Below are 57,529 nucleotides of genomic sequence, written 5' to 3' on the forward strand. Positions count from 1 at the left end.
CGCACGAGCAGCACGCACAGGAACAGCAGAAGCGCGACTGTGGACGCATAGACGAGCAGTCCGCGCCAGCCAAACTCGACCGTGTGGCCCCAGCCGAAGGGGTCGGTCATGCTCACCCACACCACCCCAGCGAGCGCCGCGCTGAGGATCGTCAGCCAGGCGATGCGCCGGCGGTAGTGCCGCGCGTCGCGCTGCGGCGGGCCGTGCGGCTGCATCGGCACCGGCGGCACGAACGTCTGCCGGACAACCGCCGCGACAGCGCCCGGCGCTACCACGTCCTCCTTCCGCGCAGGCAGCGAGGAGGGCGTGGTAGTCGGCTGTCGGCTATCGGCTGTCGGCATGAAGGTGCCGCTGGAGCACGGCTCTCAATTGCCCTCCTGGATAGGAGAGGCTAGTGAAGCAGTACGCTGTTTCTACTCCTTCCTACGAAGTCACCCCCGCGCAGGCGGAGACCCACGAGGGTACCCGGATGGTAGTCGTTGAGAAGAGGGAACGGCGTCGGCATAGCGGTGCACATACCGCCTTTGCCAACGTCAGCAGGGGCGCTGCGCACCGTCGCTTCGTCGTTCGTGTGGGCCCCCGTGTTCGCGAGGATGATGTCCGGTAGGAGGTGCTCGTCGTCGCTCGCCGAGTACTGCATGTCCCCTACAGTGCCACGAAGAGCGCGCCGCTGACAATCACGCTCGTGTAGCGCCCGTCGACGTCCTCGAACACGCGCGCGGAGTTGGAGAAGCGGCCGTTGAGGCCGAGGCCAATCGTGCGGCCGAGTTGGAAGACCACGTCCGCCTCCAGGCGCGTCGTGAGGAAGCCCGACGCCGGGGCAGTCGTGCCCACGGCTGCGAGCGTGCGCACGTAGGTCCCGCCGCGCGGGTTGCGCTCCCACTCGACGTAGCCCTCCAGTTCTTGGTAGGCCTCGTCGCTCGGCGTAAAGAAGTACGAGCGCTCCTCGTCATAGACTAGGCGGAAGTAGCGCGGGCCGATCCAGACGCCGCCGCTCGGCGTCCGGAAGAGCCGCAGCCCGGCCTGCCCCTGGATCGACGAGCCACCGAAGATGCGGCGGTCGCCCGTCGTGCGGAGCGGATCGGTGTCGGAAACGCGAAGCAGTGCGGCCTGGCCGCTGGCGCGGAGGAGCGAGTCCACGAGCGCCGTCGCCCCGCGCACGTCGATCTGGGAGAAGCGGCTCTCGAAGTCCGGCGCGCCTGCCGCCCAGAGGTCGAAGGCGCCTTCCTGGGCGCGGTAGCCGACCGAGAGTTGGAGCACGCCCGGCGCCTGGAAGAGCGCGCGCGTTTCGATGAAGCCCGCCGTACGCTCGAAGCCGGTGTAGGTGAGCGCACCGCCCTGGACCGTGATCCGTCGGGTGTAGCCCTCGCCGAAGCGTGCCTGCGTCGGGCGCGGGCCGAGATCGAGGATCGCCCCGCCGTTGACCTCATTGGCGCGGTAGGCGAGGATCTGCGCGGCCTGGCCGATGGGCGGCGGCGCGAAGCGGGTGCCGCGGAACTGGTGCGTCTTGAGCCCCGCCATGAGCACGAGCGGTAGGCGCACGCCCGGCAGCGTGAACTGCGCCGAGACGCCCTGCGCCGTGCGGCGATATTCCGAGCCGTCGCCGCCCGCCGTGATCACCTCGGCGCTCGGGACGACGAGCAGCGAGAACTGCCCCGGGTTGGCGAACCCGCCGACGCCCTGGATGCGGTCGAGCAGCGCGAGGCGCTCGGCCACAACGGGCCGCGCCGTGGGGTCGAGTTGGACGGCCCCGGCGTAGGCAACCTGCGCGTCCTCGAACTGCCCGGCTTCGCGGTAGGCGTCGCCCATCAGCAGGCGCGCGTCCACGCGGTCGGGACGACGGCTTGAGGCGATGCGGGCGGCCTCGGCGGCCCCAGCGTAGTCGCCGGAGTCGTAGCGGTAGCGCGCGATGAGCACCTGCTCGTCGTCGCCATATTCCAGGCGCTGCAACGTTTCGAGGGCGGCGATGGCGCTGGCGTAGTCGCCCGCGTTGACGAAGGCCGCAGCCTGCTCGCGGACGGCCTGGCGCGGCGTCTCCCCGGTCTGCTGGAAGTAGCTGTCGTAGGCGCTCGCGGCCTGCTGGTACTGCCCCGCGCGGTAGAGGTCGCGAGCGCCTTCGAGAGCGAGTTGCTCCTCGCGCTGGCGCATCGCGTCGCGGCGGAGCGCGATCTCGGCGGGCGAGGTGCCCGTGGCCTCGGCCTGGCGGAGGTACTGCTCCGCCCGCGCGAAGTCGTTCTGCGCGGTGTAGTAGGTCGCGGCGGCGAGGAGCAGCCCGGCGTCGTTGCGGTGCGTTGCCAGGGCGTTGTCGAGGGCCTGCGAGGTCTGCGGCTCGTTGACACCAGCGCGAGCCACAGCATAGGCATACATCGCCACGGCCTGCGGGTCGTCCGGCGCGATCTGGTAGACGGCGCGCGCCTGTTCAAGCGCCATCTCATACTGCTCCATCATCGTCAGGAAGCGCACATAGTCGACACGTAGCGTGGTGTCGTCAGGGTTCGTGGCGAGCAGTTGCTCGTAGAGCCCGATCACCGGCGCCGGGTCGGCCAGCGCGCCCGTCCGGGCCAGCACGAAGTAGGGCGGGAGCAGCGCCCGCTTCAGTTGCTCGGACGGCTCCACGTCCGCATCAGGATTGGCAGCGCGTTCGGCGTCCAGCGCGGCGATCTGGCGCTCGGCCATCGCGATCTGGTCAGCTTGGAGGCGAAGCACCTGCGCCTCGTGCGCCTGGCGGTCCACCACATATGGCTCCGCGCCCGCGAGAACGAGGTCCGCCTCGGGGTAGCGACCAGCCTGGATAAGTTCGTCGGCGAGGGCGTAACGCGTGGCGAGGTCTGCGGGGTCGACCTTCAGCCGGAAGGTGTAGCGGTCGATGGCGTAGACCGCGTCGGAGGTGCCCAGCCCGATGTCGATGTCCTCGAACCGGAGCTTCCACTCCTCGGTGTCGCTGTGGCGCGGCTCCAACTCGCGCAGTTGGTCGAACGCCTCGGCGTAGCGCTCCAAACGGAGGAGTTCGTCGACGAGCGTGAAGCGCGTGGCGTCGTCCTCAGGGTTGCGGTCGAGGCGGCGCTTGAGGTCGTCTACGCGGTAGCGCGGGCCGTCGGAACCGGCAGCGCGGGCGTAGAGGCGGTCGAAGGCCGGCGTCCCGGCCTCGTTGGCGCGGATCGGGTCGAGGACGCGCTGCGCGTCGGAGGCGCGGCCGTTGGCGAGGTAGAGCTCGGCGAGGTCGTAGCGCTTGGCCGTCTGGTTGGGGTTGCGCGCGAGGTCGCGTTCGAGCGCGGCGATGGCGTTTCCAGCCTGGTCGAGTTCGGCGAGCCCCTGGCGGGCGTCGCGGTTGCTCGGGTCGAGCGCGAGCGCCTGGTCGAAGGACGCACGGGCCCGTGCGCGGTCGCCCTGCCAGAAGCGGAAGTAGCCAAGCCGCATGTGCAGGTCCGCGTTCGACGGGTAGAGGCGGAGGTACTCTTCGGCGGCCGCGGCGCCCTTGTCGGCCTGCCCGAGCGCCGCGAGAGCCACGAGGTAGCGCGTGACGACGTCCGGTGTCCCCTGCGCGCGGGCGAGGTAGAACTCGTACTGCGCCGACGCTTCGGCATAGCGTTCGGCGTCGGTGAGCGCCTCGGCGTACTGGAGGCGGTAGGCGAGGTTGGCCGGCGCGCCCTCGACCTGCTGCCGGAAGACATCGAGTTGGGAGTCCCCCGCGGTCGCGGTCTGCCCGGTGCCGACGCGGACGCGCTGGAGCCCGACCTCGGCCTCGGCGTCGCCCGGGCGCAGCGCCAGCACGCGCTCGTAGTCGGCGGCGGCTTCAGCGTTTTGGCGGCGGGCCTCGTAGGCCTGCGCGCGCAGGAACCGTGCCCCGGCATCGTCCGGCGTACGGATGAGCAGGTCGGTCAGGAGACGGATGGCCTCGCCGTAGCGCCCGGCGTCGTAGGCAGCCTGGGCGGCGGGAAGACCGGCGGTCTGCGCGAGGGCCGTCGGCGCTGTCAGTACCGTCGGCGCCGCGGCGAGCGCGGTCAGGAGAAAGACGAGTCGGAGTCGCATGGGCGGGAGGGGTACACCCGGTAGGGAGCGAGGCTGTCGCAGCCTCAGAGGCCGGCCAGCGGGGCCGGGATTGGGTCGGTTGGAGGCGACCTAGTCGGTGTCGAAAGCGAAGGCCATCAGGTCGCGGGCGTTGGCGAAGGGCGCGCCGTTGGGGATCGTGACCGCCGCGATGGCGGTGAAGACCGCGTCGGAGGCGCCCCCGGACAGCTGGAGCTGCGCCTTGATCGCGCCGTAGATGCCCGCCGCGGCCGACTGCGTGCGCTCGGGCAGCAGGGCGAGCAGCCGCCGCCGGTCCGACTCGGCATAGAGCGGGTCGCGGTCGTCGATGGCCTCGCGGACGGCGTCCTCGACCAGCGGAAAGGCCTCCGCGAAGGGGTTCGACGGGTCCATCCGCAACGCGAGTGCCAGGAAGGGCGCCCCTGTCGCCGCGTGCCTGTCGAAGGCGGTCTGCACCTGCTTCGCGAAGCGCCCCCGCGGCGACTGGTCGAACGTGTGCTGCGCCAGCGAAGCAAACGTGGGCATCGGCGGCGGCGAGGCGGGGGCCGGCGGCCGGAACTGAGGCTGAGGCTGAGGCCTCGAGTCAAACTCAGGGGCCCCCGTGAAGTCGAAGGCGGGCGGGCCGGTGAAGCGCTGCCCCAGCCCATCGCCGCTGCCCACCCCTGGCATTCCTGAAGCCATTCCCCGGCTACCCAGGGCATAGCCGCCCTCGGTCGAGTCCCACGAGTCCATCAGCACGCCGCCGAGCTCGAACTCCGACGGCTGCAGGTGCGGATTGACCGGGAAGGCGACGGCCGCCAGGTTCAGCGCGTTGATCTTGGGAGCGGTGGGAGAAGTCATGGGACGATCCAGGTCGGACGGAGAAGACGTAGGAGCCAAGGGCTCGGACTGCCGCGCGTGCGCGTCGTGGGGAGCCGTGTTGTCTGGGGGCGTGCTACCAGCAGCCGTGTCGCTGAGGCTGGCGCTGCCGAGGCTCGCGTTGCCGAACGCCGGTTCAGGCACGGGCGACTGCGGCGCATTGGCTGCAGGCGGTGAGCTTGGGGCTCCAGCCTGCGGCTCGCCACCAAGTTGGCGGGGGGCGTCAGGGCGAGACGTTGGCTCCCCAGAGGCCTCGCCTTCCGACGCCGGTACGGTGTTCTGCGGGGGCGAGGCCTCCGAAGGTGGACCGAAGATGTCAGCAAGCGAGGCGTTTAGCTCGTCCACGGACGGCATCGGGGCGGACGGCTCCGCGTCGGTCACGGGCGCCTGCGGCAGTGCCGAGGGTGGCGCTGATGAGGGTGACGTTGCCGAAGGCGGCGCTTCGGTGTCCCCCGGAGGCACTGCGCGCCCGATGACCTGACGACCCACACGGTTCGCTGGCGCATAGCCGTCGCCGCGAGGCCGAAGAGGCTCCGCCGACACCGACGAGGCCGCCGTGGAAACGTCCGGGAGTGGGGTGCTCTGCGCCGGGACGCCTTGGATGGGCGAAGGTGGATCGGACGGCGACGATGGAGACGGCGCTGACAGAGGCGATGCTGACAGAGGCGGTGCTGAAGCCCCCAGCGCCCATGTCCCTGTAGCCGGAGCCAGCGCGATGTTGGTGCCCGGTCGCAGACGGAGCGTCCGATCCGTCGTGCCGCTCGTCTCCACGTGGATCGAGCCCGCAACGATGTCACAGAGCCGCTGGGTGATCGCCGCAGAGCGATCGTTGGCGGGGGCTCCGAGGCCCAGCAGCAGCACCGTTGGCAGCACATGCAGGGCGCTCACGAGGTGCCGGACCCCCGAGTCGAGCATGCTCAGGTCATGGAATCCCAGAAACGGCGTGAAGTCCTCCACGACCAAGAGGGCCGGGCTGGCTTGCTGGGCTAAGCGCGCCAGGCCTTCGACTGCCTCCGCAGGGTCGGAGCCGACAGGCAAGGCGGGCGGGCGCAGGAGACGCAGCCGCTGTGTCTGAGTCGCGGCCCGTATGTCAAAGTGGAGCGCCTCGGCCTCCGCCGCCAAGGTGGCTGGCGTTGTACCCGACACGTAGACGCAACTCTCGTCGGCCTCGTCTACCGTCTGGGCGGCCCGCAGCAGCAGAGCCGTGCCGCTCTGCGCGCGCCCCGTGACCACGTACGTCTCGCCCGGGCGCAACCCTTCCCAGGTGCGGTCGAGCAGAGGAATACCGGTAGTGCGACGGGTCATCGGAAACAGACAGGGCATCATCAGGCGGCGACGAGCGGACACACATCACCGGACGTGGGGCCTACAAACCGTGTGCCAGCGCCTACAGAGCGGGCGGACAGCGCGCAGTTGGGAGAGCGAACCCTCCACCGCAAGGGGACGGGCTCCCCGAGAAACGGTGAGAAGCGATGAAGCCCTGGAACCGGGGCACCAGCCCGTATCTTTGGTGCGTCTCCGTTCCGAATGGAAGCGGTGATTTCTACCCTTCCCTCCTTCGTTTCTGTCGCCCCTGCTGGCCATGCAGCCTGTCGCCCACCCGTCCACGCCTCCCACCGCGTCTGCTCGCGTCCACAACTTCTCGGCCGGCCCCGGCGCGCTGCCCACGGCCGTCCTCGAAGCCGCCCGCGCCGAGTTGCCCGTCTTCGGTGACCTCGGCACGTCGGTGCTGGAGATCTCGCACCGCTCGCCGACCTACACCGAGATCGCGGCGTCGGCGCGCGCCCACCTCCGCGCCCTGCTCGGCCTCGGGGACGACTGGCACATCCTCTTCCTCCAGGGCGGCGCGTCGCAGCAGTTCTACCAGGTCCCGCTCAACTTCCTCCGCGCCGACGCCTCGGCCGACTACCTCGACACCGGCACCTGGTCGGCGAAGGCCGTCAAGGAAGCCCTGCGCTGCGGCGGCGTCAACGTGGTGGCCTCCAGCAAGGACGAGAACTACGCGTACATCCCTGCCCGCGACTCGTGGGAGCTCGATCCCGAGGCCGCCTACTTCCACATCACGAGCAACAACACCATCTTCGGGACGCAGCTTCACGACGAGCCGGACGTGGACATGCCGCTCGTCTGCGATGCCTCCTCGGACTTCCTCAGCCGCCACCTCGACCTCGACAAGTACGGGCTGATCTACGCGGGCGCGCAGAAGAACATCGGCCCGGCGGGCGTGACGGTCGTGCTCGTGAAGGACGCGTTCCTCCAGACCCGCAAGGATGACGTCGCCACGATGCTGGACTATGGCACGCACGCGGCGAAGCTGTTCCACACGCCGCCGGTGTTCGCGGTCTACCTCGTCGAGAAGGTGCTCGCGTGGCTCCAGGAGCAGGGCGGCATCGACGGCATCGCGGAGGTCAACGCGCGCAAGGCCGCGAAGCTCTACGGCGCCATCGACGCGACGGACTTCTACCGGGGCACGGTGCACCCCGACGCGCGCTCGGAGATGAACGTCTGCTTCCGCCTCCCGTCCGACGACCTCGAAGCGACGTTCCTCGCGGACGCAGCCACACACGGCCTCGTCGCGCTCAAGGGGCACCGCTCCGTGGGCGGCATCCGCGCCTCGATCTACAACGCCGTCGAGGAAGCCTCCGTGGACGCACTCGTCGCGTTCATGCGCGAGTTCGAGCAAACCAACGGATAGCGGACTTCAACAGGGCGCGGTCGCCTACTGCCGGTCCAGGGCGACGGTGCCTCGAATCCCCCGGGTGCTCTCCCATGTCCCGGACAGCGCACCGCCGCGCCCGTTGACCTCGTGGAAGTAGAACCCCCGCGACCCGAAGTCGAGGGTGTAGGTGACGGTACCCTCGACCGGGGCGTTGCCGACGAGCGTGCCCGTGATCACGTCCGTGGGATAGCGCCACGTGCCCGTCCCGGCGAGCACGCCGCCCGTCTCCGACATCACGAGCGTGAGCGTGCCGCTAAAGTCGGGGTTGGGGTGCGTGATCGGCCCTATCCACGTACCAGCGAGGGCGCGAGGACCGTCCGGGGCCTCCTCGTCGGCGGTGTCGCAGCCCGCGCTGAGGACGAGGAGCGGGAGGAGAGCGAGGAGAACACGGGCGGAGCGGAGCATGACGATTCAGGAGTAGCGTTGAATAACGAGGCGAGTGGGGCAGCGCTGGCGCCGAACAGGGCAGCGCTCAGTAGAGCCAGTTGCCGTGGAGGACGGCGGTGAACCCGCGATCGCCGCGCACCGTGAGGGCATCGCTGGTGGCGTTGTCGAGGGCGTAGAGCGAGGAGAGCCGGACGCTGGCCTGGACCATCGTGGTATTGCCGCCCACGTCGTCGTCGACGAGGCTGAGCGTGTAGGGCGTGCCGTAGTTGGCCGTGAACGGCACGCCGGGGTCGTTGAAGGACGCGGCCTCGTCGAAGGTGTAGTCCCGGCTCGCGCTCGCGTCGTCGTGCACCTCGGAGACGAAGAGCACGCCCGGCAGCCCGCGCGCGGGGTCCTGGAACTGCACGTAGATGTCGGGACGGCGCGGCCCTGCGGAGAACGGGTCCCAGTCCCATGTGCTGCCGTCGGCCTGCGTGCCGGGGAAGTCGGTGACGACGATGCGCTCGACCCGGAAGGCGCGCGGCGTGTTGACCTCATAGCGGTAGTCGAACGCGGCGGAGGTTCCCCGTGTGGTGCGCCCGTCGAGGTCGCGCACGCGGTCGGCGGTGACGCTGTGCGAGCCGCTGCCGAGGCCGGGTTCGCGCAGCGTGAGTTCGACCGTGTTGGACGCCCCGCCGACGTAGCGCTTGGAGACGGTGCCCTGCGAACTCGTGCGCCCGTTGTCGAGCGCCGACGTGACGCGGAAGGTGCTCGTCTCCAGCGAGGCCGCGTCGAGAGGCCGGTCGAAGTGGACGAGCACGCGCGTGAGCGAGGTCGCCTCGGCGCGCACCAGCGCCGGTGCGTCCGGGGCCACTGGGGCCTCGGTGCCCTCTTCGGTCATGGTGTCGCATGCTGCGCTTAGAACGAGCAGGCATGCGAGGACGAACGCGGTGGTAATCGAGCGGGCGGTGGAGCGGGCAAACAGCATGGCGAGCCTCGGGAGGATGTCGATGACGCGGGGAGGACTGCGCACCCATCCCCCTTCATCCCTAGAGGCAGGGTCTGCGCCCAAACCTGTCAGCGCCCCTCGAAAAAAAACGAGGCAGGCGTCCCGAAGAACACCTGCCTCGCCGTCAGAACCGAGCCGGAGTGGTGGCTACTCGAACGAGAGCGTACCGTCGCCCAACTCGTCGATGTCGAAGTCGTCGGAGAAGGAGCGGTTGGCGTCGTTGTAGATGGTGTACTCCGTGCCATCGCGGTTGAAGAGGTAGACCAGCCCACCCACGTTCACCGCGGCCCCGACACTGGCGATGGGCGTCCCGCCGCCACCGAAGTCGGTGAGGAAGCTGAAGAGCGACGACCACGATTCCTGCTCGTAGTTGTAGGCCTGGTAGCGCGTGCCCTGCTGGTCGAAGAGGAAGAACTGCGCGCCAATCGCGAAAGCAGCACGGACCTCCTCGATGTCGGCGTCCACGAAGTCGGTGTCGTCTTCGCCGAACTCCTCGGACTCGTCGAACTCGGACTCGTCGCGCTCATAGACGGCGTAGTTCTCGCCGCGCGTGTCGAAGAAGTAGGTCTCTGAGTTGCCGGTGGTGCTCACGGCGGCGCCGATCTCGCCATAGGGGAGGTCGCCGTTTTCGAGCGTGCTCACGTTGCGCGCGTTGGAGAAGGAGCCGTTCGAGGGGTTCCACAACACGAAGCGGTTGCCGTCGGCGTTGACGAGGATGACGCGCCCGTCGGCGGCGTTGGGGTAGGCGGCGCCCACGGCCACCTCCTCTTCTTCGGGCGGGTCCACAGGCGGCGGATCGACGGGCGGCGGGTCTACCGGGGGCGGGTCGACGGGCGGGGGCGTGACCGGCGGCGGATCGGTGGGGTCGGTCGGGGCGGCGCTGTCGCAGGCAGCGGTCATAAAGAGCAGCCCGAACGTGACCACGAGGGCTAGGAAGCGGGGGAACGAGAGCGTCAAGCGGGAAGCAGCGTAAGGCATGGAAACACCTCAGTGGGGTCTAGGGAGGAACGAGCGGCGCGCCAGCAAGCGCAGCGTGCCGAGTGCGGTCGTCCGTAGAGGCAGCGTCCCCCGCCGAAAGTGTCAGCCCAGGCCGAGAAAAAGTCAGACGGCAGCCTCAAACCGCTTGTTTTTGCCTATCTAGTCCCAGTTTCATCCTCGCCCTTGCCCTCGTGCGCCATGCCGACCTCGAACGACCTGACCCGCCTGCTCGGCGACCTCAGCGACGGCAACCAAGCGGTCGCCGACGAACTGCTTCCGCAGGTCTATGACGAGCTTCGGGCCATCGCGCGGCGGCAGCTCCGCGGCGAACGAGCCGGGCACACGCTCGACACCGTGGCGCTCGTCAACGAGGCCTACCTCAAGCTCCTCGGCGGCGCGGAGATCGACTGGCAGAACCGCGCGCACTTCTTCGGCATGGCCGCGCTCGCCATGCGGCGCATCCTCATCAACTACGCGCACCAGCGCCGCGCCGAGAAACGCGGCGGCGGCCAGGCCCTCGCCACGTTCAACGACGAGGTGGTCAGCGGCGGCGCGCGCGCGGAGCAGCTGATTGCGCTCGACGAGGCGCTCACCCGGCTCGAAGCGTGGAATGGGCGGCAGGCGACAGTCGTGACGTATCGCTTCTTCGGCGGCCTCACGCACGAGGAGGTCGCCGCCGTGCTCGACGTCTCCGTCTCCACGGTCCGCAGCGACTGGCGCATGGCGCGCGCCTGGCTCCGCCGCGAGCTCGACGACGACACGCTCTAGACCTCAGAGCCGAGGCTCATAGACGAGCTAGCCTGCCACGCGCTGGGCGGCTGACGCCTTGGCCTGACACCCGCGTCCAGAAATCCTGCCTCTCCAGACAGACGCCCTCCGTGCCCCCACGCTCACCACGCCGACGCCCATGGACGCCGACCGCTGGAACCGACTCTACGCCCTCTTCGACGACGCCTGCGCCCGCCCGCCCGCCGAGCGCCTCGCTTTCCTACGCGCCGCCTGCGGCGACGACGACGCCCTCTACGCCGAAGCCGCGGCCCTCGTCGCCGCCGATGCCAACACGGACGTGCTCCTCGACGGCGTCGCGCTCGATGTCATCGCCTTAGACGACGTCGGCAGCGCAGCGGCGGCCCTGCTCGGCGACCTCGACCTCGTCGGCACGCAGGTCGGCCCCTACCACCTCGTCCGCCAACTCGGCACCGGCGGCATGGGCGACGTCTACCTCGCCGAGCGCGCCTCGGCCGACGAGCAGGCGCAGTTCGAGCAGCAGGTCGCGCTCAAGCTCGTCAAGCCCGGCATGGACTCGCGACAGGTGCTCCGTCGCTTCCAGCAGGAGCGCCAGATCCTCGCCCGCCTCGACCACCCCCACATCGCGCGGCTCTTGGATGGCGGCGTGACCGAGCGGGGGCAGCCCTACTTCGTGATGGAGTACGTCGAGGGCGTCCCCATCGACGCCTACTGCGACGCGCACCGGCTCACCGTTGATGAGCGGCTCGGGCTCTTCCAGGACGCCTGCCGCGCGGTGCTCTATGCGCACAGCCAGCTCGTCGTCCACCGCGACCTCAAGCCCTCGAACATCCTCGTCACGGAGAGCGCCGACGGCCAGCCCGGCCCCAGAAAACCAATAGTCAAGTTGCTCGACTTCGGGATCGCCAAGCTGCTCGCCGAGGACGACGACGCCACGGCGCTCACGCGCACGGGCGGGGCGGTGATGACGCCGGCCTACGCGAGCCCCGAGCAGGTGCGCGGCGAGCCGGTCGGGACCGGGACGGACATCTACTCGCTCGGCGTGGTGCTCTACGAGTTGCTCGCCGGGCAGCGCCCCTACGCCCTCCCCGAGCGCGACCGCCTGGCCGCCGTCCAGATGCTGGCGCAGCAGGAGCCCGAGCCACCCTCGACCGTCGTGCGCCGCGCCACGACGGGGGCTGATGCTACGGGTCCTGGCGCCACCGGCACGCAGATCACGGAGGCCCGTCGCACGCAGCCGGAGCGCCTCCGCCGCCGCCTCACGGGCGACCTCGACGTGATCTGCCTCACGGCGCTGCGCACCGAGCCGGAGCGCCGCTACCCGACCGTCGCGGCCTTGCTGGACGACGTGCGGCGGCACCTCACGGGGCTCCCCGTGACCGCCCGACGCGACACGGCGGCCTACCGCCTCGGCAAGTTCGTGCAGCGGCACCGGGTCGGCGTCGTGGCGACGGTTGTGGTGGGGGTGCTCTTCGCGGCGCTCGCGAGCTTCTACACGGTGCGGCTGGCGGCCGAGCGCGACCGCGCGCAGGCCGAAGCCGCGAAGGCGACCGAGATCGCGGCGTTCCTCGAAGGCATCTTCGAGGTGGCCGACCCGTCGATCGCCCAGGGCGACACGGTGACGGCACGAGCACTGCTCGACGAGGGCGCGGCGCGCATCGAGACCGAGCTCGCCGGGGAGCCGGAGGTGCAGGCACAGATGATGACCGTGATGGGCAACGTCTACCGCAGCCTCGGGCTCTACGAAGATGCCGAGCGGCTCTATACCGACGCCCTGGCGCTGCGCGAAACCCTCTTCGGCCCGCGCCATGCCGATGTGGCCAGCTCGCTGGACGACCTCGGAGCCATGGACTACGCACGGGGCAACTATGCACGAGGCGCCGAGCGCTACCAGCAGGCGCTCGCCATCAAAGAGGCGCTCTACGCCCCGACCGATGCCGAGGTGCTGACGAGCCTCACAGGCGTTGCGCGGGCCATGCACTGGCTCGACAGCCTCGTCATCGCCGAGTCGCTCTACGTCCACGTCCTCGACCAGCGCCGCGCGCATCACGCCGCCGACACGCTCGCGCTCGCCAACGCGCTCCTCAACGTGGGCGCGATCAACCAACTGCAACGACGGTTCGAGGAAGCGGAGCCCTACTTCCAGGAAGGCCTCGCCCTCCTGCGCGCGCACAGCGACGCCTCCCCGCTTCAGATCTCAGAGATCACGAACGACCTCGGCGTGCTCCTCAAGAACCTCGAACGCTACGGCGAGGCCGAGCCGCTCTACCGCGAGACGCTCGCCATCCGGCAGCGCATCCTCGGCGACACGCACCCGCGCGTGGCGACCTCGCTCAACAACCTGGGCGCGTTCCTCCGAAGCACGGAGCAGTACGAGGAAGCCCTCGACGTGAGCCTCCGCGCTGTGGAAGTCTACCGCGCTGCGCTGGGCGACGACCACCCCGAGTACGCCATCGGCATCAACAACCTCGCCTCGTCCTACGACGACGTGGGCGACACCGACCAAGCCCTGCGGTACTACCGCGAGTCGCTGGACGTGATGGAGCGTGCGTTGGGGTCAGAGCACACGACCACGAACGCGCTGCGGCTCAACCTCGGCAGCATGATGCTGGACGTGGAGCGCTATGCCGAAGCGGAAGCCCTCCTGCGCACGGCCTACGGCCACCTGCTCGCCTCTCAGGGACCGGACGCGCGCTATACGAAGCTGATCGTCCGGCGCCTGCACCAGGTCTACGAAGGCTGGGGCCGCCCCGAGCGCGGCGCCGACCTGCCGCCGCTGCCTACGGAGGCGTGACGGCTTGCGCTCCGGGAAGACGCTCAGGATCACATCCGGACCGCGCAGGAACCCGTGGGGGCGGTCGCGCGAAGCACTTTGGATAAGTCGGGGATGTGCTCTAAACTCCCCCGTCACTTCACCCCGCTGCCTCTCTCGCCCCCATGCCCCTCGTCCTCGGCGTCCCCCGTGAAACGGCCCCTGGTGAAACGCGCGTCGCGACGACGCCGGACGCGGTCCAGCGGCTGAAGAAAAAAGGCGTCACCGTGCGCGTCGAATCCGGCGCGGGGGCCACGGCGGGCTTTCCCGACGCGGCCTACAGCGACGTAGGGGCCGAGGTCGTGGACCGCGCGGCGGTCTACCAGGCCGAGGTGGTTGCCAAGGTCGCTGCGCCCAACGCCGACGAGCGCAAACTCCTGCGCAGCGACGGCATCCTGATCAGCTTCCTCCGCCCGCTCGATGACCTCGGCACCGTGCAGGCCATCGCCGAGACCGGCGTGACGGCGATGGCGATGGAGATGGTCCCGCGCATCACCCGCGCGCAGAAAATGGACGCGCTCTCGGCGATGAGCACCGTCGCGGGCTACAAGGCCGTGCTGCTCGCCGCCGACACGCTCCCGAAGTTCTTCCCGCTCCTCACGACGGCAGCTGGCACACTACGCCCGGCGAAGGTGTTCGTGATCGGCGCGGGCGTGGCGGGCCTCCAGGCACTCGCGACAGCGCGCCGCCTCGGCGCGATCACCTTCGGCTATGACATCCGCACCGCCGCCGCCGAGCAGGTCGAGTCCGTCGGCGCCGAGTTTGTCACGCTCACGCTCCCCAGCGATGACGCCGAGGACGCGGGCGGCTACGCAAAGGCGCTCGGCAAGTCTGAGGCCGAGCAGCAGATCGCGCTCATGGCCAAAGAGGTCGCGAAGTACGACGTCGTCATCACGACGGCGCTCATCCCCGGCCGCCCCGCGCCGCTGCTCCTCAACGAGGACGCCGTGCGCAACATGCCTGAGGGCAGCGTCATCATCGACCTCGCCGCGCCCAACGGCGGCAACTGCGCGCTCACGGAGCCCGACGAGGTCGTCCACCAGCATGGCACGACGATCCTCGGCCCGACCAACCTCGTGGCGTCGATGCCGCTGCATGCCAGCCAGATGTACGCCCGCACCGTCATGGCGATGGTGCTCGACTTCCTGACGGACGAGGGCACCTTCCGCCGCGACTTCGAGGACGAGGTCTTCGTCGGCGCCTGCGTCACGCACGAGGGCGAGGTCGTCCACGAGCGAGTCAAAGGCAAAATCGAGCAGGCAGCGGGATGACTGACGAGGCTGCCTCATGCATGTCATCCCGAGCGAGCTTTGCGAGCCGAGGGGTCTACGTTCGCCTCGATGCTTTGACCGCGACTTGAACGCTGACCCTCAGATCCTTCGACTTCATCCGCTGTGCGGATTCCGCTCAGGATGACACTGACTGTTACTCCCCAACCGCTCCACCGATGGATATCGCTCTCATTGTGGTTTTCGTGCTCGCCTCGTTTGTCGGGTTCGAGATCATCACCAAGGTGCCCGCAACGCTGCACACGCCGCTCATGTCGGGCTCGAACGCCATCAGTGGCATCACCATCGTGGGCGCGCTGATCGTGACGGCGGGCGTCGACGCGCCCTGGGCCAAGTGGGTCGGTTTCGCGGCCCTCGTCCTCGCCACGATCAACGTGGTCGGGGGCTTCCTCGTGACGGATCGGATGCTCTCGATGTTCAAGAAAAAGCCCGAGAGGGCAGAAGGATGAAGGCAGAAGGCAGAAGGCAGGACAGCCGCTTGAGCAGCCTGCCGCCCCCGCTTGAGGAGCGCACCCTCGCCTACGGAACGCGCGCGGTTGCGCTGTATCGGCATCTGTGCCGGCAGGAACGCGCAGCACGACGCCTCGCCGACCAGTTCCTTCGAGCTGCTACCTCCGTCGGGGCTAATCTCGCCGAAGGGCGTTCTGGAGAGACACGCCGCGACTTTATTCACAAGCATAGCATTGCGCTCAAGGAAGCACGGGAAGCGCTCTACTGGCTTCGCTTGTTTGTCCGCGCCGATCTCGTTGAGGAAGGTAGGGTAGCGTCCTTGATGGACGAAACCGACCAACTCATCGCCATTCTCGTCACCATCATCACCCGGGCGAAGCGAAACGGGACCGTCCGCACCGCGAACGGACGGTAGCCTTTTTTCATCCTTCTGCCTTCACCCTTCTGCCTTCCCATGGACGCACTCATCACCATCGCCTATCTCGTCGCGGCGTCGCTGTTCATCTTCGGGCTGAAGCGGCTCTCGTCGCCGCGGACGGCGCCAGGCGGCAACCGGATGGCGGCGGTCGGAATGCTCGTCGCGGTGGTGGCGGCGCTCGTGGAGGCGAACCTCCTCAACCCCATCGAGATCGTAGCGGGGCTCGTGCTCGGCGGTGGGATCGGGCTGCTCTTGGCGAAGCGCATCCAGATGACCCAGATGCCCGAGTTGGTAGCGGCATTCAACGCGTTCGGCGGCGGCGCGAGCGCGCTCGTCGCGGCGGCGGAGCTGCTGCGCTGGCAGACGGACCCCACGCCTGCCGACGCGGCCGCGCTTCCGCTTGCCCTCTCGATCACGGCGCTGCTCTCCGTCGTGATCGGTGCGGTGACCTTCTCGGGTTCGTTCGTGGCGTTCGCCAAGCTCAACGGCTCGCTGCGCTCGATGGGCTTCCCGGGCATTCGCTTCGTGACGTTTGCGCTCGCGGGCGGGACCATCGCCGCGGCCGTGTGGCTTGCCCTCTCAGGCGGGGACTACCTCGCGAATCCGGAGCCCGTCTACATGGCACTTGGCATCGTTGGTGCGGCGGCGCTGCTGCTCGGCGTCGTGCTCGTGGTGCCCATCGGCGGGGCCGACATGCCGGTCGTGGTGGCGCTGCTGAACTCGTACTCCGGCCTCGCGGCGGCGGCGGCGGGCTTCGTGCTCACCAACTACGCGCTCATCGTCTCGGGGGCACTCGTCGGCGCAAGCGGCCTCATCCTCACGATGATCATGTGCGACGCGATGAACCGCTCGCTACTGAACGTGCTCCTCGGCGGCTTCGGCGCGGACGCGGGCACCGCCGTCGCGGCAGGCGCGGGCGACCAAGAAGGCAAGCAGGTCCGCCAGACCTCCGCCGACGACGCCGCGGTGCTGATGAGCTATGCCGGGCGCGTCATCATCGTGCCGGGCTACGGCCTCGCCGTCGCGCAGGCGCAGCACGAAGTCCGCGAGATGGCTGACCTCCTCCAGAAGGAGGGCGTCGACGTGCGCTACGCCATCCACCCCGTCGCGGGCCGTATGCCGGGGCACATGAACGTCCTCCTCGCCGAGGCCAACGTGCCCTACGACCTGCTTTTCGACATGGACGACATCAACAACGAGTTCGACCAGACCGATGTGGCGCTCGTGGTCGGCGCGAACGACGTGGTAAACCCCGGCGCGAAGACGAACCCGGCCAGCCCGATCTACGGCATGCCGGTCCTGAACGTGGACGAGGCGCAGAACGTGATCGTCCTCAAGCGCTCGATGCGCCCCGGCTACGCAGGCATCCAGAACGAGCTCTTCTTCCGCGACAACACGCAGCTCCTCTTCGGCGACGCGAAGGACTCCATCGGCAACATCGTCGGCGAGTTGAAAGAGCTGCAGAAAGCATGACTAAAAGGGAGCATCGCCCCCAGGCGGCTGAGGATTTGATTTGTATCCAGATGCTTGATATTGCAAATTTTCGAAGCGTCTGTATCTGTTGACGTAAGCTATTTGCACAGTCCCAATAGGCCCTTGGCTTTGATTGCTCACTATCAATTCTGCCAAGCCTTCGGTCGAGTTTCCGTGCTCATCGGTTGTGATGCCGTAGCGTTCAGCCCGGTGCAGAAATACTAGCTGATCTGCAACCTTTGCAGTCGAGTCATAGCCATCTGTGAGAATAGGGCGTCTGTCTCCACCTCGCCGTTCGGTGGAGTCGCTGAGCTTAGATGTAGCAAGTACGGGGATCTGAAGTTCGAAGGCGAGTTCTTTGAGTCGAGTCAGAATCTCCTCAACTTGTCGATCTCGCCAGTCAGTTTTGAGCGTGGGAGTCCTGATGAGATCAATCCCATCAATAATTAGAAGCTGCCCATTGACGGCTCGAACCTCAGCACTGACTTCAGAAGCAATCAGGTCAATCGAGGACGGGCCAAGTGAGAGTAGTGAGAGCGGGGCGTTAAACAGCACACCTGTAGCATGTGCGAGACGAGGCCAGTCTTCATCTGATAGCCCTCCGCGTCGTGCCTCGTCAATCGGTACCTGTGCTTCGGCACAACAGAGGTGTCTTGAAAGCTCTTCCTGGTTATGCTGAGTCGAGACAAAAACAGTCGAGGCAAAGGTCTCAGGATGCAGCGCTGCATTTCTGGCAATGGTGAGCGTAAGCGAGGTAAGACCCATCCCAGGGCGGCCGGCTAGGATGGTGAGGGTGCCTGGCGCGAGCCCACCCACCATGTCGTCTAGCTTGTGAAACCCTGTTGGAACATGGTTCGGTAGCAGTCCACCCTCGGTATGGACTCCTTGGAGATGACCAAGCGCTGCATTAAGGTCCTCACTAATGGATGCTTGGCGATGAAAATGCTCTCTGGCCCCTTCGTCATGTAGGCTCAGCCTTCGATGAAAGTGTGAGTGGCACAGATTACAGAGAGCAATCATGTCAGTCAGTCTCTCTTCACCGAGCCGTGCGTACGTGCGATGGTGTACTTCTAAGTCATGAGGACTGAAGCACAACTCGCAACGATGCAACGCGAAAATTAGACGCTCCTTTCTCTTCTCGCGCCATTCGGTGGACTTGATGTATTCCTGGTAGATCATCTCTCATGAATCAGGTTCTTCGGACCCTAGAACATAACCTTCTCAAAAATGACAAGCATATCTGATCTCAACGAGCTCCTCGCTTCGATGGAGCCGGTCCTGCAGGACGGCGCGTTCGTCTTCGTGACGGTGCCGACGCGGGGCTTTGCGCTGGCAGCCGAGACGAATCCGGTCGCGGCGGTGATGGAGGCCGAGGGGCTGACGCTCGTGCTCCCGCAGGCCCAGGCCGACGCGCTGCGCTTCGGCTACGGCACGGTCTTCCGCCAACTCACGCTCACGGTACACTCCAGCCTCGACGCTGTCGGGCTCACCGCGGCCGTAGCGACGCGCCTCGCCGCGCACGGCATCCCAGCAAACGTCGTAGCGGGCTATTACCACGACCACCTCTTCGTCCCGCAGGACCGCGCCGAGGAGGCGCTGGAGGCACTACGAGCGCTGGGCCGGGAGCGCGCGGCTTGAACCGTCAACGCTAACGCCGTACGTTATTCTGAGCCGTCAGATTCTAGCACGCATCGCGCCACGACCATGAGCGCTTCTCACTCATTTCAGCAAGGCAGCTTTGCCATGACGCTGCTCTTCGCCGCACTTACCGTCTTCTTTGTGGTGTACGGTGTACTCGGCGGCGGCAACGCCTCCCTCTTCTTTGCGCTACTGGGCGCGCTGGGTACGTGGCGCCACTACGCCGTGGGCCGCCGTCGCCGGAGGCAAGGCGGGTTGGATCTCATCGGGACGGAGGACGCCGCCGGCGTGTGAAGGAGCATATCAGGTGGGCCCCTCGGGCTGTTCGGATCTTGCCGCCCCCCACACGCTCACACCCCCATATCCTGGAACCGCCCTACCTCCCGATCCTCTATCGCGACGACCGGCTCGTCGCCATCGCGAAGCCGTACGGGATCCACGTCCACCGCACGCGGCTCGACCGGCAGGCGCGCGTGTTCGTGCTCCAGACGCTGCGCAACCAGATCGACCAGCACATCTTTCCGGTCCACCGCCTCGACCGCAGCACGTCCGGCGCGATGGTCTTCGGGTTGGACTCCGAGGCGGCGACGGCGCTCGGCGCAGCGTTCCAGGAGCGACGTGTCGAGAAAAGCTACCTCGCGGTCGTGCGCGGGCACCCGCCTGAATCCGGCGTGATCGACCGGGCGCTCCGGCTGCCGGACTGGCCGAAGGAGCGCGGCGAATCGGGCCGCATGGACCCAGACGCGCGCCCCATGCAGCCCGCTGTGACAGCGTACCGCACGCTCGCCACGTCGGTGCTGCCCGTGCAGGTGAGCCGCTACCCGGAGAGTTGGTATGCCCTCGTGGAGGCCCAGCCGAAGACCGGGCGCTGGCACCAGATCCGCCGCCACCTCGCGGGCATTCAGCACCCCGTTCTCGGCGACCGCCGCCACGGCGACCACCGGCACAACCACTACCTCCGCACGATCCTCGGCCACCGGCGCCTGCTCCTCCACGCAGCCCGCCTCACGATCCCCCACCCCGACGACGGCCGCTTCGTGACGGTTCATGCTCCGCCTCCCGACGCCTTTGCCCAGGCAGCCCTGGCCCTCGGCGTACCCATTTCCAACGAGGCACAGCTCCCCAACGAGGCACAGCCGCCCTCTGGATCCAACCCGGCGGCGGAGTAGTTTCGACGGGCCGTCCACCACCACGCCTCGTTACGCATGTCCCGCCTCTTCCTTCTCGCTGCGCTCCTCGCCCTGCCTGCCTGCAGCTTCTTTGGTAGCGACGAGGAAGTCCGGGTCGTCGCCTACGAGGGCGCCCCGATCACCGCGGCCGATGCCCAACTCTTCGGCGCCGACATCGCCTGGACCGCCCGGCTCGACACGGACCCTGAAGGACGCCCGCGGGTGGCGCTCAACCTCCGCCGCATCGGCGCGGACGAGGGCACCGGCGAGGAGTACGAGCTTCGCCTCATCGACGACGGCGACAGCCTCCCGCGCTTCGACGCGGGGCGCTACGAGCAGCGCACGGCCACCTCGGGCGGCGGCTTCAACGAGACCCGACGCGGCCTTCGCAGCGGCACCGTTGCCATCCAGGACTTCGATGTCAACGGCGTCGTGAGCGGGCAAGTCTCCGGCGACCTGACGTTCACGTTCTACTACGATTTTGGAGAGTAAGGCGGTGCTGCCGTGCGACAGTGCTCTCACCGCTTCACCGCGACACCGCTTCACCGCGACACCGCTTCACCGCGACACCGCTTCACCCTTCGCCACGAGCCAGGCCGCGAAGGCGTCGCGCTCCATCGCGTTGAGGCACTGCGCAGCGGTGAGGCCCCCCTTGCGCGCCACGGCGACGCCCCATCGGATGAGGTCGAGTTGCTCGATCGAGTGCGCGTCGGGGTTGATCGCGACCAGGACCCCCGCGTCGGTCGCGGCGCGCACATAGCGCCAGTCGAGGTCGAGGCGGTAGGGGTTGGCGTTGAGTTCGAGCGCGACGCCGTGGGCGGCACACGCCTCGATGACGGCGGCGTGGTCGAGCGGGTAGCCCTCGCGGCGCAGCAGCAGGCGGCCCGTCGGGTGGCCGAGGATGTGGACGTGCGGGTGCGACACCGCGCGGACGATCCGCTCCGTCGCCTCCGCCTCGGTCATGGAGAAGTGCGTGTGGACGCTCGCCACCACGAGGTCGAGCTCCGCGAGCACCTCGTCGGGGTAGTCGAGGCTGCCGTCCTTGAGGATGTCTACCTCCGAGCCTGAGAAGACGCGAAAGTCGATGCCGGCAGCCTCGTACTCGGCGTTGAGCACGCGCACCTCCCCGATCTGCTCGCGTAGGCGCTCGATGGAGAGGCCGTTGGCGACCTTGAGCGAGCGGCTGTGGTCGCAGATGCCGAAGTAAGTCAGCCCGCTCGCCCGTGCGGCCTCGGCCATGTCGCGGAGCGTGTGCGCCCCGTCGCTGTAGGTCGAGTGGTTGTGCAGCGATCCGCGCAGGTCGGCGAGCGTGACGAGGTCGGGCAGGCTGCCCGCTGCGGCGCGCTGAAGCTCATCGGTGCCCTCGCGCAATTCCGGGGGGACAACGGCGAGGCCCACGCGCTCGTAAACCGCCGCCTCGGTGTCGGCCTCATCAGGCTGCCCGTGCGCTTCGACGAACGCGGCGACGTGGTCGGGGCTACCGGTGCGCACCCAGAGTTCGACACCGAAGCGGCTCGCCTCGGTGTGATGCACAACGAGAGCGAGCCCGTCTGGCAGCGCGCCCTCGAAAAACGCACCGTCCGTTTGCGCGCCCGTGCACCCCTGGGCGTCGAGCACCGCGCGGACGGCGTCGGCGTTGCCCGCCGTGACGAGTTCGACCTCGCCGACCGTCTCCAGTGCGCGGCGGAAGGCGCCAGCGGGCTCAACGGCGGCCACACCATCAGCCTCGCGCAGCGCCGCCAGCAGCGGGGCCACGTCCGCATGCGCCGTCGCGAAGTGGCGCCGTCCCTGATAGGTCCGCAGCGTGTCGATCTGCGCCTGGATCGTGTCCTGCGTCTTCGCACCGAAGCCGTCGAGGTCGGCAATGCGACCGGCGACGGCCGCCGCTTCGAGGTCGTCGAGCGAGGTCACGCCGAGGTCTTGCCAGAGCCGCCGCACCTTCTTCGGGCCGAGACCCTTCACGCGGAGCACGTCCGGCAACTCGGGCGGCAGCGTCGCGAGCAGCTCATCGCGGACGGCCAGCGTGCCCGTCTCCACGAGCTCGCGCACGTCGCCCGCAATCGACTTGCCGATGCCACGGACAGCGGTCAACTCGGCGCGCGTCAGTTCGGCAGCAGACTCCTCCATGCGTTCGAGCGTACGCGCGGCCGAGGCGAAGGCGCGAGCGCGGAACGGGTTGCCGCCGGTGAGCTCGATCAGCGCGGCGGTGTCTTTGAGCGGGCGGGCGAGGGCTTTGTTGGTCACGACGTGGACGTGCAGAGTGGGGAGAGACGGGCGAATAGCGGGTGCGCGTACGCGGCGGAGCAGAGAGACTACGAACAGGCTTGACAGGCTCCGGCCGTCGCGGCACCTTTTCGACCTTCGACCTTCGACCTTCGACCTTCGACCTACCCCGTCGTACGGTTCACACAAATCGCAGGGTGGCCGACGTTGTCGCCGTGTAGCTTCCCAGCCGAGCCAACCTACCAACCTCCGACCACTCATGCGTCTCCGCTCCTTCGCCTTCGTGGCTGCGCTCCTCGCGCTCTCCGTTCCGTTTGTCGGCTGCGACTCCGACGACCCAGACCCGATCGACGACTTCGACCCGTCGACGGTCGACTACAACACCGTCACCTCGCTCTCCTTCGCCGAATTCGTGCGCCCGCTCCTCGAAGCGCGCGACGTGTTCGACGGCGCGCCCTACGACTTCGACGCGCTCTTCGCCAGCGACGCCGGTGCCTTCGTGATCCCGTTCGACGCGGACGGCTCGATCCTCTTCCGCGTCATCGACGCCGGGGCGAGCGTGAACGGTCTGAACGTGGGCAACCTCGAAGCCGACGAAGTCGCCTACCTCCGCCGCTGGGTGGACGCGGGCGCACCGGACACCGACGGCTCGATCCCGTACGAAGGCGCGACCGAGTTCGCCCTCGTCTGCAACCAGCTCGACGGCAAGGTGTCGGTCATCGACATCCGCGAGGGCCGCGTGATCCGCACGCTCGACTTCACCGACCTTGGCCTCCCGGCCACGATCAAGCCGCACGACATCGTCGCGGAGCCGGACGGCAGCGCCTGGTACGTCGCGCTCATCGACGCCAACAGCGTCCTCAAGTTCTCGACCAACCTCAACGACTTCGGCGACGGCGCCGCCGCCTTCATCGCGCAGACGCCGGGGCCTGTCAACGCCTTCACGACGCCGGGCATGCTCGCCCTCGACCCGGACGGCATGCTCTACGCAGGCCGCTCGTTCGCGGACCAGTCGGGCAGCCAGAGCATCGCCATGATCGACCGCGCGACGATGGCCGTGGACGAGATCGCGGTGCCCTTCACGCGCCCGCACGCCCTGGAGCAGGTCGGCGACTACGTGCTCTCGTCGTCGCTCTCGGAGAACACCGTCGTCTCGATCGACGTGTCGGACCCGCTGCTGCCCGAGGTCGTGGACCAGATCTCGCTCGGGGGCGGCATGAAGTCGCTCGTGATGTTCGACGTGAGCCCCGACGGCCAGCAGGCTGTGCTCACCGCGCAGCTCTCGCAGGAGATCTACCTCCTCGACCTCTCCGACCCGACGAATCTGCGCATCGCCGGCATCATCGCCGTCGGCGAGCAGCCGTGGCACCCGACCTACAGCCCCGACGGCGCGACGCTCTACGTGCCGAACCGCCTCTCGAACACGATCAGCGTGATCGACGTGGCCACGCAGTCCATCACGGCGACGATCACGGACCCGGCGCTCTCGCAGCCGCACGGCTCCGCCATCACGCCCGACGGGCGCTTCCTCGTCGTGTCGAGCCGCAACACGATGGGCGGCTACACGCCGTCGTTCCCGTACGCGGGCAGCCAGGAGAACCCCGGCACGGTCGTCGTGATCGACACGCAGACCAACGCGGTCGTGCACGTGATCGAGATCGGCGCGTTCGCCTCGGGCGTGGAGGTGGTCACCCTGTAGTTGACGTTCCTAGATCGTAGTTGACGTTCCTGGATCAGCTTTTCACGGCCTCCCCCTGGTTTTCAGGGGGAGGCCCGATTATTCTGGGGCTCCCTTGATCGCATCGCCGTGTCCCGCCTCGCTGCCCTGGTCCGCCTCGCGCTGGTGCTGTGCCTTGTCGCCAGCACGCAGAGCCTGCTCGTGGTCCAGGGCATCTTCACGCTGCGGCAGGACGTGATCGCGGAGCGCTTCTGTGAGAACCGCGACCGTCCCGAACTGGACTGCGACGGCGTGTGCTACCTCACGAAGCAACTCAAGGAGCACCAGGACCGCGAGCGCGAGCAGAACGAGGCCGTCCTCGAACTCGCGCTCACCTTTCAGCTTCAGATTGCCGAGGGCATCGCATTGGACGTGCCCACCGACGGCATCGAGGCACGCCGGGGTAGCATCGCGCTGCTCGGCTGGGCGGCTGGGGCGCCGGATGAGGTGTTCGTCCCGCCCCGTGGGTGAGCGACTGGGCTTGAGTGTGACGCGGCTCCCCCCTCCTCCCTGAAGGGTCGAAAAGCTGTCCCCCTCAGAGATGAGGGCGACCGTCTGGGTGGATCGGAGAACCACGCGACCGTCCACCCAAACGGGGGGAGCGGTCTTGCCCCAAGCCCCACGGACTCGCTGCGCGCTAGCACTGGGCTAGGGCGCCCTTTACTGCTTTCCACTGTGCGCTGCAGGACTCGCTCTGTGCGCGTGCTGGTGCCGGACTCTCTTCCCATGCTTCGAACGATGCTCTGCGGCGCACTGCTGTGCGTCCTCGCCCTTCCCTTCTCTGTTCAACCCTCCTGGGCTCAAACCCCCTGGACGTCCCACCGCCCCGACGGCCACGCTCCCATCGGCGTAATGGGCGACCATACGCACTCTGCTGGTGAGTTCATGGTGTCCTACCGCTTCATGGCGATGACCATGGCCGGCAACCGCGACGGCACCGAGTCGCTGTCCGACGCCGAGGTCGTTGCTCCCGACGGGGCGAACTTCCTGATTGCGCCCACCGAGATGCCGATGCAGATGCACATGCTCGGACTGATGTATGCCCCCACGGACCGCCTCACGCTCATGGCGATGGTGCCCTTTGTCACGATGTCGATGGACCACCTGACCCGCATGGGTGGCACCTTCACCACCGAGGCAAGCGGTCTGGGCGACCTCGGCCTCGCGGCGCTCGTGGTGCTCGCCCGGCCCGAGCGTCAGCGGCTCCACGCCAACCTCGGCGTGCGCCTGCCGACGGGCTCCGTCGAGGAGCAGGACGTGACGCCCGCGAGCGCCCCCAACGAGACGACGCTGCCCTACCCGATGCAGACCGGATCGGGGACGCTCGACCTTCAGCCGGGTCTGACCTACCTCGGCCAGACCGACCGCCTCTCGTGGGGCGCGCAGGCCCTGGGCACGATCCGCCTCGGCGAAAACAGCAGCGACTACCGCTTCGGCAACGTCCTCGACGTGACCGCGTGGGGCGGCGTCAACGCGACCGACTGGCTGGGCGGCTCGCTGCGCCTCGCGGCCTCCACCTGGGGCGCTGTCTCCGGCGCCAACCCTGCCTACGCGGTGGGCGTGACGAACCGCATGGTGCCGACCGTCTTCGCCGACCTCCGCGCTGGCACGCGCGTCGACCTCGGCCTAGGGACCAACGTGCTTGTTCCGAGCGGTCCGCTCCATCACCTCCGCATCGCTGCCGAGTTCGAGCTCCCCGTCTACCAATCGCTCGACGGCCCCCAGCTCGAAACCGATTGGACGCTCACGCTCGGCGCGCAATACGCCTTCTAGCCTGGCAACCCTTGTCTTTTTTCCCTTCGTTTACGGTCGCTGCCCCGTCGCGGGTAGCTGCCAGCCCGAATTGACTCTGATGAAATACCACTTACTCCTTGGGCTCTTGCTGAGCCTGCTTCCCGCTACGCTGCACGCGCAAGCACTCCAGGGGGCCGTGGCTAGCGCGAGCGGCACGCCCCTTGGCGGCGTCAACGTCGCCGTGCTCAACACGCCGTTTGGGACCGTCACCGACGACGATGGACTGTTCGTACTCACGCTGCAAGCAGGCACCTACACGCTCTCGTTTACCGCGATCGGCTACGCACCCCAGCTGGTCACCGTGGCCACGCCCGCCCAGGGCGCGCTGACTGTCACGGTCGTGCCGCGCACCGAGGCGCTTGGCGAACTCGTCGTCTCGACGCAGCGCACTGACGCGGCCCTCCTGGACGCACCTGCTGCTGTGACCACCCTCGATGCCGACGAGATCGTCACCTCGCAGACGTGGAGCCTCGCTGACCTCACGGGCCGCGTCCCAGGATATCTCTACCAAGAACTGGGCGTTGGCTTCCAGGCGCTGCAATCCATTCGCGGTGTGCAAGTCTTTAGCGAGAACCCCGCTGTGGCGACCTACGTGGACGGCGTCAATGCACTCGACATCCTCGCCGGCGGGCTGGCGCTCGTGGACGTAGAACGTGTCGAGGTACTGCGCGGGCCTCAGGGCACGCTCTTCGGGCGCAACGCGCTCGGCGGCGTGGTCAACATCGTCACGCGCCCGCCTACCAACCGCCGCGAGGTCTTCGGCGAGGCGACCGTGGGCAATCTCGGCCTTCAGCGCTACGCTGCAGGCGTGAAGGCTCCGCTGGTGCCAGGCCGCCTCTTCGTAGGCGCGACGGCCCTCTTTCAGGACCGCGCCGGCTATTTCGAGAACGACACGACCGGACTTGCCCTCTTCGCTCCCTCGGGGGACGTGGTAGGCGAAGAGGTCGGCGGCGAACAGACGCTCTATGCGCAGGTCGGGCTGCAATGGCTTCCGTCAGAGGTCGTGCGCGCGCGGCTCGACGTGAAGGTGCAGCGCGACCAGTCGGACGCTAGCGGCTTCTTCGCTGGGGCTCCCGACGAGGCAACCGCGTTCGCCAACCCGGATGCGCTCTTCCTCGCACGCATCGGCGAGCATGAACGGACGCTCTTCAACGGGGCCTTCGCGCTCGATATCTACGGACCTGGCCTCACGCTCGCGCTCGTCACAACCCTGCAGCGCATCGGCCTCTCGTACGCGGACATCTTCGACGGCAGCGGCGTCTATTTCTCGTACGACCTCGACGGCAGCAGCGCCGACCTTGGTGCGACACCCGACCCGCAGGTGGTCTTCAGCCAAGAGCTGCGGGCGACTTCCAGCGGCGACGGGCCGCTCTCTTTCACCGCTGGGGTCAATGTGTTCAGCCAGAATGCGTTCGAGCCGACGACCAATCTGGCCGTGGAACTAGGACCGGACACCTACGCGCTCTTCCGCAACGAGGGCACCAACGCCGGCTTCGCGGCCTTCGGGCAGGCTACGCTGCGTCTCTTCGACCGCCTCGACGTGACCGGCGGGCTGCGCTACGACGTGGAGGACCGCCAGAGCACCTTCAACGGCTTCGGCGACCTCGTCTTGCAAGACGGCGAACTGACGGAGTTTCTAGCGGACACGACCGTGAGCGGGGCCTACAGCGCACTCTCGCCCAAGGCGGCGCTCGCTCTCGATGTCACCGGCAACGTCCGCGCCTACGCGAGCTACACGCGGGGCTTCCGCGCGGGCGGCATCAACGCACAGCGGCTACCAGACCGACTGGAGGGAGCCTACGAGTTTGCCCCCGAATACTCCGACAACATCGAGCTTGGGCTCAAAGCACGCCTCGGCGACCGGCTCTACGCCGCCGCGACGGGCTTCCTCATCGCGTGGACCGACCTCCAGTTCTTCAACCTCGTCGCGCCGCCGTTCACCTTCGCCCGCGAGAACGTTGGCGACGCACGCTCGCAGGGCATCGAACTCGAGGTGGCCGCCGTGCCGTTTGAGCGGCTGCGCCTCGACGCGACGCTCAGCCTGACCGACACCGAGTACGACGGCTTCGTGCTCCAGCGTCTCGATCCGGACACGTTCCAGCCCATCAGCGACGACATCTCGGGCAACCGGCTCGCGAACGCCCCCGGACGGACGGCCTTCTTCGGAGCCGAGTGGCGACAGCCCGTAGGCGGCCCGATCGATGGCGGCGCGGCGCTCGTGCTGCGGGGCGAGGTGCGCAATGTGGGCGGGTTCTTCACCGACATCCAGAACGACCTCCGGCAGGACGCCTATACCGTGATCAACGCGCGGCTGGGGTTCGAGACGCAGCGCGCCTCGGCGTTCTTCTGGATCCAGAACCTCACCGACGAGCGCTACCTCATCTACGGCGCGCCCGACACCAGCTTCAACCGCCGCTCGGTGATTGCACCGCCGCGTACGCTCGGCGTGACGCTCCGCCTACGACGGTAGCAGACGCTCGCATGCCCCCCTACTTCGACTCTACAGCTTTAATGTCCATGCTCCGACTCTTTCCTCTCGTGGTTGCCCTCGTGTTGACGGGGTGCGCGACCAACGCCGACACGCCTGCTGACGACGGCGCAGCGCTCGCGCTGCCCGACAGCCTCCCTGAGATCACGCCCGAGAACCACGACGCGGTGATGGTCGACCTCTTCGGCGAAGCGACGCACGGCATCGAGACCATCGGCATCCTTGTCTACGACGGCGTCAACGACCTCGACGCGCTCGGACCGCGCTACGTCCTCGGCCAACTGATGGGCGTGAACCTGCAGCTCATCAGCATCGAGCCGGGCACGATCACAACCGTGATGGGCACCGAACTCGTCCCGAACACGACCATCGCCGAAGTCGACTCGCTCGACCTGCTCGTCATCCCCGGCGGATTTCGCGGCACGATCGACGCGACCTACGACGAGCCACTCCACGACTGGATCCGCCGCGTCGACGCGACGACGACCTACACCGCTGCCGTCTGCACCGGCGTCTGGGTCCTGGGCGCCACGGGCCTCCTTGAAGGGCGAAACGCGACGACGAACTGGTACCGCGCGGAGGAAATGATGGCGCGCTACGGCGCGACGTTCACCGACGAGCGCTACACCAACGACGGGAAATACTGGACCGCTGCGGGCGTAACGGCGGGCATGGACATGAGCCTCGCGCTGATGAACGAGGTCGCGGGCGCGGCCTACACGCAGGCCGTGATGCTCGACATGGAGTATGACCCTGCTCCACCGATTTCCGGCGGCAGTCCTGAGGCGACCGATCCGGGTGTGTTCAACATGATGAAGGCGATGTACGACATGGGCGTGCAGACGCGCCTCGACAGCCTAGACGCCCGCGCTGCGGGAGGTAAAACCGATGCCTAAATCTATCCTGCCCCTTCTCCTGTTCGTAGCCCTATCTGCACGCGCGCAACATGCACCCGCCGCTGCCCCCGACGTCGTCGAAACATTCGTTGTGGAGGGCTTCCGGCTGGGCGACGAGGTCCCGGCGGGGAGCGCCGTCGGGCGGGCCGGGCTGCGCTACGCCGACGGCGGCTACGTCCACGTGGTCCACGGCAAGCCCTACGTGCGCGGGCGGCAGGTCTACGGCGGCCTCGTCGGCTACGGGGCCGTCTGGGCGGCGGGCGCGCACCGCGCCACCGAACTGGTGACCACGGTGCCCCTCGCGTTCGGCGACACGCGCATCGAGCCGGGAGCCTACAGCCTCTTCGTGACGCCGGGCTCAGACCAGTGGACGCTCCACGTCAACCGCGCGCTGGGCATGCACCTCGCCGACGAGTACGACCCCGCGCTCGACGTTGTCACCGTCGAGGTCCCACCCGAGGTGCTGGCAACACCCGTTGAGGGCCTCACGTGGTCGTTCGCCGACGACGGCACGGCGCTACGGCTCGCCTGGGCCGACGCGGCCATCGCGGTCCCGTTCCAGCGCGCCGCCCCCTGAACCGCCGCCCCCTGAATCGCCGCGCTTCCGTCTCTCGGGTCGATGCGCGCAACGTCGCAGCGTGGTCGCCCTGTTCACGTTCGCCGCGACGGCGAACCTTCCCTCGACTGGCTCGTTGGGCTTGCACACGCTCATCGTCGCCTGTGCTTGCTTTCCGTTCCCTCGTCCTCGTGCTGGTCGCCAGCCTGCTCGCAGGCCCCGCGACGGTGCTGCTGTGTCCGCATGGCACCGCCATTGAGGCCGCCGCGATGCATGCTGCAGCGCACGGGGTGCCGCATGAGACGCACGGCCACGCCGAGGTGCGTCCATGCCACCGAGCACCCGCACCGGAGGCCCCCCAGAACACGGCACAGCATCTCCCCGAGGCACCGCTTCCAGACACGACGGAGGGCGAGGTCTGCCTCATGCCATGCTGCGACGCGGCATGGGCCACCGCGACGCCTGACATCCGCTTCGACGGCTCCACCGAGGCCATGGTGGTGGCGTGGCTCCCCGCCCCGCGCGTGCAGAGTGGAGCGCACCCGGTCCCGTCGCCGACCGAGTCGCCGCCGCTGCTGCGAAGGCACGTCATGTTCTGCCGGTACTTGATCTGATCGAAGGAGGCCTGCGCGTCTGTGCAGACGGATGCGCGTGACGCCGTGGCCCGAGAGGCTGCGATGTCCTCGGCAGCGCTGTACGTCCAGCGCTGGATGTGTCCCCTGCACCGCGGCCTCGGGGCTGCGGTGTCCCCTCCTTCGATTCCATGGTTCGACTTGTTGCCCTCCTCCTGATGGGAGGCCTCGGCGGGTGTGCGCCGACGACTTCGGTCGCCTTCCCCGACAGCCACCCTGCTCACCCTGACGCCGCTGCCGCGCCGTTCGTAGCCACGCCGACCCTCACCGCGTTTGACGCGGCCCGTTCTTCCACAAGCCCCGACGCCCCGGAGGCCGATACGCTCTTCGCCTTGGCGCCTGAGGGCGAGGCCGCGCTGCGAGCGGCACTCACGGCCTACCTCACCGTTGCGGAGCGCTTAGCCGCCGACCAGGCCGACCTCCTCGCAGCGCTGGCCGGCTCGTTCGCAGCGGCGCTCGACGCCCTCGCCGACACCGAAGTTGTGGACCGTCCGCACGCCTGGCACGAACGGGTCGAGGCCTTCGCGACGCTCCGTTCACAAGCCGAGGCTCTGGCCGCCGCCCCGGACCTTGGCGCGGCCCGGTCGGCCTTCGGTGAACTCAGCCGTTCCTTCGCCGACCTCGTCGCGGCGACGGGCGCCCCCGATGGCGTCGCGCTGACGCGGTTCGTCTGCGGGATGGCCGACGCCCCCAGCGGCGGCGTGTGGCTCCAGGCCGACGAGACGCCGCGCAATCCCTACTTCGGCAGCGCGATGCTGATGTGCCATCGCTCGAAGGCCCCCGTCCCAGGTAGCGCCGGCGTGCCGGAGTCGACCGGACACGACGAGGGGCAGCCATGAAGCGGTGCGTTCTCTTCCTGCTGCGCGTCTCCCCTCTTCTCGTTGCCGCCGTCGTGGCAGGCTGCACCTCGGTCCCGCGCGGCGCAGGCTTCGGCGCGGTGCAACGAACCGTGGCGGAGCGCGCCGGTGCCGAAGTGCGCTGGTACCAAAACGCGGCGCTCGATGGCGAGGCCACCGCGGCTGTGGCGGCGCTGCTCGGTGACACGCTACAGGTCGACGAGGCCGTGCAGGTGGCGCTGCTCAACAACCGGCGGCTCCAGGCGACCTACGAGCGGCTGAGCATCGCGCAGGCCGACCTCGTGCAGGCGGGGCTCCTCCGCAACCCCGTTTTCGGAGCCGGTGCGCTGTGGTCGCTCGCGGAGGCCGAACCGCCCGACCTCGCCTTCTCCGTCGCGTTCGACTTCCTCGGCCTCCTCACGCGTCCGCTCCGGCGCGCGGTCGCCGCGGCGGCGTTCGAGGCGGAGCAGGCGCACGTGACCGACGCCGTGCTTCGGATCGTCGTGGGCGTGCAGGCGGCGCATACCGAGGCCGTCGCAGCGCAGCAGGCGGTCGAGCTGCTCACTGCGGTGACACAGGCCACCGCGCTGAGCGCGCAGACCATGCGGCGGCTCTTCGACGCGGGCAACGTGACGCGCCTCGAACTGCTGGAGGAGCGGGCGCTGCACGAACAGACGCGGCTCGACCTCGACGCAGCAACGGCCGAGGGCGTCCTTGCCCGCGAGCGGCTCACGCGGCTGCTCGGGCTGACGGGGCCTGCGGCGACGGCCTACCGCCTGCCGCAGCGCCTGCCGCCCGTCCCCCGGGACTCGCTGGCGTCTCAGGCTCGCGCGCTCTCCGACCTCGAAGCCGAGGCGGTGGCTCAGAGCCTTGCGCTCGACGCCCAGCGCCATGCGCTCGACGCGGCGGCGCAGCGCCTCGGCCTTGCCGACGCTACCGCGCTCGTCGGGGACCTCGAAGCCGGGGCCGAACTCGAGCGGGAGGAGGGCCGCTGGGAGCTCGGCCCGGAGGTCCACCTCCCGCTCCCGCTCTTCGACCAGGGACAGGCTCGGCGCGCGGCGGCGGACGCCGAGGTCCGGCGGCTCCGCGCCGACTACTACGCCCAGGCCGCCGAGGTGCGCTCGGTGGCGCGGGCGGCGCGCGAACGCCTCCTCGTGGCGCAGCGGCGGGCGCTCCATCTCCAGGAGGTCGTGCTGCCGCTCCGCCTCGACATCACCGAGCAGACGCAGCGCCAATACAACGCCATGCAGGTCGGCACCTTCCGCCTGCTCCTCGCCAAGCAGCAGGAGATCGATGCCGCGCGCCAGACCGTGGCAGCGCTCGCGGCCTACTGGCAGGCCCGCGCTGCCGTGGACGCGCTTCGCGCCGGGCACCTTCCCGATGTGCCCGCTGCCCTGTCCCCGGCAAGCACCGCCGTGCGCGCGATGGCGGTCGACGACCATTGAACCAACGAACCGACTTCCTACGATTCCGATGAACCGACGAACCTGGATCAAGACCGGAGCCGCCGCGCTGGGCGGGGGCCTCATGCTGCCCACGCGCTCTGCCGCCGCGCTGCCTGCCACCTTCGACCACGAAGCCGCGCGCACTGCCCAGGAGCACCTGTGGCGTGGCGAGGCCCTACCCCAATCGGCCTCCACGCCCAACACCGCGTCGCCCGCTGCCGAGGGAGGCGATCGACCAGCGCGGGTCGTCACGCCCAACGGCGTCTCGCTCACGGGCCGCCGCGCCGACGACGGCGCCTGGGTCTACCACCTCCTCGCCGAGGAGGTCGAGCACGAGTACGCCCCCGGCCTGAGCGCCTTCTGCTGGGGCTACAACGGGCGCGTCCACGGTCCCACCATCGAGGCCGTCGAAGGGGACCGGGTACGGATCTACGTCACCAACCGCCTCGGCGCGCCAACGACGGTGCACTGGCACGGACTCTTCCTCCCGAGCGGCATGGACGGCGTCGGTGGCCTCAGCCAGCCGCCGATCCTGCCCGGTGAGACGTTCGCCTACGAGTTCACGCTCCGCCAGCACGGGACGTTCATGTACCACAGCCACCACGACGAGATGACGCAGATGGCGCTCGGAATGATGGGGCTGTTCGTCGTCCACCCGCGCCGCGCGCTGCGTCCCGTAGACCGCGACTACGCGATTATGCTCGGCGAGTGGTACCTCCGCCCTGGCACGCGCCGCCCCGACCCCAACGCGATGGGCGACTTCAACGTGCTCACGATGAACGCGCGGTGCTTCCCCGGCACCGCGCCGCTCGTCGCGCAGACTGGCGAGCGGGTCCGCATCCGCTTCGGCAACCTCTCGGCGATGGACCACCACCCGGTCCACCTCCACGGCTTTGCGTGGCGCGTCGTGGAGACCGACGGCGGCGTGCTCCCCGAGGCCGGACGCTGGCCCGAGACAACCGTCCTCGTCCCGACTGGCTCCACCCGCACGGTCGAGTTCGTGGCCGACGCCCCCGGCGACTGGGCGATGCACTGCCACATGACCCACCACGTGATGAACCAGATGGGCCACGGCATCCCCAACACCGTGGGCGCGGACCTCGGCCCGCTCGATCCGCCCACGCGGCACCTGCTCCCCGACTACATGGCAATGGGCGAGCACGGCATGGGCGAGATGGCCGAGCACATCGGGATGGGCCACATGGACGTGCCCGAGAACTCGATCCCGATGGTCGGCGGGCGCGGGCCGTTCGGCACCATCACGATGGGCGGGATGTTCACCATTCTGAAGGTCCGCGACCGACTCACGGACGCGCCGGGGTGGTACGAGAACCCCCCGGGCACCGTCGCCGCGCTCGCCGACGCTGAAGCGCTCGCCCGCGATAGCATCGCCACCTAGCCACGACCTCGCGCTGCCTGTCACCAACCCCTACGCCCATGCCTCGCCTTGCTCTTCTCCTCGTGCTGCTTTCCCTCGCCGCGTGCGGGTCCGACGCGCCTGCCGACCCCGCTGCGGGAGACGACGCCGCGATTGCCGAGTCGTACACCGTACGGGGAGTCTACCACGGCCCGCGCCAGGACGGGGCCGCCGTCGCGGTCACGCACGAGACGATCCCCGACGTGATGGACGCTATGCGGATGACCCTCCGTCTCGGCGAGGACGCCGACGTGAGCGAGCTGTCCGAGGGCACCAAGGTGCGCTTCACGGTTGCCTTCGACGGCGGACGGCTGGTCGTGCGCGACTTCGAGCCGCTCCCCGACACGACCGCGCTGAATCTGCCGGAGGACCTGCGACCCGCCGTCGCCAACGCCGACACCACCGGAGCATAACTCGGCAGCAGCACCGAGGGCGTTGAGCGGCCCCCTCGCCCACACGTTCAGACCTCCGCCTACTCCTACACCGACGGCACAAGCGGCGTCGGTCTAGCCGATCCAGTGGCTCACCTTGACGAGGAAGACGTTGGTCGGCGTGTCCGTGAACAGGCCGCGCAGGTCGCGCCCGACGCGGAGGCGGCCGTCGTCCGCGAAGCCGCCGCGCTGCTGCTGCCACACGAAGAAGAACGCGCTGCCAGGGCGGTATTCCCAGCGGAGGACGGCGTTGCCCTGGAGCGAGCGCACCGTGAAGTCACGGGCGAGGGTGAACGCCGCACCGCCGTCGCCGGGGTCGATGCGCGTCGAACCGTCGGCGTTCTCGGTGACCCTGCCGCGCTCGGTGCCGTACTCCAGGAAGCGCAACGCACCGGGACGATTGGCTTCCTTGAAGGCGGAAAACTGACCGCGTGAGGCGAACGGGCGCACGAAGAGCTGGAGCGAGAGCCGCGGCATGAACGTCCAGTCCACACGCGCCGCGAGCGCGACGGAGGTGGCGTCGAGTTGCCCGAAAACATAGCGCGTGCCGAAAGTAGCCTGGGCGGCAGGGTCGGCGAGCGCCGTGACGTACTGCCGAGGATCGCCTTCGACCACGACGCTCGGCTCCAGCGACACCACGAGCGCATCGCTCGGCCGCAGTTCGACGCCACCCTCGATGGCCGTGCGGACGCGTCCGAGTTCGCTGCGGAGATGCTGGCCCGAAGCGAAGCCCACGACGGAGCGCCGCGCGTCGGTCGAGAGGCGGAGGCTGAGCGAGCTGCTGGCGTCCTGCCGTGCGAGCGGGCCGCCCCGCGTCAGGCGGTCGTCGTCGCGCCGCGGCTCGAATTCGGCGCTCAGGCCGAGGTCCCAGAAGCTGCGCAGTTGTCCACTGAGATCCGCCGACACGAGGCCGCCCACCCGCTCGCCGCCGAAGGTCCAACCGCTGCCGCCGAGGAGGCTCGCGCTCCACGACTGGAAGAGGCCGCGCGCGCTGGGCTCGGTGTAGGTCGCGCGCGCGTCTACGCTGGCGAGGTCGGCGCGGCGCTGGAAGCCGAGCGCGTTGGCGTCGAAGCCCGGCGAGGTCGCCGCGACCTGGAGACCGCCCGTCCAGTGCGCGCCATCGATCTTGACGGCGTTGACCTCGGCGGTCCAGCCCGTCAGGCTTGTCCGGGTCGTGTCGAGGCCGAGGTGCGGGGCATCCGGACGTTGGAGAAGGCGCGGAAACGCCTGCTGGAGATCAGCGGTGGCTGAGGCGCTGCCCGTCGTCGCACTGCCCGCCGTCTGCGCCGTCAGCAGCCATTGGTCGCCGACCGGCTGCTCCACGTCGAGCCCGGCGACCGTCGCAGTGGTGGCGAACGCGGCATCGATGTCTGGATCGCTGGTGTCACGGAGGACGGACGTGAGAAACCCGCCGACGACCGTGGTGCCGAACGTGCCACGCGTGCGCCCGGCGAGGTAGTTCGAGAGCGGCTCCACGAGCGCACGCCCGTCGGCTACCTGATTGGTGCTGGCGTCGAACGCGGCAAACCGCGCGGTCTCGGCGCGGGTGGTGGCGTTGAGCAGGCCCACCGAGAAGCGCCCGACGCGGCCCGAGAGCTTCGCAGCGCCTAGGATCGTGCTTTGCTGCGGCACGTCGGTGTAGACCGTGCCGTCGTCCCCGGCATCATCGAACGCAGATGTGGGCACGAACGCGGTGCGTTGCGGGCTACGACCGATGCGGCGGGTGTAGAGCAACTGTGGGCGATCCGTGTTGACACCGCTGCGTGGTGTTAGCGAGAACACGTCGGTGCCCTCGGTGAAGAAGGGCCGCTGCTCGGGGAAGAAGAGTTCGAAGCCGCTCAGGTTGACCTGCGCCGGGTCGGCCTCGACCTGCCCGAAGTCGGGGTTGAGCGTCGCGTTGAGCGTGACCGCGCTCGTGAGCCCGAGCTTGAGGTCCAGCCCCACGCGCGGCGCGAGGCCGGTCGCCTCGTAGAAGGGATCGGCGGCCTCGCCGGGCGCGCGGGTGAGCGCAGCCGCAGCGTAGGGGACGACCTCGAGCCGCCGCGGCGTCGGCAGCGCGCTGGGGAGCACGAGCGTGCCGAATTGGCTCACGTAGCCCGCCGCGTTGGGCGGGCGCTCCGACCAGTACGACACCTCCTGCGTGCGGAAGTGGACCCGCACGAACTGCAGCCCCCATCGGTGCGGACCGGGGCCGCTGGTGTAGCGGAGTTGGGCGAGCGGGATCTCGAACTCGGCCGTCCACCCCGTCTCGTCGCGCGTTGTGGCCACGTCCCAGACGGCGTCCCAGGAGAGGTCGGCCTCGGTGTCGTCGAAGAAGAGCACGTCGCGCTGAATGCCGCCCGGCGTGATCATGAACAGGAAGCCGGTGCGCCCGTCGCCGTACGAGTCGAGCACGACGATGGCGCGGTCGGTGACGATGCCCGCATCACGGCGGGCAAGGCGCGCGTCGATGCCGTCGGGCTGGCTGTCGGTCATCCGCATCCCGACGTAGAGCGCCGACGGACCGATGAGCACCCGCGCCTCGGTTGGTTCCGTGAGCGGCGCACCGGGATTCGGCACGTACTGCACGAAGCCGGCACCGACCTCCGCCGAGACCCACGCCGGTTCGTCGAGGACGCCATCGACGCGAATCGCCCCAGCCTCGACCGGGAAGGCCATGAGCGTTGGCTTCGGTTTCTGGGCGAAGACAGGGCAGGCCGCCAGCGCGACGAGCCAGCACGCACTGATACCAGATACGAGAAAGAGGAATGCGTTGCCTCCCTCCCACATGCTCGTCATCCCCGACTGGATCGGGAGCCGAAGGTCGGCGCAAGCCAATCCATGCGAGACATCGCATGGAGCCCCGCCTTCGCGGGGATGACTCTGACGTGGGTTTGCACCACCATTTCTCGTAAACGGTATCGTAAACGGTATGATGTGCAGGGCGCGAGCCATCGTCGTCCTCATCATTGCGTCACCCCCCAGCCCCAGACGATGCTCGTGATGAGCCAGCCGTCGCTCGTCCTGTGCAGCGTCATGAGCTTGTACTCGGCCTGCTCCCGCCGCTGATTCTCCAGCCGCAGGCGCGCCAGGGCCACGTTCTCGTAGATCTCCACGCCGAGCAGTTCCTCCGTGTACAGCGTGTCGCCTCGGCTCTCGACGAGTTGAAACGGGCTCTCCTGGTAGGCCCCGTCGCGGTCCACGTAGCGGTAGGCCCCGCCAGGGTGCATCGACGCCAGCTTTTGATCGAGGCGGCCCGTGTGGTCGCCGACGTAGAAGGCCTCGATGGTGGTGAGGATGGCCCGTCGGTCGGCGAACGCGGTGGTGTCAGGCTTTGCGAGAGGGCGGGCGACCTGGCTGTCAGGCGGCAGCGTGGTACCGGCAAGGGTGGCTCCCACGAGGAGGACAGCGACGGCGAAGAGCGAACGGGGCATGGCAAACGAGGCGGGTGTGGTCGGATGGACCGCTAGGTAGCCTGCTCGCCGTGCTGGTTGCCTGATGGGGAGCTAATGACTAGGTCCAGAACCCTGATGAACCGCTCGTTTTGCGCTAGCACGCCCGGTTCTCGACTGCACCCAATCGCGTGATGCCGTCGTAGATTCGCCGCCCCGCGTCCCCTGCCTGCCGCTGCTTCGCATGGAAGCCGACCTCCTCTCCTCGGATCAACCGTATGCCGTCGGAGAATGGCACGTGCAGCCACTCTTGAACAGCGCGACGCGACGCAGCCAGGCCGTGTCGGTGGAGCCGCGCGTGATGGCGGTGCTGACCTACCTCGCGCAGCACGCCGGTCAGGTCGTCACGCGGAGCGACCTGCTGGACGCCGTCTGGGCCGACGTGGTCGTCAACGAGGACGCCCTCACACGCGCGGTCTCGGAGCTGCGCAAGCTGTTTGGCGATGACCCCCGTGCCCCACGCTTCGTCGAGACCGTCCGCGGACGAGGCTATCGACTCATCGCGCCCGTGACCTGGGCGGCGGACACCACCCCAACGCCGGGGGAGTCGGCTCTGAGCAGTCTGGTCGCAGTCACGACGATGCGCGCCGGATCGGACTCGTCAAACCGACGCGGTTGGCTCGCGGGCCTCGTTGCGGGAGCCGTCCTGGCGGGCCTCGCCGTGGGCCTCTGGCTCGGCCGTGACCTGCTCGCGCGGGCGCCTACCGACGTGGCCTCCTGGGATACATCCGTGTGGGAGCCTGCCGTGCCGTTCACGAGCTACCCTGGCCGCGAGATCCAGCCCGTGCTCTCGCCGGAGGGCGCCCGCGTCGCCTTCGCGTGGGACGAGGCTGGCGGTGACAATTTCGACGTGTACGTGAAGCAGGTTGGCAGCGAGCGACCCCTGCGGCTCACGGAGCATCCGTCCTCGGAGGAACTACCGACGTGGTCCCCCGACGGCTCGACCCTCGCCTTTGCCCGCGACGGCGAGGCCCGCGGGATCTACACGGTGCCGTCGATGGGCGGCCCGGTGCGCCTCGTCCACGCGACCGCCGCCGAGGTGAAGGCGCTCGACTGGGCTCCCGACGGGCAGACGCTCGTCTTCACCACGCCTGCGCCGGAGACGCCTGGCTTGCAGCTGCTCGACCTCGCCTCGGGAGCGGTCCGCACGCTCACCACGCCCGACGACGTGCTGCACCGCGCCACCACCCCGCGCTTCTCGCCCGGCGGCACGCGCATCGCCTTCGTCCGCCGTGGCCCCGGCAGCGGCCGTCCCGTCTTCCTCATCGATGTCGCCGACGGCACCGTCACGCCCGCCCCCGGGGATGCCACCGCCGTGCGCCACCTCGACTGGATCGACGACGAGACGCTCGTGGTCGTGTCCTACCGCTCGGGCGCCAACGGGCTGTGGCGGCTCGACCTCCAGACCGGCGCGATGACGTGGATTGCCACGCGCGGCGAGTGGAGCTTCTACCCGTCCGTCGCGGCAGAGTCGGGCGCGCTGGTCTACCAAGACCTCTACTTCGAGAAGAACATCTGGCAGGTCCGGCTTGACGCGCCCGGCGGTCGCCTGCTGAGCACGGAACCGCTGCTCACCTCGACGTGGATGGACTGCGAGGCGCAGTTCTCGCCCGACGGCACGCGCCTTGCGTTTATGTCGTCGCGCTCGGGCTTTCTGGAAGTATGGCTCAGCGGTGTGGACGGCGATGATCTCGTCCAGGTCACCCAGTTCGAGGGCGCGTTCGTCGGCAACCCGCGGTGGTCGCCGGATGGCATGCGCCTCGCCTTCAACGCGGCCCCGGAGGGCGACGCGGCGGTCTACGTCGTGGACGTGCGTGGCGGGCCGCCGCAGGCCCTCACGCCGCCTGGCCGGGGCGGGCGCGTGACGGGCTGGGCACGCGACGGCACCGCGGTCTACGCCGCCACCCGGCGCGGTGGGGACTGGGGGCTGTGGCGCGTCCCCGTGAAGGGCGGAACGCCGGAGCCGGTGGGCGCGCCGAGCGCGTTCGCGGGCGCGGAGTCGGTCGATGGGCAGGCGCTCTACTTCACCCGCGCGGGCATCCCAGGTCTCTGGCGCGTGCGGCTGGTCGGCGGACGTGCTTCGGGGACGCCTCAGCGCGTCTTCGTCAACGCTCCCGTCGATGACGCCCTCGATTGGGTAGTCACGCCCGGCGGGCTCTACAGCCTCGACGAGCGCCCGGAAGGAACGTTCGTGATCTACGCCGACCTCGACGCCGAGGCGGTGACGACCATCGCCGAGGTCACGGACATCGCCTCGCCGAGCCTATCGGTGTCACCCGACGGCACCACGCTGCTCTATGGCCGCTACGAGGACACCAGGAGCGACCTCCAGTTCCGCGCGGCGGCGGACTAGACGCCGTTGTCGGGGCGTGGCCGCGTACGGAGCTGCTACAGCGTGGCGAGGAAGCGGTGGATGAAGTGCACCGTGATCGAGCCCTCGCCGACGGCTGAGGCGACGCGCTTGACCGAGTCGCCGCGCACGTCGCCCGCGACGAAGATGCCGGGCACGTTCGTCTCGAAGAGGAACGGATCGCGTTCGAGCGGCCAGTCGCGCAGGTGCTCGTCCGTGAGCATCGGGCCGGTCAGCAGGAAGCCCTTCTGGTCACGCGCGACGGCGTCGCCGAGCCACTCGGTGCCGGGCGCGGCGCCGATGAAGACGAACAGGAAGCTCGTGTCCACGACCTCCGTCTCGCCCGTCGCGTTGTCGATGAGCGTGACGCATTCGAGGTGGCCGCTGCCCTGGCACGCCTGGATCTCGGTCTGCAGCCGCACGTCGATGTTGGGCGTCTCGTAGATGCGCGTGACGAGGTACTGGCTCATCTTCGCCTCCAGCGAGTCGCCGCGCACGACCATCACGACGCGGCGCGCGTAGTCGGCGAAGAACATCGCGGCCTGCCCGGCCGAGTTGCCCGCGCCGACGATGTAGACGTCCTCGTTCTTGCAGTTCATCGCCTCGGTCATCGCCGCGCCGTAGTAGACGCCGCTTCCGGCGAGGCTGTCGGCTCCCTCGGCCGGAAGCCGTCGCCAGTCGACGCCCGTCGAGATGATAAGCGCGTGGCACGTGATCTCCGAGCCGTCGCCGAGGGTGAGGGTCTTGTAGGGGCCGTCGATGCGCAGCCCCGTCGCCGTCTGCGGGGTGAGGATCTCGACGCCGAAGCGCCGCGCCTGCGTGGCCCCGCGCCGTGCGAGGTCGGCCCCGGAGAGGCCCTGGGGGAAGCCGAGGTAGTTTTCGATGCGGCTCGACGTGCCGGCCTGTCCGCCGGGTGCGTGGCTCTCGATGAGGACGGTCCGCAGGCCTTCGGACGCGCCGTAGACCGCGCCTGCGAGCCCTGCCGGTCCCGCACCCACGATGGCGAGGTCGTAGAAGTCCTTCGCCGCGTTCGTCTGCAGGCCGACGTGCTCGGCGAGGTCGCTCGGAGCGGGTGCGAGCAGCCTTTCGCCGTCGGGCAGCACCACGAGCGGCAGCACGTTCGCCGCCGCGCCGTCGCCGCCTGCCTCCTTGCTATAGGCACGGGCTTTCTCCGCGATCTGCTGGGCCTCATCGCTCGCCTCCACGTCGAGGAACTCGTAGGGGATCTGGTTACGGGCGAGGAAGTCTTTGATCGCGTGCGACTGCGGGGACCAGCGGTCGCCGACCACGCGCAGGCCGCCAAAGCCGGGGCGGTAGCTCGCCTGCCAGTCGTCGAGGAGATCATCGAGGACCGGGTAGAGGCGCTGGTCGGGCGGGTCCCAGGGCTTGAGGAGGTAGTAGTCGATCTGCGAGTCGTTGATGGCTGAGATCGCGGCCTCCGTGTCGGCGTAGGCGGTGAGGAGCGCCCGCTTCGCCTTCGGTGCCAGCGCACGCGCCTGCTGGAGGAAGCCGACGCCGTCCATCTGCGGCATCCGCTGGTCGGAGAGCAGGAGCGCGATGGGGTCGCCCCGCTCGGTGAGCGCCTCGACGGTGTCGAGGGCGGCCTGGCCCGAGTCGGCGCGGACGATGCGGTAGGTCTCGCCGTAGCGCTTGCGGAGGTCGCGCGCGACGGCGCGGAGCACCTGCGGGTCGTCGTCGACGGCGAGGATGACGGGCTTGGCAGCCATGGGGCGGAGTGTGGGGGTGGACGAGGGTGAGGAGAGGGTCGGCGAGTCCGATGCGTGGACCCCGCAACCTTACGCCAGCGCGGCGTCTTCTTGCTGCGCGGCGACTTCCTGCGTGTCGGCCTCGGGCGCCTCGCGGCCGTTGACGGGCAAGCGGACCCGGAAGTGCGTAGTGCCCGGCTCGGACGCCACGTAGATCACGCCGCCGTGGCGGTTGCGCACGATCCGCAGCGCGATGTCGAGGCCGAGGCCGGTGCCTTCGCCGGGGCCCTTGGTGGTGAAGAACGGTTCGAAGATGCGCTCCTGCACGTCGGGCGGGATGCCCGGGCCGTTGTCGTAGAGGTCGACCTGCACCATGCCGCCGCCGCTGCCGTCGCAGGGGTCGTAGCACGTGACGAGCCGGATCTCGCCGCCCTCGTCGGGCACGGCTGCGATGGCGTTGTCGAGGAGGTTCGTCCACACCTGGTTGAGTTCGCTGCCGTAGGCGAGGAGGTCGGGCACGTCGTCGCCGAACTCCTTCGTGAGGCGGATGCCCTTCTTCTTGAACTTGTGCTTGAGGATGATGACCGTGTCGATGATGCCACGCCTGAGGTTGACGCGCTGCTGCTGGCTGTCCTGGTCCATGTAGGTGTAGGACTTCATCGCGCCGACGAGCTCGGAGATGCGCGTGGTGCTCTCGGCCAGTTCCAGGCAGAGCGCGCGCATGGCGGTGTCTTGCACGATCCAGTTGATTGTGTCCACGCGGAACTCGGGCGCCATGCTCTCTAGGAAGCCCGACAGGAACTCGGCGGTGAATCCGGCAGCCGTGAGCGTGGAGGCGGCCTCCCACGGCTGCGCGACCTGCCCGAGGCCACGGTCGGCGAGGTCGTCGAACCAGTCGGTGAACGCGTCCTCGCGGTCGCCTTCGTCGAGCGGATCGAGGTCGGGGTCTGGGGCGAGGATGACGTCGTAGACCGGCTGGAAGGGGTCGCCCTCCGCTTCGAGGGCGGGACTGGCTCCGTCGCCCGCGCTCACCGCGGGCCCCGTCATCGAGGCCCCTGTCATCGGGGGCAGCCCATCGGGGAAGATGAGCTTGCGCAGCAGCGTCGAGGCGCGCTCGTCGAACGTCTGGAGCGTCTCGCAGAGCGTCTCGGCTGCGCGCTTGGCAGCGGAGGCGGGGTTGTTGAGTTCGTGCGCCAGCCCGGCCGCCATCGTGCCGAGCGAGACGAGCTTCTCCTGCTGGAGCTTGACCCGCGCCTCCGTCCGGCTGCGGTCGATCATGAGGTGGGCCAGCCGGGCATCGAACTCCTGCAGCTCGCGGACGAGGTCAGGGAAGTGCCGCTTGTGGAGGCGGGCCACCCACACGGGCGTCGTCGCGCGCGACTGCGCCGGGAAGGTCTCCATGCGCGAGCGCGGGAGCACGCCGGCCACTTGGCCCTGCTCGAAGCTGTAGGCCGCTACCTCGCGCTCGCCGTCGCGGACGAGGGCGCGCACGTGACCGTCGAGCATGAGGTACATCCACTCCGCCGGGACGCCCGCGTCGCTGAGCAACTCGCCCGGCTGCAGTCTGACTTCCTCGGCCCGCTCGGCGATCCAGGCAAGGTCGGCGTCGGGGAGGTCGGCAAGGAGGTCGACGGCGCGGAGGTCGGCAGGCGTGAGCATAGCGGCACAGGAGCAGGAACGACAGCGGAGGACGAACGGGCCTCGCTGCAACGCGCCAAGAAACAGCGCGGTCCCGCCGGGGAGCCTACCCCTTCGGATAGGCCCACCGCCCTATGCACCCTTGACTACGCCCCCGGCCAGCAGGCTCCTAGATTCATCTTGGAAAGCCGGGCTCGGCCATGACGCGCTGTGCTTGCGCGAGGTGGCGCGCCTGGTGCGCCGCCATCGCCTCGAACCACGCGCCGACCGGCATCTTGAAGATGCGCGCGGCCGGCGAGGCCATCTTGCCCTTGCTCAGGTCGAGCCCCTCGGCGGCGTCGAACAGGGCCACGAACTGGTCCTGCAGGTCGGCGAACTCGCCCACGAGCGCCTGCGGGTCGAACCCCGAGGCGGTCGGCCCGCCTTCGGAGCGCGGCTCGAAGACGCCCGGCGCCTTGAGCTTCATCGACGAGTCCGGGCCGAACGAGCGTACGGTGAAGCGGGCAAACCAGCCGTAGGTGAACGGCGGCTGCCCCGGCGGCAGGTCGCCCTGCGCCAGCCGCGCCTTGAGCGCCGGGACGTAGATGCCCGTCGTCCGGTTGAGGTGCTGGATGCACTCGGCCACCGACCACCGCTTCGGCGACGGCTTCCAGTTGAGTTGCTCGGCGCTGAACGTGTCGCGCCAGCCCTCGGCGATGGCCTTGTGGTCGAGGAACGTAGCCGGGACGGCAGCAGTGGGGATCGTGGAGAGCGTAGCCATGAGCACAACAGACGATGATGAGTGGGGCAGAGAGCGCTACGGCGTCGTCGCGCGCACGTTGCGCCGCAGCCGTACGAACACCAGCACGTGCGCAACGATCACGAGCGGGACGACGAACAGCGGCAGCAACGCAAGCGGCAGCTGCGTGAACGGGACGACAAGATCGGGCTGGGACACGGCATACCGTGCACCGTTGCCCAGCACCGCGAGGATGTCGACCAGCCCGAGCCCATTCCACACGAGCAGGGCTGCGTGCTGCCACGGCTTTCGTACTGGCAGCACGACCGCGAGCATCAGCAGCGCACCGACGCCTACCGCGACATCGCCGATACCTGCGGGCAGGGCGAAGTCAGCGGGCAGGACGCCCTGTGCGTGGAGCCGCAGGAAGTTGCCGCCCGCCACGATGCGGAGCACGTGCCACCCGACGAGCACGCCGAGCGGGATCGCCGCAAGCCGGTCGCGGAAGCCAGGCAGCGCGGCCCGGGCGAGCAGCACGAGGCCCGCGAGCAGGATCGCCAGCGCAGGCGCGGGCACGGGCACGCTAGCCACCGCTCCCGAGAGCACAGCGCCGAGCACGACGAGAAACCAGAGGACAACGACGACGAGTAGCGGGCGGGCCGACACGGTCGACACCGAGATGGTTGGTGTGGAGACAGCAGCCATGATGAGGGGGGGGTAGGCGAACAATACGGTGCCCTAAGCAACACACCTTAGCCCAATGGTCGGTTACCCGAAATTGCTGAACTGCCTGCTACGCGGCGGCTCGGTAGCCCGACGGCGACACGCCGACGACGCGGCGGAAGGCCCGCGTGAATGCGCTCGGCTCGTCGAACCCCACAGCCAGGCCGACCTCGGCGACAGCCAGCCGCGACCCGGCCAAGAGCCGCTGCGCGCGCGCGATGCGGAGCCGCGTGTGGTAGCGGTGCGGCGTCGTGCCGAACGTCTGCCGGAAGGCGCGGAGGTAGTGGTACTTCGAGAGGCAGGCGGCTGCCGCGAGGCCGTCCAGCGGCAGGGCCGCCTCGGGCGTCGCGTGCATCAGGTCCACCGATCGAACGAGGCGCTGGTAGACCTCGGCGCGCGTCACCGCGCGGGCGGCAGGCACCCGCGCCGCCTCGTGGAGCGCCCCGCGGTGCACCGACAGCAGGTGTACGAGCACGTCGGCCACGGCCTCGTCCAGCGCCGCCGGCGTCGCGCGGGCCGCCTCGAACGCACGGGCCAGCAGCCGGTCGAGCGTGGTCGTTCGCGTATAGAGGCGCGGCACGACCGTCAGCGGCCGTCCCTCGGCGTCGGGTGCGTCGAGCAGGTGGTCGTCCGGGGTGACGAGGGCGCGGTAGATCGCGCTAGCCGTCGCGCCGCGCACGTGCAGGTTCTGCGTCTCCGCGGCCCCTTCGATCTCCAGCGTGTACGGCGCACCTGCGTTGGTGAGCGCGTAGGTGCCCGGCGGGATACGCGTCGCCATGCCCTCGGAGCGGATGACGCTCGCGCCCGCGACGTTGGCGAAGAGCGACAGCGGCCCCAGCACGTCGGGGCGGTAGGCCTCGTGCGCCTTCACCTGCAGCAGCACCGTCGGCCACGCCCGCGGCGTCGCGATGCGCGACTTGAGGCAGGCGAGGTCGGGAAACGAGGTCAGCAGCACGGGAGCCGTCGCAGGTCGCAGGTCGCAGGTCGCAGGTCGCAGGTCGCAGAAGGTGCGGCTTACGGACGAGCGTAGTCAAGCCCGATGACCACCCCGCCGATTGCCGTCTCAGCCAACCTTCCGCAGCCGCGCACCGAATGCGCCGTCGGTGCCGTGCACGTGCGGCAGCGCGGCGTAGAAGCCGTCCTCAGTCCGCATCGCAGCGGGGACGTACGGGGCCGCGTCTTCGAGCGCGAAGTCGGGGCGGTCGGCGAGGAAGCGGCGGATGCGCTCGGCGTTTTCCTCCGGCTCGATGGAGCACGTCGCGTAGACGAGCACGCCGCCGGGTTTCACGAGCGCGGCGGCCGCGTCGAGCAGGTCGTCTTGGAGCGCGACGAGTGTGTCGAGGTCGTCCAGCGTGCGCCGCCAGCGGAGGTCGGCGCGCTTGGCCAGGACGCCCGTCCCCGAGCACGGCGCGTCGAGGAGCGCGCGGTCTGCCAGTTCGACGTCCGGCTGCGCGGCCAGCGTTTGCGCCTCGATGGCTTGGGTGTCGACGCTCGTCAGCCCGTGCGCGGTGGCGGCGCGCTCGATCAGCCCAGTGCGCGCCGCGTGCGGGTCGCTGGCGAGGACGCGGCCGTCGTCGTCCATGCGGAGGGCCGCATAGAGCGCCTTGCCACCCGGCGCCGCGGCGATGTCGCGGATCGTCTCGCCAGGCTGTGGATCGAGGAGGCGCACGACCAGCCCGGCGGCCTCGTCCTGCACGGCCCACGTCCCATCGGCCAGCCACCCCTTGCGCACAACGGGTTGCAGCCGCTCCGCGCGCACGAAATCGTCGAGGTAGGGCGACGGCTCCCAGTCGAAACCCTGCCCCTCGCCCAAGTCGGCGCCGAGTTGCGTCAGCATCGCGTGGCCTTCGGCGACGGTGTGGCGCTGCGTGTTGAGGCGGAGGCTGTAGGTCGGCGGCGCGTTGTCGGCGAGCAGCAGCGCCTCAGTGTCGCCGGTGCCGAAGCGGGCGAGCCAGCGGCGGACGAGCCACGTCGGGTGCGAGTGCCGCACGGCGAGGTCGCGCGCCGCCTTGCCGGTGTCGGGCTGCGGGAGGGCGCCCCGGCGGCGGTCGGCGGTGCGCAGGATCGCGTTGACGAGCTTCGATGCGCCGGGGTTGACAGCCGCTCGTGCGAGGGCGACGGCCTCGTTGACCGCGGCGTGCGGCGGCGTCTCCTCGACGAGCAGGTCGAAGAGCCCGAGGCGGAGCACGTCGCGAAGGTCGGGTTCGAGCGTGGCCGGGTTGCCGTGGTAGAGGTGCGCGAGGAGGAAGTCGAGCCAGCGCCGGTGGCGCGTCACGCCCGCCGCGTAGCCCACGGCCTGCCCCGAGGCGCGCGCGTCGGCTGCGTCGTCGTTGTCCAGGGCGGAGCCATTCGGGTCGAGACGGTCGGCGTAGGCCCCGTCGCGGATGCGGGCGAGGAGGCGAAGGGCGTCGCGGCGGGCAGGATCGACGGGCACTGGGGTGTAGGTATGTAGTTGGGGAGGGCAACCGAACAGAGTAGGGTACGCCGAGGGCCCAACTATCGCCGCGCGGTGAATCCGACCAGAATCCTCGCCCAGCGCCGTCAACACCGAGCGCTAAGGAGAACGATCTTGTGCCCCGCTGCTCTGCTCTCATCCCTTGCCGTTCCCCCTCCCCGGTGCGCGCTGATCTCCACACCCACACCACCGCGTCCGACGGGCGGCTCTCCCCGCCAGGGCTCGTCGAGAAAGCGGCCCTCCGCGGGATCGAGCGGCTCTCGATCACGGACCACGACACCGTGGCGGCCTACCCGCTCGCGCGGATCGCTGCGCAGCGGCTGGGCGTGGCGCTGCTGCCCGGCGTCGAGCTGTCGGTGCAGGTCGACGACCGTGACATTCATCTGCTCGCCTACGGGTTCGACCTCGCCAATCCGGCGCTCGCGACGGCGCTGGAGGCCTATCGGCGGAAGCGCGTCGAGCGGGCTGAGGCTATCGTGGACCGGCTTGCCGGACTCGGCCACCGGCTGCGTCTGGAGCGCGTGCACTACCACGCCAAGGGCGAGGTCGTCGGACGGCCGCACATCGCCAAGGCGATGCTCGAAGCGGGCCTCGTGTCCACGTTCGGCGAGGCGTTCGACCGCTTCCTCGGCACGACGGCCCCGGCCTACGTGCCTAAGACCGACCAGCCCGCCTCGGAGATGATCGCGCTCGTCCACGCGGCGGGCGGCGTGACGGTCCTCGCCCACCCTGGCATCGCGCTCGATGAGACCATCGCCGCGATGCTGGTGGCCGACGGCCTCGACGGCGTGGAGGTGGTGCACCCGGCACACGACCCGATGGCGGAGCGCCGCTGGGCCGCCTTCGCCGCGCGCCACGACCTCCTCACAACGGGCGGCTCGGACTACCACGGCTTCGGCACCTTCGAGGACGACAGCTTCGGCCGCTACGCCCCCGACCCCGCCTGGGTCGCCCGCCTCCTCGGCGCTGTCGCCCACCCCGACGTGATCGTCTGACGTGATCGTCTGACATAGTGGCTTAGAAGCCCATTGGGCGTGGCTAGTCCTCCAGCCCGGTCAGCTTCTCGAACGTGATCGGCGCGTTGCCCTCGCGGATCACGGCGGCGAACCGCGCGGCGTCCTCCATCACGGCCTTGATCGCGGCATCGTCCATTCCGCGCTGGCGCAGCTCGGCGGCGAACTGCTCAACGTCGTAGTCGCCTGCCTCGAAGAGTTGCGCGAGCGTGTAGACGCGCGGCAGCTCCTTCCCGCGCCAGACGAGCGCCGCGACCTCCCCATCGCGGCGGAGGAATTCCATCGTGCTCTCGTCGCCCGACTGGAATTCGCCGTTCACAACGCGGTAGTCGTACGCCTTCGGATAGTACCTCCGCGGCTCGAAGACGTACTGCACGCGCGGGAGCCAGTCGCCGTCGTAGTCGTCCTCGAACTGGACGAAGCGGCCGTCGCGGATGACGTAGAGCTTGCGCCCGTCGGAGTAGATGCCCTCGTAGTCGTCGGCGGCGACGGGCGCTCCGGTGGGGGCGGCGTTGGGCGGCGGCGGCGGCTCGGGGAGCGTCAGGCCGCGGATCACTTCCGCGAAGCGCGGCGAGCCACCGCCCGCGCCGCGCCACTGGTTGCCAGGTCGGAAGGCTGCGTCGGCGAACGCGGCATCGTCGAGGCGCGCGGCGACCTGCTCCGGCGTCCAGCCTTCCAGGTCAACGACCTCCTGCACCGCGTCGTCCACGTCGAGGCCGAACAGCGTGAGGAGGTCGCGCAGCGTGGCGACAGACTCGCACGGCTCGTCCTGGAGCAGTAGCGTCCCGTCGGCGAAATCGACCGCGCTGTTGCCGGAGTTGAAGGCCCCATCGCGCGTTTGGTAGCCGCCGCCGCTCCGTTGGCGCAGTTCGTCGTCAAACGGGAAGTCGTCGGCGTTGAAGAGCTGATAGGTGGTCCACTGCTGGTCGGCGCGGGTGCCCGTGCCGACGGTCCCGATCCAGACGACGTAGCGCTCGTCGCCGTCGAGGTTGCAGCCGTAGAAGCCCTCGTAGGGGTCGGGGGACGTTGAGGTGGCAGGGGCGCTGAGCATCCCCAGCGCGAGGAGGAAGGCAAGCATGGGGCGGGCTAGCGGGTGGACGAGATCGGGTAGAAGAAGGCGCGGTTGAGCCCTTCCAGGAAGGCGGTCGCCTCGGTGCCTGCGCGCACCTGGTCGCCGACGGGGACGAACTGCCCGCCGCGCACCTCGAAGGGGATCGTCTCGCGGAAGTCGCCGCCGTTGAAGTCGTCGGCCTTGACCACGCGGCGGATCTCGTAGGTGCCGTCGTTCATGTCGCCGCGGTGGATGCGTGACTCGGCATGGCTGGAGTTGGGCCGCTCGACCGCCTCGAAGGTCTGCGTGGCGATGGTGAGGCCGTCCGACGAGACGCCGCTGTCGGTGACGGTGCGGCCGATGAGGCGACCGTCGCGGCGCAGCTCATAGCGGACCTGCTCGAAGACGAGCCGCTCGCGGTCAGCGTCCATGAGTTGGTCGTAGTAGTTCCACTGGAGGTGCGGCTGGCGGCCGGTGGCGTCGTCCTCGTAGTCCACGAAGCCGTGCGTCATCCAGAGGCCGTCCACGGCGAAGCGCGGCGGCGTGTCGGCGTAGGGGTCGCTCGACGTGATGCGGACGACGCGGAACGGGAAGCGCGTGATGACCTCGCCGCCGTGCTCGATGTCGAGCGTGTAGGCGCCGGACTCTTCGAAGACAGGTTCTTCGCTGGTGCGGCGCGCGGTGGGTAGCCCGAAGCGCCCGCCGCCGCCTGAGTCCTTGCGGAAGATGCGGGCGGTGCGCGTGCCGTCGCGCTGGCCTTTGTAGCCCCGCTCGAAGACGATGTCGCCGTTTGCGTCGCGGACGATGGCCTTGGCGCGGTCGCCCCGCGGGAAGGCGATCGTGAAGCGCGGCAGGCTGAAGCGCCCGGTGCCGTCGTCCACCTTCAGGGCATCGAGGAGGACCTGCGTGACGGCGGCCGAGGGGAGGTCTTGCGCCTGCGCCGGGAGCGCGAGGAGCAAAATGAGAGCGAGGAGAGCACGAGGCATGGTGGGTCCGGCTTGAGGAGCACAAAAAGAGCGCACTCATGGTACCGGGTACCCTATGTGCGACCCATGGTCCGAAGGATGCAATCCCACCGGTCCGAATGGCGAAAACTCGGAACCGGACTCGCTTGCCTCACGCGGGGAGTGCCTGCCGCAGCCACCGTAGCCAGTTGCCGCCGAGGAAGCCGGCGCGCGCTGCCTCGGGCACGGCGTCGCCGAGCTTTGCGAAGTCGGCCCCGCGCTCGATGCCGAAGGGCGTTTCCTGCTTGCCGAAGCCCCCGTCGAAGTCGCTCCCGATGCCGAGACGGTCCCAGCCGAGGCGCCCTGCGAGGTGCGCCGCCTGGGTGCGCACATCGTCCAGCGTGACGCTCTCCTCCGGGTCGTCGCGCGCCACGCCGTTCTTCACGAACGGGTTGCCGAGGACCACACCCACCACCGCGTCCCGCTCTGCGAGCGCGTCGAGCATGGCGTCGGTGAGGTGGCGGTCGGTAGGGACGAGCGCGGCGGCGTTGCTGTGGCTCGCGCAGACGTGCGCGGGGTTCGTGCTCGCATCGAGGACGTCGAGCGCGTCCCAGACGGCGTCGTGGGCGAGGTGGCTCGCGTCAAGCGCCACGCCCGCCTCGGTCATCGCGCGGACGAGCTCCCGCCCTATCTCTGTGAGCGGACCGGGCGCGAAAGTCCCGCCCGAATACCGCGTCCGCTGCCACGCTGGGCCGACGAGCCGGACGCCGCGCTCGACCCACCACGGCAGTTCGTCGGGCGTGCGGATCGGGTCGGCGCCTTCCATGAGCAGCACGAGCCCTGTGGTGCGGTCACCCTCGGCCCACGCTGCCTCGTGTGCGGCGAGTTCGGTCTGCGAGCGGAGGATGCGCAGCCAGCCGTCGTCCTCCCAGCGGCGGTAGACGTCCAGTTGCTCGACGCCCTTCGCGTGCGCCTCGTCGGGCGTGCGGTACATCAGCGCCTTCTGCTTCGCCGTGAGCGGCTTGCGAGCACCCGGCCGCTTCGCGTGATGCCGCAGCGTGAAAATCGTCCCGAAGACGATGCCGACGCCTGCCCCTTGCAGTTCGGGCAGCGTGACCATCACTTCTTGCGCCGCTTTCGCCTCGGCGGCGCGCAGGCCGGGCACAGTCCGCGTCAGGTCCCGGCCGTGCGCAACGACGTTGAAGGCGAGGTCGAGGTGGGCGTCGATATACATGCGTGGGGGCTGTCGGCGTTCGGCTGTCGGCTATCTGGAAATCCGTCTCGCTCGTGTCATCCTGAGCGTAGGTCCGCAGGACCGAAGCCGAAGAGCTTGCCCTCGCGAACGCGGGGGATCTGCGGGTCAGCGTTCAGGTTTGTCCGGAGCGCCGAGACGGACAGAGATCCTTCGGCGCGCTGCGCTCGCTCAGGATGACATGCGTAGGGGAAGGGGTGCGTCGTGGACGGATTGTGCTACCCCGCCGGTCCCAGTAGGAAATCCATCGCGAAGTGTAGGCGGTCGCGCCAGGCGATCTCGGAGTGGCCCGCGCCCTGATCCTCGACGTAGCAGAAGTCGTGGTGGCGGCGGTAGCCCTTCGACAGGATCAGTTCGCGGAGGCGGCGCACGTCGGCGACGGTCTGCGCGCCCTCCTTCGTCCCCACGTCGAGGTAGATGCGACCGGCGTGCTTCGGCGTCTCGCGGACGATGGGGAAGATCGCGCGGTCGGCGAACCAAAGCGACGGGCTCATCACGCCCGCATGGCCGAACACGTCGGGGCGCTTCAGGAAGGCGTAGAGGCTGATGAGCCCCCCCATCGACGAGCCCGCCACGATGGTGTCCAGCGGCCCCGTGCGCGTGCGGAAGTCGGCATCGATGCGCGGCTTCACGGTCTCAGTGAGGAAGGCGACGTAGGTCTCGCCGCGCCCGCCGCGCTCCTGCTGGTCCTTGACGGGGCTGTACTCGTGGATGCGGTCGACGCCCGTGTTCGGTACACCCACGACGATGGCCTCGCGGCCCGTGACGGCGAGCGCATCCATCGTATTGTCGACCTGCCACTCGCCCGCGAACGCGGTCGCGTCGTCGAAGAGGTTCTGGCCGTCGTGCATGTAGACGACCGGGTAGCGGCGGTCTGGCTCGGTGTGGTAGGACGGCGGGAGGTAGACGAGCAGGTCGCGGTGGTTGCCGAGGCGGGGGCTGTGGATCTCGGGTAGCCGCCACAGGTCGCCGACGACGGTGTGGTAGCCATCGTCGTCCGGGTAGGACTTCCAGCCGAGCGCGACGAGGTCAGGAGCAGGGGTGAGGGTAGGCACGGCACTCAGGTAGGCAAAGGGGCCGAAGTTTAAGAATTGAATGCGCTTCTCATCGTTCTGTCGTCACTCCTCCATTCATCGGTTCGCGCGTGCGGAGTATGTTGCACGCGCGAAGATAGCGCCGCCTTTTTGCGCGGCCTCGTCTGCGTCCACCCCTCGTCCCCACACCCGCCGACTTACGCCTCATGCACCGCGAATACCACAGCTGGCACAGCCCCTCGCTCGGGCGCACCATGGAGACGCTCGTCTTCGGCCACGCCGGGGCGCGCGTCGTTGTCTTCCCGACCTCGCAGGGCCGCTTCTACGAGTGGCAAGACCGCGGCATGACCGATGCCCTCGGGGACCACCTCCGCAACGGCTGGATCCAGCTCTACTGCGTGGACAGCGTCGACGCCGACAGCTGGTACGCCCGCTGGAAGCACCCTGCCGACCGCGCCCACCGGCAGGAGGACTACGAGCGCTACCTCCTGCACGAGTTGCTGCCGTTCAGCTACCACAAGAACCCGAACGACTTCCTCATCATGACGGGTGCAAGCTTTGGCGCCTTCCATGCCATCGACTTCACGCTGCGCTACCCGCAACTCGTCGGGCGCGTGATCGGGATGAGCGGGCTCTACGACATCCGCATGTTCTCGGACGGCTACTACGGCAACGAGCTCTACCGCCACAACCCGTCGCACTACGCGATGGATATGCACGACCACGGCCACCTCGAAGCGCTCCGCCACACTGACATCATCCTCGCCACCGGCAGCGACGACTCGTTCCGCGAAAACAACGAGCACCTCTCTCGCGTCCTCTGGGAGAAGGGCGTCGGCAATGCACTGCGCCTGTGGGACGGCTGGGCGCACGACTGGCCCTACTGGCACCAGATGATCCGCACCTACATCGGCGGATCAGACTGACCCCTACAGCTTCACTTCTCTCTTTTCTAGCTTATCGCCACGTATCTCATGCCTAAGAAAGTCGGATTGATCGTCGGCCGCGAGTGGTCGTTCCCGCCCGCCTTCATCGAAGAGGTCAACAACCGCGACGCGGACGTGGTCGCCGAGTTCGTCAAGATTGGCGCGCCGCACATGGACGCGCCGCTGGAGTACGACGTCATCATCGACCGCATCTCGCACGAGGTACCGTTCTACCGGACCGTCCTCAAGCAGGCCGTCCTCGCCGGGACGACGGTCATCAACAACCCGTTCATGTGGACGGCCGACGACAAGTTCTTCGGGGCGGCGCTGGCCACCAAGCTCGGCATCGCGCACCCGAAGACGGTCGTGCTGCCCAACAAGGAGTACGTCCCCGGCATCGTCCACGACGAGTCGCTGCGCAACCTCGAGTATCCGCTCGACTGGGACGCCATCCTGGACTACATCGGCCTGCCATGCATCTTCAAGGACGCTCACGGCGGCGGCTGGAAAGAGGTCTACGTCTGCCGCTCGAAGGAGGAGCTCATCGGGCACTACAACAACGCGGGGCTGCTCACGATGGTGCTCCAGGAGTTCATCGAGTGGGAGCACTTCGTGCGCTGCATCTGCCTGGGCCAGGACACGATCCTGCCGATCAAGTACGACCCCCGCGAGCGGCGCTACCATGTCGAGCACGACCACATGAGCCCCGAGCTCGGCGCGCGCGTCGTCGCAGACGCCACGAAGCTCTGCACGGCGCTCGGCTACGACATGAACTCGATGGAGTTCGCCGTCCGCGACGGCGTCCCCTACGCCATCGACTTCATGAACCCGGCGCCGGACATGGACATCAACTCGCTCACGCCGCACTACTTCGAGTGGGTCGTGCAGCACATGGCCGACCTCGCCATCGACCGCGCGCTCAACCCGCGTCCGCAGCTCCGTGAGCTCCGCTGGAACGAACTCATCGCCGCACCCCTGGCCGACCCAGCCCCCGCGAAGAAGGCCCCCGCGAAGAAGGCCCCCGCCATGGAACCCACGACGGTGAAACCCACGACGGTGACCAAGAAGACGGCTGCCAAGACCACCGTGGCTGAGAAGACCACCGTGGCCAAGAAAACCACCGCGCGCAAGACGACCGCGAAGAAGTCGGAGTAGCCCGCCCGGACGCCTCCCCCCGTTCTCATCGTCTCCGCGTCTGATGACGCTCCGCTCTTCGAACTGTCCCCCTCACGCGTGAGGGGGACAGCCCCGCGACTCCTCGCTAGAGGAGCGGGGCGGGGGGAGCCGGATTGCTATCCACCCAGCCACCCAGCCACCTATGGCCATCCAGGCCGCCATCGACGCCTACCATACGCTGCTCACCGACGACGACCTCGCCGGGGCGTCGCAGGACCAGCTCGACGACCAGCTCCGCCGCCGGGGCCTCTTCTTCGGCGAGCGCCCGCTGTGCAGCGTGCTGCGGCCCCGCTTCATGACGCCGGGGCAATACAAATTCCTGAAGCGCCGCACCGCCGTCCTGCTGCGCGCCTTCGGCAAGGTCTACCGCGCCGCCATCGCTGACACGGTCTTCCGCAAACAGTTCAAGCTCACCGACTGGGAGGAGGCGCTCGTCCAGCACGACCACGGCTTCGCGACGGCCAGCCCCGTCTCGCGCCTCGATGCATTCTTCGTGTCGGAGCGCGGCGGGATGAAGATCACCGAGTACAACGCCGAGACGCCCGCCGCCGCGGCCTACAACGACCACCTCGCAGCGATCTTCTTCGGGCTGCCGGTGATGCGGGAGTACCTGAAGCAATACGAGGTCCGCTCGCAGCCGTCGCGCCATAGCGTGCTCCACGCGCTGGTGAGCGCCTACCAGCAGGCGACCGGGCGCAAGCGGCATCGTCCGACCATTGCCATCGTGGACTGGCGGGAGGTGCCGACCTACTCGGAGTTCGTGATCTCGAAGGACTACTTCGAGGCGCTGGGCTTCAAGTGCGTCATCGCCGATCCGCGCGAGGTGGAGTACCGCGGCGGCAAGCTCTTCGCAGGCGGCATCCCCATCGACGTGATCTACAAGCGCGTCCTCATCTCTGAACTCGTCGAGCGCGGCGGGATGGACCACCCCATCGTGCGCGCCGTGATCGCGGGCGACGTGGTGATGGTGAACTCGTTCCGCTGCAAGATCCTCCACAAGAAGGCGAGCCTCGCCGTGCTGAGCGACGAGCGCAACGACAGCCTCTTCACCGCGACCGAGCGCGAGGCCATCGAGGCGCACGTGCCGTGGACGCGCGTGGTCGAGGAGCGTACGACCATGTTCAAGGGTCTGCTCATCGACCTCATCCCGTATGCAGCGAAGAACAAGGACCACCTCGTCCTCAAGCCCAACGACGAGTACGGCGGCACCGGCATCGTGCTCGGCTGGGAAGTCGACGACGCCCGCTGGCAGGCCGCGCTCAAAGAGGCCCTCGCGGAGCCGTTCATCATCCAGGACCGCATCCACCTCCCGCACGAGACCTACCCGAGCCTCGTCGACGGGGCCGCCGCCTTCCACGACCGCATCATCGACACCGCCCCGTTCGCCTTCTACGGCGACTACATGGACGGCTGCCTCACCCGCCTCTCCACCGACTCGCTCGTCAACGTGACCTCCGGCGGCGGCTCCAGCCTCGCGACGTTCGTGGTCGAAAAACGCTAGCGCGACTCCTCACTCTCACACCCCTAGCCCTATGAAAGCCCCGTCCCTTACCATCGGCGTCGAGGAGGAGTACCAAATCATCGACCCCGAGACGCGCGAACTGCGGTCGTACATCACCGAGATTCTCGACGACGACCGGATGATCCTCGGCGAGATCAAGCCCGAGCTGCACCAGTCGATGGTCGAGATCGGCACGCAGGTGTGCAACACGCCGGGCGATGTGCGCGCCGAGCTAACGCGGCTGCGCGGCACGGTGATGGAGCTCGCCGACCGCAAGGGGCTCAAGGTCGTGGCCGCCGGGACGCACCCGTTCTCTAGCTGGCAGGACCAGGAGATCACGCCGCTGGAGCGCTACATCGGCGTGCGCGAGGACATGCAGGACGTGGCGCACCAGCTGCTCATCTTCGGCACGCACGTCCACATCGGCATCGAGGACAACGAGTTCCTCATCGACGCGATGAACGTGGCGCGCTACTTCATGCCGCACCTGCTCTGCCTCTCGTCGAGCTCGCCGTTCTGGATGGGCCGCAAGACCGGGCTGAAGTCCTACCGCAGCGTCATCTTCCGCAACTACCCGCGCAACGGCGTCCCGCGCATCATGCGCTCCTACGGCGACTTCCACGCGCTCCGCGAGAAGCTCGTCCACACCGGCTGCATCCCCGACGGCTCGAAGATCTACTGGGACGTCCGCCCACACCACAAATTCCAGACGCTCGAATTCCGCTTCCTCGATGTCTGCACGCGCGTCGAAGAGGCCGTCTGCATCGCGGCGATCCTGCAGGCGATCGTGCTGAAGCTCTACAAGCTACGGCGCGACAACACGACGTTCCGCGTCTACCCCGCCGACCTCATCGAGGAGAACAAGTGGCGCGCCGTCCGCCACGGCCTCGACGGCAAGCTGATCGACTTCGGTAAGGAGCAGGAAGTCCCCGCCCGCGAACTCATCCTTGAGTTGATCGAGTGGTTTATCGGCGATGTCGTCGACGAGCTCGGTAGCCGCGCCGAGGTGGAATATGCCTACAAGATCCTCGACCAAGGCGCCAGCGCCGATCGGCAGGTCGCCACGTTCGAGCAGACGGGCCAGCTACGCCCGGTCGTGGACCAACTCATCGCCGAGACCGAGGAAGGCGTGCGATAGGGAGCCAGGCGGCTCCCCCCGTTCTCATCGCCTCCGCGTCTGACGACGCTTCGCTCTTCGAACTGTCCCCCTCATTTGTGAGGGGG

Annotated in this window: 48 protein-coding genes (1 of these 48 cut by a window edge); 28 read left to right on the forward strand and 20 right to left on the reverse strand. The window is 68.8% G+C overall.

Features of this window, described 5'->3' with window-relative positions; genetic code table 11:
* The 3 genes from AAFU51_08705 to AAFU51_08715 all read right to left on the reverse strand — a co-directional run.
* Positions 1 to 341, reverse strand: the 5' end (the start) of a protein-coding gene (locus AAFU51_08705; protein MEO1571336.1) for a glycosyltransferase family 2 protein. It extends 1,231 nt beyond the left edge of the window; the window shows 341 of its 1,572 coding nt (coding positions 1-341); the start codon lies at positions 339 to 341; its stop codon lies off the left edge, out of view.
* 304 nt (positions 342 to 645) lie between these two features.
* Positions 646 to 4,029, reverse strand: a complete 3,384-nt coding sequence (locus AAFU51_08710; protein ID MEO1571337.1) for a tetratricopeptide repeat protein — start codon at positions 4,027 to 4,029, stop codon at positions 646 to 648.
* A 90-nt stretch (positions 4,030 to 4,119) separates the two neighbouring features.
* On the reverse strand, positions 4,120 to 6,189 hold the full coding sequence (locus tag AAFU51_08715) for a hypothetical protein (GenBank protein MEO1571338.1): 2,070 nt from the start codon (positions 6,187 to 6,189) through the stop codon (positions 4,120 to 4,122).
* 277 nt (positions 6,190 to 6,466) lie between these two features.
* Here AAFU51_08715 and serC point away from each other — a divergent pair, with 277 nt between their 5' ends.
* Complete coding sequence (serC, locus tag AAFU51_08720) at positions 6,467 to 7,579, forward strand: 3-phosphoserine/phosphohydroxythreonine transaminase (GenBank protein MEO1571339.1); 1,113 nt, start codon at positions 6,467 to 6,469, stop codon at positions 7,577 to 7,579.
* Between the two features lie 24 nt (positions 7,580 to 7,603).
* Here the strand turns inward: serC and AAFU51_08725 are convergent, their stop codons facing one another.
* From AAFU51_08725 to AAFU51_08735, 3 genes are all read right to left on the reverse strand, one after another.
* A complete protein-coding gene (locus tag AAFU51_08725; protein MEO1571340.1) occupies positions 7,604 to 8,008 on the reverse strand; it encodes a hypothetical protein in 405 nt (134 codons plus the stop codon).
* A gap of 67 nt (positions 8,009 to 8,075) precedes the next feature.
* Positions 8,076 to 8,957 carry a hypothetical protein gene (locus AAFU51_08730; protein ID MEO1571341.1) on the reverse strand — a complete coding sequence of 294 codons (882 nt, stop codon included), beginning with the start codon at positions 8,955 to 8,957 and terminating at the stop codon, positions 8,076 to 8,078.
* 168 nt (positions 8,958 to 9,125) lie between these two features.
* Entirely contained in the window at positions 9,126 to 9,956 is an 831-nt protein-coding gene (locus AAFU51_08735) for a hypothetical protein (protein ID MEO1571342.1), read from the reverse strand.
* A 198-nt stretch (positions 9,957 to 10,154) separates the two neighbouring features.
* Here AAFU51_08735 and AAFU51_08740 point away from each other — a divergent pair, with 198 nt between their 5' ends.
* The 6 genes from AAFU51_08740 (at position 10,155) to AAFU51_08765 (ending at position 17,145) form a co-directional block, all read left to right on the forward strand.
* Positions 10,155 to 10,724, forward strand: coding sequence for a sigma-70 family RNA polymerase sigma factor (locus tag AAFU51_08740; GenBank protein ID MEO1571343.1), 570 nt, complete (start codon positions 10,155 to 10,157; stop codon positions 10,722 to 10,724).
* 139 nt (positions 10,725 to 10,863) lie between these two features.
* A complete protein-coding gene (locus AAFU51_08745; protein MEO1571344.1) occupies positions 10,864 to 13,497 on the forward strand; it encodes a serine/threonine-protein kinase in 2,634 nt (877 codons plus the stop codon).
* 143 nt (positions 13,498 to 13,640) lie between these two features.
* Complete coding sequence (locus AAFU51_08750; GenBank protein ID MEO1571345.1) at positions 13,641 to 14,786, forward strand: Re/Si-specific NAD(P)(+) transhydrogenase subunit alpha; 1,146 nt, start codon at positions 13,641 to 13,643, stop codon at positions 14,784 to 14,786.
* A gap of 176 nt (positions 14,787 to 14,962) precedes the next feature.
* Complete coding sequence (locus AAFU51_08755; GenBank protein ID MEO1571346.1) at positions 14,963 to 15,253, forward strand: NAD(P) transhydrogenase subunit alpha; 291 nt, start codon at positions 14,963 to 14,965, stop codon at positions 15,251 to 15,253.
* A complete protein-coding gene (locus tag AAFU51_08760; GenBank protein MEO1571347.1) occupies positions 15,250 to 15,669 on the forward strand; it encodes a four helix bundle protein in 420 nt (139 codons plus the stop codon). The genes AAFU51_08755 and AAFU51_08760 overlap by 4 nt, the downstream gene beginning before the upstream one ends.
* A 39-nt stretch (positions 15,670 to 15,708) precedes the next feature.
* Positions 15,709 to 17,145 (forward strand): NAD(P)(+) transhydrogenase (Re/Si-specific) subunit beta, encoded by a 1,437-nt coding sequence (locus AAFU51_08765; protein ID MEO1571348.1) that lies wholly within the window; start codon positions 15,709 to 15,711, stop codon positions 17,143 to 17,145.
* Here AAFU51_08765 and AAFU51_08770 read toward each other — a convergent pair whose 3' ends face one another.
* Positions 17,146 to 18,324: a DnaB-like helicase C-terminal domain-containing protein gene (locus AAFU51_08770; protein ID MEO1571349.1), complete on the reverse strand. Its 1,179-nt coding sequence runs from the start codon at positions 18,322 to 18,324 to the stop codon at positions 17,146 to 17,148.
* Between the two features lie 48 nt (positions 18,325 to 18,372).
* Between AAFU51_08770 and AAFU51_08775 the strand changes: the two genes are divergently transcribed.
* The 4 genes from AAFU51_08775 (at position 18,373) to AAFU51_08790 (ending at position 20,444) form a co-directional block, all read left to right on the forward strand.
* Complete coding sequence (locus tag AAFU51_08775) at positions 18,373 to 18,783, forward strand: ACT domain-containing protein (protein ID MEO1571350.1); 411 nt, start codon at positions 18,373 to 18,375, stop codon at positions 18,781 to 18,783.
* A 66-nt stretch (positions 18,784 to 18,849) separates the two neighbouring features.
* A complete protein-coding gene (locus AAFU51_08780) occupies positions 18,850 to 19,077 on the forward strand; it encodes a hypothetical protein (protein MEO1571351.1) in 228 nt (75 codons plus the stop codon).
* Positions 19,078 to 19,115: 38 nt separating this feature from the next.
* Positions 19,116 to 19,952, forward strand: a complete 837-nt coding sequence (locus AAFU51_08785; protein MEO1571352.1) for a pseudouridine synthase — start codon at positions 19,116 to 19,118, stop codon at positions 19,950 to 19,952.
* 36 nt (positions 19,953 to 19,988) lie between these two features.
* Positions 19,989 to 20,444, forward strand: coding sequence for a hypothetical protein (locus AAFU51_08790; GenBank protein MEO1571353.1), 456 nt, complete (start codon positions 19,989 to 19,991; stop codon positions 20,442 to 20,444).
* A gap of 66 nt (positions 20,445 to 20,510) precedes the next feature.
* Here AAFU51_08790 and AAFU51_08795 read toward each other — a convergent pair whose 3' ends face one another.
* Positions 20,511 to 22,196: a helix-hairpin-helix domain-containing protein gene (locus AAFU51_08795; GenBank protein MEO1571354.1), complete on the reverse strand. Its 1,686-nt coding sequence runs from the start codon at positions 22,194 to 22,196 to the stop codon at positions 20,511 to 20,513.
* Positions 22,197 to 22,434: 238 nt separating this feature from the next.
* Between AAFU51_08795 and AAFU51_08800 the strand changes: the two genes are divergently transcribed.
* The 11 genes from AAFU51_08800 (at position 22,435) to AAFU51_08850 (ending at position 34,369) form a co-directional block, all read left to right on the forward strand.
* Entirely contained in the window at positions 22,435 to 23,874 is a 1,440-nt protein-coding gene (locus tag AAFU51_08800; protein MEO1571355.1) for a beta-propeller fold lactonase family protein, read from the forward strand.
* A gap of 108 nt (positions 23,875 to 23,982) precedes the next feature.
* Positions 23,983 to 24,363 carry a hypothetical protein gene (locus tag AAFU51_08805; GenBank protein ID MEO1571356.1) on the forward strand — a complete coding sequence of 127 codons (381 nt, stop codon included), beginning with the start codon at positions 23,983 to 23,985 and terminating at the stop codon, positions 24,361 to 24,363.
* A 381-nt stretch (positions 24,364 to 24,744) separates the two neighbouring features.
* Complete coding sequence (locus tag AAFU51_08810) at positions 24,745 to 25,665, forward strand: transporter (GenBank protein MEO1571357.1); 921 nt, start codon at positions 24,745 to 24,747, stop codon at positions 25,663 to 25,665.
* A gap of 79 nt (positions 25,666 to 25,744) precedes the next feature.
* Positions 25,745 to 28,156, forward strand: a complete 2,412-nt coding sequence (locus AAFU51_08815; GenBank protein ID MEO1571358.1) for a TonB-dependent receptor — start codon at positions 25,745 to 25,747, stop codon at positions 28,154 to 28,156.
* A gap of 47 nt (positions 28,157 to 28,203) precedes the next feature.
* Positions 28,204 to 29,070, forward strand: a complete 867-nt coding sequence (locus AAFU51_08820; GenBank protein ID MEO1571359.1) for a DJ-1/PfpI family protein — start codon at positions 28,204 to 28,206, stop codon at positions 29,068 to 29,070.
* On the forward strand, positions 29,063 to 29,647 hold the full coding sequence (locus AAFU51_08825) for a DUF2911 domain-containing protein (protein ID MEO1571360.1): 585 nt from the start codon (positions 29,063 to 29,065) through the stop codon (positions 29,645 to 29,647). Before AAFU51_08820 ends, AAFU51_08825 begins: the two co-directional genes overlap by 8 nt.
* Positions 29,648 to 29,790: 143 nt before the next feature.
* Positions 29,791 to 30,240 (forward strand): hypothetical protein, encoded by a 450-nt coding sequence (locus AAFU51_08830; GenBank protein MEO1571361.1) that lies wholly within the window; start codon positions 29,791 to 29,793, stop codon positions 30,238 to 30,240.
* A gap of 149 nt (positions 30,241 to 30,389) precedes the next feature.
* Positions 30,390 to 31,097, forward strand: a complete 708-nt coding sequence (locus tag AAFU51_08835; protein MEO1571362.1) for a DUF3347 domain-containing protein — start codon at positions 30,390 to 30,392, stop codon at positions 31,095 to 31,097.
* Positions 31,094 to 32,539, forward strand: coding sequence for a TolC family protein (locus AAFU51_08840; protein MEO1571363.1), 1,446 nt, complete (start codon positions 31,094 to 31,096; stop codon positions 32,537 to 32,539). The genes AAFU51_08835 and AAFU51_08840 overlap by 4 nt, the downstream gene beginning before the upstream one ends.
* Before the next feature lie 28 nt (positions 32,540 to 32,567).
* Complete coding sequence (locus AAFU51_08845; protein ID MEO1571364.1) at positions 32,568 to 33,938, forward strand: copper oxidase; 1,371 nt, start codon at positions 32,568 to 32,570, stop codon at positions 33,936 to 33,938.
* 38 nt (positions 33,939 to 33,976) lie between these two features.
* Entirely contained in the window at positions 33,977 to 34,369 is a 393-nt protein-coding gene (locus AAFU51_08850) for a copper-binding protein (protein ID MEO1571365.1), read from the forward strand.
* A gap of 93 nt (positions 34,370 to 34,462) precedes the next feature.
* Here the strand turns inward: AAFU51_08850 and AAFU51_08855 are convergent, their stop codons facing one another.
* Both AAFU51_08855 and AAFU51_08860 read right to left on the reverse strand, forming a co-directional pair.
* Positions 34,463 to 37,045 carry a DUF5916 domain-containing protein gene (locus AAFU51_08855; GenBank protein MEO1571366.1) on the reverse strand — a complete coding sequence of 861 codons (2,583 nt, stop codon included), beginning with the start codon at positions 37,043 to 37,045 and terminating at the stop codon, positions 34,463 to 34,465.
* A 287-nt stretch (positions 37,046 to 37,332) separates the two neighbouring features.
* Complete coding sequence (locus tag AAFU51_08860; protein MEO1571367.1) at positions 37,333 to 37,800, reverse strand: hypothetical protein; 468 nt, start codon at positions 37,798 to 37,800, stop codon at positions 37,333 to 37,335.
* Positions 37,801 to 38,002: 202 nt separating this feature from the next.
* Here AAFU51_08860 and AAFU51_08865 point away from each other — a divergent pair, with 202 nt between their 5' ends.
* Positions 38,003 to 40,171 (forward strand): winged helix-turn-helix domain-containing protein, encoded by a 2,169-nt coding sequence (locus tag AAFU51_08865; GenBank protein MEO1571368.1) that lies wholly within the window; start codon positions 38,003 to 38,005, stop codon positions 40,169 to 40,171.
* Positions 40,172 to 40,206: 35 nt separating this feature from the next.
* Here AAFU51_08865 and AAFU51_08870 read toward each other — a convergent pair whose 3' ends face one another.
* The 6 genes from AAFU51_08870 to rsmB form a co-directional block, all read right to left on the reverse strand.
* The gene (locus AAFU51_08870; protein ID MEO1571369.1) at positions 40,207 to 41,895 is read right to left on the reverse strand and encodes an FAD-dependent oxidoreductase; all 1,689 of its coding nucleotides are present in this window, start codon (positions 41,893 to 41,895) and stop codon (positions 40,207 to 40,209) included.
* A 69-nt stretch (positions 41,896 to 41,964) separates the two neighbouring features.
* A complete protein-coding gene (locus tag AAFU51_08875; GenBank protein MEO1571370.1) occupies positions 41,965 to 43,533 on the reverse strand; it encodes an ATP-binding protein in 1,569 nt (522 codons plus the stop codon).
* 154 nt (positions 43,534 to 43,687) lie between these two features.
* Positions 43,688 to 44,272: a DinB family protein gene (locus tag AAFU51_08880; GenBank protein ID MEO1571371.1), complete on the reverse strand. Its 585-nt coding sequence runs from the start codon at positions 44,270 to 44,272 to the stop codon at positions 43,688 to 43,690.
* Positions 44,273 to 44,308: 36 nt separating this feature from the next.
* Positions 44,309 to 44,935: a hypothetical protein gene (locus tag AAFU51_08885; protein ID MEO1571372.1), complete on the reverse strand. Its 627-nt coding sequence runs from the start codon at positions 44,933 to 44,935 to the stop codon at positions 44,309 to 44,311.
* An 88-nt stretch (positions 44,936 to 45,023) separates the two neighbouring features.
* Positions 45,024 to 45,908 carry an AraC family transcriptional regulator gene (locus tag AAFU51_08890; GenBank protein ID MEO1571373.1) on the reverse strand — a complete coding sequence of 295 codons (885 nt, stop codon included), beginning with the start codon at positions 45,906 to 45,908 and terminating at the stop codon, positions 45,024 to 45,026.
* A 108-nt stretch (positions 45,909 to 46,016) separates the two neighbouring features.
* Positions 46,017 to 47,387: a 16S rRNA (cytosine(967)-C(5))-methyltransferase RsmB gene (gene rsmB / locus AAFU51_08895; GenBank protein MEO1571374.1), complete on the reverse strand. Its 1,371-nt coding sequence runs from the start codon at positions 47,385 to 47,387 to the stop codon at positions 46,017 to 46,019.
* Between the two features lie 182 nt (positions 47,388 to 47,569).
* Between rsmB and AAFU51_08900 the strand changes: the two genes are divergently transcribed.
* The gene (locus tag AAFU51_08900) at positions 47,570 to 48,403 is read left to right on the forward strand and encodes a PHP domain-containing protein (protein MEO1571375.1); all 834 of its coding nucleotides are present in this window, start codon (positions 47,570 to 47,572) and stop codon (positions 48,401 to 48,403) included.
* 43 nt (positions 48,404 to 48,446) lie between these two features.
* Here the strand turns inward: AAFU51_08900 and AAFU51_08905 are convergent, their stop codons facing one another.
* The 4 genes from AAFU51_08905 to AAFU51_08920 all read right to left on the reverse strand — a co-directional run bounded on the left by AAFU51_08905 (position 48,447) and on the right by AAFU51_08920 (position 52,723).
* On the reverse strand, positions 48,447 to 49,499 hold the full coding sequence (locus AAFU51_08905; GenBank protein MEO1571376.1) for a hypothetical protein: 1,053 nt from the start codon (positions 49,497 to 49,499) through the stop codon (positions 48,447 to 48,449).
* Between the two features lie 8 nt (positions 49,500 to 49,507).
* Positions 49,508 to 50,458, reverse strand: a complete 951-nt coding sequence (locus AAFU51_08910; GenBank protein MEO1571377.1) for a hypothetical protein — start codon at positions 50,456 to 50,458, stop codon at positions 49,508 to 49,510.
* A 130-nt stretch (positions 50,459 to 50,588) separates the two neighbouring features.
* Entirely contained in the window at positions 50,589 to 51,650 is a 1,062-nt protein-coding gene (locus AAFU51_08915; GenBank protein ID MEO1571378.1) for a membrane dipeptidase, read from the reverse strand.
* A 236-nt stretch (positions 51,651 to 51,886) separates the two neighbouring features.
* Positions 51,887 to 52,723 carry an alpha/beta hydrolase-fold protein gene (locus AAFU51_08920; protein MEO1571379.1) on the reverse strand — a complete coding sequence of 279 codons (837 nt, stop codon included), beginning with the start codon at positions 52,721 to 52,723 and terminating at the stop codon, positions 51,887 to 51,889.
* Positions 52,724 to 52,908: 185 nt separating this feature from the next.
* Between AAFU51_08920 and AAFU51_08925 the strand changes: the two genes are divergently transcribed.
* The 4 genes from AAFU51_08925 to AAFU51_08940 all read left to right on the forward strand — a co-directional run bounded on the left by AAFU51_08925 (position 52,909) and on the right by AAFU51_08940 (position 57,443).
* Positions 52,909 to 53,628: an alpha/beta hydrolase-fold protein gene (locus AAFU51_08925; protein MEO1571380.1), complete on the forward strand. Its 720-nt coding sequence runs from the start codon at positions 52,909 to 52,911 to the stop codon at positions 53,626 to 53,628.
* 48 nt (positions 53,629 to 53,676) lie between these two features.
* Positions 53,677 to 54,783: a hypothetical protein gene (locus tag AAFU51_08930; protein MEO1571381.1), complete on the forward strand. Its 1,107-nt coding sequence runs from the start codon at positions 53,677 to 53,679 to the stop codon at positions 54,781 to 54,783.
* 163 nt (positions 54,784 to 54,946) lie between these two features.
* Positions 54,947 to 56,305 (forward strand): hypothetical protein, encoded by a 1,359-nt coding sequence (locus tag AAFU51_08935; protein MEO1571382.1) that lies wholly within the window; start codon positions 54,947 to 54,949, stop codon positions 56,303 to 56,305.
* 31 nt (positions 56,306 to 56,336) lie between these two features.
* A complete protein-coding gene (locus tag AAFU51_08940; protein MEO1571383.1) occupies positions 56,337 to 57,443 on the forward strand; it encodes a carboxylate-amine ligase in 1,107 nt (368 codons plus the stop codon).
* Positions 57,444 to 57,529: the final 86 nt, after the last annotated feature.

The sequence above is a fragment of the Bacteroidota bacterium genome (assembly GCA_039821555.1).
In the GTDB taxonomy this organism is placed as follows: domain Bacteria; phylum Bacteroidota; class Rhodothermia; order Rhodothermales; family Rubricoccaceae; genus JBCBEX01.

Coding starts and splice junctions, on each gene's coding strand:
- AAFU51_08765 (MEO1571348.1), top strand. CDS start 15,709: ATGGACGCACTCATCACCATCGCCTATCTCGTCGCGGCGTCGCTGTTC.
- AAFU51_08840 (MEO1571363.1), top strand. CDS start 31,094: ATGAAGCGGTGCGTTCTCTTCCTGCTGCGCGTCTCCCCTCTTCTCGTT.
- AAFU51_08865 (MEO1571368.1), top strand. CDS start 38,003: ATGGAAGCCGACCTCCTCTCCTCGGATCAACCGTATGCCGTCGGAGAA.
- AAFU51_08910 (MEO1571377.1), bottom strand. CDS start 50,458: ATGCCTCGTGCTCTCCTCGCTCTCATTTTGCTCCTCGCGCTCCCGGCG.
- AAFU51_08750 (MEO1571345.1), top strand. CDS start 13,641: ATGCCCCTCGTCCTCGGCGTCCCCCGTGAAACGGCCCCTGGTGAAACG.
- AAFU51_08825 (MEO1571360.1), top strand. CDS start 29,063: ATGCCTAAATCTATCCTGCCCCTTCTCCTGTTCGTAGCCCTATCTGCA.
- AAFU51_08715 (MEO1571338.1), bottom strand. CDS start 6,189: ATGACCCGTCGCACTACCGGTATTCCTCTGCTCGACCGCACCTGGGAA.
- AAFU51_08725 (MEO1571340.1), bottom strand. CDS start 8,008: ATGCTCCGCTCCGCCCGTGTTCTCCTCGCTCTCCTCCCGCTCCTCGTC.
- AAFU51_08875 (MEO1571370.1), bottom strand. CDS start 43,533: ATGCTCACGCCTGCCGACCTCCGCGCCGTCGACCTCCTTGCCGACCTC.
- AAFU51_08925 (MEO1571380.1), top strand. CDS start 52,909: ATGCACCGCGAATACCACAGCTGGCACAGCCCCTCGCTCGGGCGCACC.
- AAFU51_08835 (MEO1571362.1), top strand. CDS start 30,390: ATGGTTCGACTTGTTGCCCTCCTCCTGATGGGAGGCCTCGGCGGGTGT.
- AAFU51_08745 (MEO1571344.1), top strand. CDS start 10,864: ATGGACGCCGACCGCTGGAACCGACTCTACGCCCTCTTCGACGACGCC.
- serC (MEO1571339.1), top strand. CDS start 6,467: ATGCAGCCTGTCGCCCACCCGTCCACGCCTCCCACCGCGTCTGCTCGC.
- AAFU51_08730 (MEO1571341.1), bottom strand. CDS start 8,957: ATGCTGTTTGCCCGCTCCACCGCCCGCTCGATTACCACCGCGTTCGTC.
- AAFU51_08770 (MEO1571349.1), bottom strand. CDS start 18,324: ATGATCTACCAGGAATACATCAAGTCCACCGAATGGCGCGAGAAGAGA.
- AAFU51_08885 (MEO1571372.1), bottom strand. CDS start 44,935: ATGGCTGCTGTCTCCACACCAACCATCTCGGTGTCGACCGTGTCGGCC.
- AAFU51_08780 (MEO1571351.1), top strand. CDS start 18,850: ATGAGCGCTTCTCACTCATTTCAGCAAGGCAGCTTTGCCATGACGCTG.
- AAFU51_08810 (MEO1571357.1), top strand. CDS start 24,745: ATGGGCGACCATACGCACTCTGCTGGTGAGTTCATGGTGTCCTACCGC.
- AAFU51_08880 (MEO1571371.1), bottom strand. CDS start 44,272: ATGGCTACGCTCTCCACGATCCCCACTGCTGCCGTCCCGGCTACGTTC.
- AAFU51_08755 (MEO1571346.1), top strand. CDS start 14,963: ATGGATATCGCTCTCATTGTGGTTTTCGTGCTCGCCTCGTTTGTCGGG.
- AAFU51_08740 (MEO1571343.1), top strand. CDS start 10,155: ATGCCGACCTCGAACGACCTGACCCGCCTGCTCGGCGACCTCAGCGAC.
- AAFU51_08735 (MEO1571342.1), bottom strand. CDS start 9,956: ATGCCTTACGCTGCTTCCCGCTTGACGCTCTCGTTCCCCCGCTTCCTA.
- AAFU51_08850 (MEO1571365.1), top strand. CDS start 33,977: ATGCCTCGCCTTGCTCTTCTCCTCGTGCTGCTTTCCCTCGCCGCGTGC.
- AAFU51_08940 (MEO1571383.1), top strand. CDS start 56,337: ATGAAAGCCCCGTCCCTTACCATCGGCGTCGAGGAGGAGTACCAAATC.
- AAFU51_08790 (MEO1571353.1), top strand. CDS start 19,989: ATGTCCCGCCTCTTCCTTCTCGCTGCGCTCCTCGCCCTGCCTGCCTGC.
- AAFU51_08930 (MEO1571381.1), top strand. CDS start 53,677: ATGCCTAAGAAAGTCGGATTGATCGTCGGCCGCGAGTGGTCGTTCCCG.
- AAFU51_08860 (MEO1571367.1), bottom strand. CDS start 37,800: ATGCCCCGTTCGCTCTTCGCCGTCGCTGTCCTCCTCGTGGGAGCCACC.
- AAFU51_08710 (MEO1571337.1), bottom strand. CDS start 4,029: ATGCGACTCCGACTCGTCTTTCTCCTGACCGCGCTCGCCGCGGCGCCG.
- AAFU51_08845 (MEO1571364.1), top strand. CDS start 32,568: ATGAACCGACGAACCTGGATCAAGACCGGAGCCGCCGCGCTGGGCGGG.
- AAFU51_08905 (MEO1571376.1), bottom strand. CDS start 49,499: ATGCTTGCCTTCCTCCTCGCGCTGGGGATGCTCAGCGCCCCTGCCACC.
- AAFU51_08935 (MEO1571382.1), top strand. CDS start 54,947: ATGGCCATCCAGGCCGCCATCGACGCCTACCATACGCTGCTCACCGAC.
- AAFU51_08800 (MEO1571355.1), top strand. CDS start 22,435: ATGCGTCTCCGCTCCTTCGCCTTCGTGGCTGCGCTCCTCGCGCTCTCC.
- AAFU51_08915 (MEO1571378.1), bottom strand. CDS start 51,650: ATGTATATCGACGCCCACCTCGACCTCGCCTTCAACGTCGTTGCGCAC.
- AAFU51_08775 (MEO1571350.1), top strand. CDS start 18,373: ATGACAAGCATATCTGATCTCAACGAGCTCCTCGCTTCGATGGAGCCG.
- AAFU51_08815 (MEO1571358.1), top strand. CDS start 25,745: ATGAAATACCACTTACTCCTTGGGCTCTTGCTGAGCCTGCTTCCCGCT.
- AAFU51_08870 (MEO1571369.1), bottom strand. CDS start 41,895: ATGGCTGCCAAGCCCGTCATCCTCGCCGTCGACGACGACCCGCAGGTG.
- AAFU51_08855 (MEO1571366.1), bottom strand. CDS start 37,045: ATGGCCTTCCCGGTCGAGGCTGGGGCGATTCGCGTCGATGGCGTCCTC.
- AAFU51_08760 (MEO1571347.1), top strand. CDS start 15,250: ATGAAGGCAGAAGGCAGAAGGCAGGACAGCCGCTTGAGCAGCCTGCCG.
- AAFU51_08820 (MEO1571359.1), top strand. CDS start 28,204: ATGCTCCGACTCTTTCCTCTCGTGGTTGCCCTCGTGTTGACGGGGTGC.